Source organism: Streptomyces sp. NPDC001890, assembly GCF_042891445.1.
Taxonomy (GTDB): domain Bacteria; phylum Actinomycetota; class Actinomycetes; order Streptomycetales; family Streptomycetaceae; genus Streptomyces.
The window spans coordinates 1-54,055 of sequence record NZ_JBIATE010000030.1; the positions used below are offsets into that span (position 1 = coordinate 1).

Here is a 54,055-nt window from a genome sequence, read left to right on the forward strand (position 1 = left end):
CGGCCGGGGCCCCCTACTCACCAATGGGGGGTTTTTGGGTTTTGTTAAACTTTCAATTGGGGGGGTTGTTAAAGGGTTCGGTATTTTGTGCCGGAAAACGGGGGGTGGGGGGGGGGGGGGGGGGTGCTGGGGGCCTTCGCCGGCCCCCAGACCCCCGCTGCCGCGGCACCGACCGGCGCGGTCAGGAAGTGGTCGGTGCCGCTGGGTGCGCGCCGGACGGCACCGCGGACTGGGTGCCCGGGCGGGTGTGATCGGGCGTCAGAGCGGGATGCAGCCCACGCTGATGTGCCAGTACGGGCCGCCGTACGGCCCGAGGTGATAGCCGATCGTCGTCAGGTCGGTGTCGGGCAGGCCGGGGGCGACGATCAGCGAGAGGCTGCCGCCGCCGTACCGGGCCAGGGCCGTCCACTGGTGGATGCGGGGGTCCGAGGGGATAACGATGCGTGCGGCGCTGTCGTCACACAGAAGTTGGATCGTCACGCGCCCGTCCGGCTCCAGTGTCCAGCGGGCCTGCGAGTCGACGGCCCGGGCGGTCTGGTCCCGGGGGACCAGCCGGTAGCGGGTGACGAAGTCGTCCACCACCTCCTGGTCCACGCCCGGCTCCACGACCAGGATCAGCGCGGCAATCACGCCGTCAGGGGTCGGCAGGCCGGTCGGTACGGCTTCCACCGGCGGTGTGCCCTCGTACACGGTCCCGCCGAGTCCCCTGTTCTGGTTCACAGTCCGATCCCCTCGGTCGCGTTGTCTTCCCACTTCTCGCCCTCGTCCACGTACTCCCAGAACACCGGCGAGTTCTTCGACCAGCCGCCCTGTGCGCGCAGCTTCTCCGACCGTTTGCCTTTGCGGCGACCGGTGGTGACGAGTCCTCGGCGGCCGGAGTGCCCGGTGATCCGCCGTCCGGTCATGCCCGCGTACTTCGCCGAACGGGAGACCGCCTGCCCGCAGCCGTCGGGCGACAGCCGCTTGGCGCCGAGGTTGCCCCACTGGTCGACGGGCAGGTATGCGGGCCCGTCCGGGGCCGCGCCGGCGGCGAGCTTGGCCTCCTGCCACGCGATCCAGCAGCGCACCGCGCAGGTGTCGACGTTCTCGCCGTAGGAGACGACGACGTCGCGGGGCGGGCGGCCCTTCACGCTGGGGACGTGGACCTCCAGGCCCTCGGCCACGAGCCGGATGCCGGTGTCGTCCAGCTCGCTCATCTCCTCGTTGCGGCCCGCGACGGCGAACCGCATGGTGTGCAGCGACCGGTCCCGCAGCCGGGCCAGCTCCGGCACCACGATGACCCGGCGGCGCCGGGCGTCCGGCCGTGGTGCGCGCTCGCGCGGGGAGGTGTTCATCTTCCGCAGGTCGGCCGGGGTGATCGCGGCGGCCTTCCCGCGGCCGCGCTTCTGCCGCTCCTTGTCGTTCTTCAGCGGCTTGAGCGCCTGAGTGGCGGCCGCCCGGGCGGTCTTGGGCACGTCGTAGCCGTGCCTGCGGGCCTCGGACGCGACCCCGGTGACCCGGCGCTCGATGCTGTTCGGCGCGGCCACCTTGACCTCGTCCAGCCACTTCACGAACGCGACGTAGGTGCCGACCGTGATGGCGCTGTCCGGCAGGCGCGTGCCGGTCTGCTCGGCGAGCCAGTCGTGGAACTCCTGCCACAGCTCCCAGTCCCGGGCATACCCGGTCCTCGTCTTGTGCGGCCGGGACTCGTGCAGGTCCTCGGCGGCCTTCGTGTCCAGCGCAGCGAGCACGGCGGCCACCGGGTCGTGCACGGCGACCCCGCCGGCGCCGGGGGCGTCGTCGTCCACCAGCTCGGCGTCGACCACCTCCACCGGCTCCAGCGCGGTCCCGTACTCCTCGGCGGTCGTCACTCGGCGACCTCCTCCACCGTGTCGGCAAGCTTGCCGACACGCTCGGCGGCGTGAGTGATCCGCTTCGCCTCGACCCTGAGCTGCGAGCCGTCCTCGTCGTGCTCCGTGTAGTCCGCCGCGACCTCGCCCACCAAGTGGGCCAGCTCCTCCAGCACCTCGGCGATGTCCTTCAGCCCGGGGCGCAGCTCCCCGCGCTCCAGGTGGTAGGCGGCGCGCGGGAGTTCGCCGTAGGCGGGGAGGTCGTCGCGGGTGGCGACGGCGGCCTGCTCCTCGTCCTCGGCGGGGAAGGGCACGTACACCTGGGTGAGCATCAGCCCGGACTGCTTGCTCTCGGCCTCGGTGGCGAGCCCGGAGACCGTGGCGACCAGCCGGGGGTGGATGGTGTGCACCTGGTTCTCCTCACCGGGCAGGGCACGGTGGTGGTCGTCCAGGGAGAGCGGCATCTCGTCGGGAAGCTGGTCCAGCAGGGCGCGCAGCTCGCCCACGGTGTCGATCATCGGCACCGCGGCGACCGCCGCCCGCAGTAGGGGCTCCTGCTCCGTGTAGGTGTCGCGGGCGTCGATGACGGCCCGCCCCACGGCGAACGCGAACCAACGCATCACCTCGTTGTATCCGTCATCGTCCAGGCCGACCAGGATGTCCGAGTTCTCTGCGAGGTGCTGGTGGTAGAGGTTGTGCTGTCCCTCGGCCCACACTCGCAGGTCGTCGGCCGCGGCGAGTTCGGTGGTGTCGAGCGCGGCCGCCACCTGGTCCCACGTCGCCCCGAGCCGCAGCGCCTCCGCGACGGTGCTGCCCCGCTGGTGACGGACGGTCTGGCGGATCGCCTCACCCAGAGCGATCTTCGTCAGGGCATCGCTGACGGCGGCGCCCTGGTCGCGGTCGTGCTGGGTCAGCAGCCGTAGACCGGCCTCGGACTGCTTCTGTGCGAGGGAGGTGAGCGGCGTGCCGGCCGGAACGTCGTCCGGGCGGTGGGTTTCGGCAGCCATGAATGCCGCGTTCGAGTCGGTGTGCTGCTCGGTCATGCCTTCTCTCCGAACGGTGCGGGGACGGTGCGGCCGTGCTCGCGCAGCCACTGGTGGGCCGCCTTCTCCTCGGCCTGGAGCCGGTCGTAGACGGCGTCACCGGCGGGCGTCATGTCCTTGAAGGCCACCCGGCCGATGCGGGACTGTGCCCACTGGCACAGCTCCCACTCCGGCTGGCCGGTGTCGCTGTTGTACGCGGCCGGGTGCAGCGAGCCGTCCCGGGCGAACGTGTCCTGCTCGGCCTGCCGCTGCGCGACCTTGGCCTCGGCGGCGGCGAGCGCGGCTCGGGCCTCCTCGACCTCCTTCTCCGCCGCGGTGACCCGGTCCTCGAAGTACGCGGTGACAACGGCCGTGCCGTCGATCCGCTCGCTGGTGCTCACTGCTCCTGGTCCTCCTCGGTCTCGGTCGCGGCGGCCGCGTTCAGCTCCGCCGTCACCCACTTCGCCGCCGCGGCGACGGTGGCGAACGCCTTGTCGCCGCTGTTCTTCGCCCAGATCGTGTAGCCCGCCGGCCGGAAGTCGGGCCCGATGGCCGCAGACCAGATCGTGGCGCCGCGCTTGCCCCGGCCCTCGCTGATGACGCCGACGATGTCGCCCTCCGACAGCCGGTCGACCTTCTCCCGAGAGCAGAGGTAGGCGCCGGGCCCGGACTTCTCCCAGCTCACGTCGATCAGCGGCGGGCCGGGGTAGAGCCACAGCCCTCCCATCCTCTTGGGGGGCTGCCCGTACCCGGTGCTCGCCGTGGTGGTCGACCGGGTGGTGGGCTCCTCGCCGCTGATCAGGTGGACCGTGCCGCAGGACCGGCACAGCACCCGCACGGTGATCCGGTCGTAGTGGTCGCGGTGGCCGCACTCCTCGTTGGGGCACGAGTGCTCGGGGCCGCCCCGGCGAACGCGCAGGGCGTCGGATTTGGCCTGCTGGGCCACTTCCCACGCGGGCTTGGCGCAGTCGGGCCGGTGACTGAACGGCTGCCAGTCCAGGTGGGCGGCGATGGCGTCGGAACTGCTCACTGGGAGTCCTCCGCCGTGGTGCCGGCGGACAGAGCGTGGAACAGCTCCATCCGGCCCTGGTCGCGCTTGGCGGCCGCGTACAGCTCCAGTGCAGCCCCGAGCCCGATGTCGTCTCCAGCGGCGTTCAGTTGGGCGGTGAAGATGCCGGGCCGGAAGATGCGGGCGGCGTCCGGGTCGGACTGGCTCAGCCGGGCGAGATTGGCGTCCTGCACCGCAGCGTCGGCCCGCTCCTGCTCCATGTCCCGCGCGTCCTGGTCGGCCGTGAGCTGCCGCTCCGGAATGGCTACCGCTTCGGCCGACGGCGTTGCCCACGCCGTCAGATCGGCGCTGCCATCAACGTCCACGAGGCGGGTCTTCTCCTCGCCGCCGGACTCGATCGGGTACGGCGCACGGTTCTGCCGGATCAGCCGGTTCAGCTCCCTGCGGACCCCCTCCGGGGACCGGTCGGTGAAGAGGTCGTTCTCCCGGAACAGGAAGGCGGCCTCGTCCAGCATGAGCATGACGCGGTCGGTCGAGCCGCCGGTGCGCTCCTGCTGGACGGCCAGCACCGCGGCGAGCATGTCCTTGGCCGATGTGACCGTCTTGCCGGGCGTGGCCTTCTCCAACTCGCTGCGCAGCTTGAGGAGTTCCACGGTCTGGCCCTGGAGCTGGGCGGCGGCCCACGCACGGGCGGCCTCGGCCTCGACGTCCTCGTCGGCGTCGCGGTGGTACTGCTCGGCGACGGCGGCGCAGACGTCGGAGTCGCACAGCACGCGGGCCACCGCCTGGGCCGATCCGTCGGGGTACTGGGCGACGGTGACGTCTGCGTCGGCCAGCTCGGCGGCGATGCACTCGGAGACCATGCGCAGGCCCTCGCGGGCGCTGGCCTCCAGCGGCTCGAAGGGGTCGGCGGCGAGCGGCCCGGTGACCGCGTCGGCGGTCCAGCGGACGCGGTGGACGTGGACGGTGTAGAAGCGGTCCGGGTGTCCCGGAGTAAGTACGAGCGGTACGGACAGCGGCATGGATTCAGCTCTCTCGGTTCAGTTGGTGACGGACAAGAGCGAAGACGAAGACGATGACCCCCGCGACGACCGTGGGAAATGCCATGACGTCGCAGAACTTGTCTGCCTTCTCTCCCATCAGCACGGTCAGACTGGCGCTGGATGCGGAGGCGGGGCGCTCGTAGTCGAACTGGCCCATGAGCCCGCCGACGACCCCGAGGACGACGCCCATCAGCATGCGGGCGAGCAGGGCACGCTCACGGAAGGACATCCCCCGGCTGCGCGGCTTCCCGGCCTGGATGTCTCCAGGGGCGAGGCCCAAGTGCTTCTCCGCGGCCCAGTCGGCGGCGGTCTTGGCCTCGATCGCCTCGGCGGCATCGAGGTGGCGGCGCCTCGCTGCGACGTGGCATTCCGCCTCGCTGCACAGCACGCGGCCCACCATGGCGACGGAGTCGTCCGGGTGCTCGGTAACGGTGACGTCTGCCTCGGTCAGCCCGGCGTAGGCGCAGGCGGGCGCCGCCTTGCGGACGCCCTCGCGCACCGCTGCCTCCAGCGCGCCACGGCCGTCCGGCTCGGCGGCGAGCTGGTCGGCGCTCCAGCGCTGCCGGTCGGTGTGCACCGTGTACGAGCAATCTATGGGCGGCAGGGTGATGGTGACGGGCACGTTCAGCGGCATGTCAGTCGCTCTTTCGGGTGGTGGCGGCCCGGGCGATCCGGGCCAGGTGCTCGAAGTCGGCGCCGGTGAGCGGGCCGCCGTCGGGGCGGGCGTAGTCGATGGTGATGCTCGGGCACCTCCGCACCCGGAACAGCTCAAGCTGCCCCGGACTGACGGGAGTTGACTGCGGCATCGGCGTCGTGGCGAGGTCGCTCATCGGCCGTGCTCCCGGCGGATCTGGCGGCTGAGACGCCGGTAGACGAGCCGCTGCGGCGCCATGCCCTCGAACACGTTCTTCGCCTGGTAGGTGCTCACCCGCCAGAGGCCCACGCAGAACCAGACCAAGAAGGCGCCGCTCACGGCAGCAGTGACAATCAGGAAGGTCGGCATCAGGCGTCCTCGCGGTGCACGAAGATGGTGGCGCGGAAGCAGCCCCGGGTCATGTGCTCGTCGTTCAGCCACCCCGCATACAGCTCCTCGCGGCCGTCGGCGGTGTGGCTGGTGTCGACGGTGGCGCCGACGTGGGCAGTCCACTGCCGGATCGCCTCGCGCTGTCCGGTCGGGGTGTAAGTGAGGCTGTCTGCCTCGCCGGTGAGGGCGCCGCTCACGGCGAGCGTCCACGCCAGCGGGGGCAGGTCGTGCTTCTCGCCGTCGGCGATCAGCGCGGCAAGGTGCCGCTGGGCGCCGTTCTGCAACCGGCGGAGGGCGTCGGGCGGCACGAAGTCACTGTTACGCACGGGCGTTCGGTTCCCTTCCGTCTCGGCGGACCGGTTCGGTGACCTGTCGTCATGTCCGGTTTATCGCCTCGGATATGGCACGTTATCCGAGGCGATACTGATCGGGCCACCCCGTCACCCGATCGTGTACAGAGTTCCAGCCAATCTCTGGATTCTCTGTGCATGCCGGGCCCGCCGGCCCCATACTCGAACCAGAGCGCACAGAGGTGGGCAACAATTCGACGCACGGCATGAGAGGAATCCCGATGACGAAGGGCCACACGACGGACGCCGCCTGCTTCTGCTGCGGCACACCGCTCGGCACGGACGGCGTGACCCTCCGCGAGAACCCGATGGCCACGGACGTCTGCAACATGGACCCGGACTCGCCGGAGGCGCGGGAGCCGATGTGCGACCAGTACGAGCAGGTCCTCTACGACGACCTCTAGCCGAAGCCCGGCCCGCCAGCGAACATCCACCGGCGGGCCGCCCCACCCCTGGAAGGACCACCCATGAGAATCATCATCGAGGGCGCCACCGAGGAGTTCGCCGAGAAGGCGATCGCCCTCGCCGCGCAGCACGGCGCGGAACTGACCATCACCCCGCCCGTCCAGCCGGGCTGGACCGTCGACCGCGCCGAGCGCTTCCTGCGCTCCCTGCCCGGCAGCGCCCTGCTGTTCACCCGGACCGTCGTGGCCGAGGACGGCTACGCCGAGGTCGAGACGCTGCGCGAGCGGGTCGGCAAGCTGAACGGACCCACAGTCGCCCTGGCCTTCGCGCTGACACGCGGCATCCGGGAGGGCTGGTGGCCGGAGGGCACCCCGTCCCCCGTCGAGAAGGTCACGGACACCGAGCACCCCGCCTCGAAACGGCCCACGGGCTACCTGATGGCAGGTCAGGACCTGACCGTCTTCCGGAAGGCCTTCGCCCGGGTGGACACCGCCCGGCGGGCCGCCCGGGTTGCGGGGCTGTACCCCGGCGGCGAGGGCAAGACGACCATGTCCTGGGCCCCGGACTCCATCTTCGAGAAGGGCTACCCCGACGTCAACGTCGTTGACCTCGACGGCGGTTCGCGCCCGTCCGGCGACGAGCAGGAGGGGCAGTCATGATCCGCCTGATCCTGTTCGCGGTGCTGCCGGCCGGACTGCTCGGCATCGCCGCGGCGGCCGTCGTCTGGCTCCCCGGCGCCGCCGACCTGAGCATGCCCCGCCTCCTCGCCGGGGGCGCGGTCTGGATGGCCGTCCAGGCTACTGGCAGCTGGGTCCTCGGCCACTACGTCGGACGCCGCTGGGGGCAGGTGTGAGCGGCTACGACATCACCCAAGACCCGGCGTACGTCTGTCTTCCCCGCAGCGACTACGAGTGGCTGCGCGCCTGCTATTGGTCGCCGCTGTCCGGCATGCGCGACGTCGCCGCGAACCTGCTGATCGAGTGGGGGCACCGTCCCGAGGATCACCCGAAGGTTTTGGACGAGATGGAGATCGAGCTGTCCGGCGCCCTCATCGAGACCGCGGCCGACGTGATGCGCGGGCGCAGTCTGCCCGACCTCCGGGTCCAGCCGGAGAAGTCGGCGGCGCTCATCTGGAAGTGCGCCGACTGTGACACCAACAACGACCGTGCGGACGCGGAGTGCATCGTCTGCGGACGGGCTCGCCCCGTCTCCCGTGTCCGCAAGAACCTGCCCCCGCTCGCCAACTCTGGCCGGAAGGATGCGCCTTGAGCACTCAGGACACGACCATCACTATCGACGCGTCCGCGGCGGTCGCCCACCCCGCCTACACGCCCACCCCGTCCATTCCGCGCCTTCTGGCCGAGCTGGTGGGCGAGGAGTTCTTCGCCCGGTACGCCGCCATCCGCGGCGACGCCGAGGCCTTCCACCCCGACTACCTCGCCGACCGCAGGCGTACCGCGCTGCTCCTGCGCGCCGTCATCGCCGACCTGGTCGCCCTCGCCGACCCGGCCGACGCCCACCACGGCGCCCAGGCGGCGGCCGCGGCCAACGCGGTGCGCCGCGCCGACGGGGAGAGGCTCCTGCCTGCCCGGGACGCCCGGTCCTGGCTGCGTAACCAGTACCAGGACTACCTTGAGGACGACTCCTCCGCCCACCCGCCGAACTGCCCCGGCGGGTGCCGAGGAACCGGCGAGGTCATCAAGCCGATCGTCTGGCAGGACGACGGCGTTCCCCTCCACGCGGAACCCGTCGGCTGCCTGCGTGGCGAGGCGGACGACCCGCACGCCGGCGACTGCCTGCGTTGCTTCGGAACCGGCAGGCTGTACGACGCCGACCGCGGCGAATACTCCCTCTGCTACACCTACACGCCCGACCCCGCCTACAAGCCCGCTCCCCCGAGCAGCCCCACCTTCGCTGCCGACGAGCCCCCTTTCTGAGAGGAGAACCGTGAACACTCTGACCGAATCCCTGAGAGGTCTGGCGCCCGGCGCCTTAGTGGTCGCCATCGGTCCCGGCGCCTCCGGGAAGTCCACCGCCGCCCTCACCGCACCGGTCGACGCCGTCATCAGCCTCGACGTCCTGCGCGGCAGGATCGGCACCAGCCAGGGCGACCAGTCCGCCACGCCGGCGGCGGTCGAGCAGCAGAACCGGCTGCTCGACACGTTCCTGGCCGCCGGGAGGCGGGTCTTCCTGGACTCCACGAACGTGGAACCCCACGTGAGGTCCGAGCTGGTGGAACGGGCCCGCCGCCACCAACGCCCCATCATCGCCCTGCGATTCGGCACCGACCTGGACACCTGCCGCGCCCGCAACCGGTCGCGGCAGGAAGACCGGCGGGTGCCGGACGACGTCCTCACCTGGCAGTGGTCCCTCACGCAGCAGGCCACCCCGCAGGTGCTGATGGAGGAGGGCTTCGCCGCGGTGTACGAGGCGGCCTCGACCACCCCCTCCACTGCGCCCAACCTCCCCTGACCGCCACCGCCGTGCATCAGGTCCACCCCACCCCGACAGGAGCCATCGTGTCCAACGACGTCCTTTCCCCCGAGCGAATCGCCGATGCCGTCGCCGTACTGCGCAAGGCACAGGAAGGCGACCAGAACGCACTCCAGGACCTCGACAGGTACTTCCCGGAGGAAGGGCTAGTGATGCAGACCGATCACGCCCGCTACCTCGAACTCGCCGCTGGCGTCGGGTTGGTGGCAACGCACCTCCTGATCATCGAGTGCGGGGGATGGGGCGCCTCGGTGGAGACCTTCACCTCGGACTTCGAGTTGCCGCTCGCGTCCGTGGATCTCGGGGACTACGCCAGCAGGGCCGACGCGATCCGAGAGGCCGTGCGCGCCGCGACGGACAACGGATGGGCACTCGCCCCCGAGCATCAGTGGTCCGACTTTGACTGTGGTGGCGGGGAGATCCACATCCCGATTCACGTACGGCCGACGTCTACCACCCTCTGACCCGTCGGCACGTTTCCCCGCGCCGCCTCCGGGCTGTCTGACCCACACCGTTCCACACACCATCGAAAGGACGCATCAACAATGACCGAGACTTTGGCGACCCTCACCGACCAGGCTGAGCAGCAGCTCGCTCGCCCGAAGAACTGGTTCGGGCTCAGCGGCCACCGGGTGACCGGTGAGGCCGTCGCTCACCACCTCGACGCCGCGGCCCGCCTGATGGAGCGGGAGAACTGGGACCCCCAGCTCTACGCGCCCTTCACCGGCCACCACTTGAGGGACGCTCTCCACAGCACGGCCGAGGACGGCGCGGGTGACGCGGACACCCGATACGTGGCCCGCACCGTGATGGAGACGCTGCTCCGGCTCGCCCTGGGCGCCCCGTACGTCGACTACACGGCGTGGAGCGAGCACTCCTCCCGGACCCTGGAAGAGGTCGTGCTGCTCTGCCGTACGGCCGCCAGGGTCGCCCGGCGCGTCGGCCCTGAGCAGCCCGGCGACCTGCGCCTCTCCTTGCGGTAGACGCCTGCACCAGCCGCACCACTGCGGTGAACCGAACGACGACCCGGGCCCCGGCGCCCTCCGCAAAGAGGATCGCTCGGGCTCGGGTTTATCTGGCCAGATAGACCACTCATAGAGGGCCGGGGAACCCCCGGCCCGTACGAGAAGGAGATCCATGGGCACCTACGAGACCGACCTCGCGGCCGCCAAGCGGTCCCGCACGGCGTGGGGCTGCACGTGCGGCGCCGACAACCCGCCGCACTACGACGCCTGCCACGACTGTGGCCGTCCGTCGTGGTCCTGCGCCGCCTGCGGCACGGTGAACACCTCCAGCCGCAGCCACTGCGGCGAGTGCGGCGGCACGATGTCCGCCGAGCAGCTCGGCGACCAGGAGGACGGCTGCGAGATGACGTACGAGGAGTGGATCGCCACCCAGGTCGGCCCCCGCGTCGTCGGCGGCCGGTACAACCACGGCGACGCCGGGAGCGGGTACGAGGTCCTGGCGATCGAGCGCGGTCCGCGCCCGCTGGGCATCTGGCCCGTCTGGGACATCACCGTTCGCTACGACCAGGACGACCGGGTGACGACGCACTGCACCGGCTGGGACGCCCGCCGAGACACCGTGGTGGCGCAGCCGCCGGCCGCCGGGGAGGACTCGTGCTGAGCACCGTCATCGCGGTCGTCGGCACGCTGCTCGGTGCGGTCGTCGCCGGGCTCATCCAGCACCGCACCGCCCGTACCGCCCGCAGCGAGGCCCGGGACGACCACCGGCGCGACCGGGAGCTGGAGGCCGTCACCGCCTTCGCCTCCGCCGTCGCTGGTCACCGCCGCGCGATGGCCGTACGAGAAGAACTCCGGCTGTCCGGGGCCGACCTGGACGCCGTCGCCGCCTTCGCCTCTGCCGTCGCCGGTCACCGCCGAGCGATGGCCGTACGGGAGGGCCTTCGACTGGATGGAGCCGACCCGGAGACCTTGACCGCGGCCCGCGTCGAGTCACACACCACCCGGGCCGCCATCGAGGCGCCGAAGGTGCAGGTGTTGATCCTGGTGCCGTCGCTCGCCGCAGCCGCCGAGGAAGCAACCCGCGCGACGTTCGCCCTGCGCAACGCACCCGACCGGCTGACGCTCGACGCGCTTCGCGAGGACGCGGTGAAGGCCACGGACCAGTTCGTCGCGGCTGCCGCACGGTACTTCGCCTAACCCGATCACACCGAAAGGACATCGCATGCTGCTCGCCCTTGACCTCCTGTACGCCCTCATCTGCCTCGGCATCATCGTCGCCGGGCTCGGCCTCCTGATCCACCTGCGGGGCACACACGCCCACGCGCCCGACTGCCGCCCCTGCCGCGCCCTGCGCCGGGTGTTCCGCATCGCCGACGACGAGGAGACCCGCTGATGGCCACCGCCACGAGCCCACCGCGAGGCGAGTGCCGTCAGTGCTGGTTCCACGCCTACGCCTCGCGTGAGGCTCACGCGCACCTCGGTCCGCGTGAGGACTGCCCGGAGTGCGTGGCCCACATGGGCGGTCGCTGCCCCGACAGCATGATCGTCAAGTAGCCCTGCTGTAGGCGCCGTTCCCGGTGCGCCACGGCGGGACGGCCGCACAACGACGCGGGCCCCGGCTCCCCCTCGAAGGGGACCGCCGGGGCCCGCAGGTTATCTGGCCAGAAAGACCACCATCACACGGCGGACTCCCTCACCTCGAACTCCTCCATGCACTCACCGCACATGATGCTGCGGCGCTCCAGGGTCTTCGGGGAGACCCGGATGACCGCGGCCGGGGTACACCCGCACGTGGCCTTGACGTAGTTGCGGTTCTCCTTCTCCGGCTTCCCGGAGGTCGTCTCGCCTTCCTCGCCGGCGTCGACGTCCGCACCGCCGGACTTCTTCCCCTTCGTACCGCCCCCACGGGTACTGGTTCCGTAAATCTCAGGCCTGCGGGTGGCGTGCATCGCCGCGTCCAGTGCGGCGATCTGCTCGGCGTACGCTGCCCTGGCCTCCTCACTCAACACCGAGTAGCCAGCGGACCCGTACTTCTTCTTCCAGCCCGGGTCGATGCCTTCGCGCTCGATGAGCCCCAGCTCCTGGGCCACCTTGCGGAACTCCTTGTTGTGGTACTGGCTGGCTGAGCAGTCCTCCTTTCCACGGGCTTCGTTGGCCGCGTGCACGGCCTCGTGCAGCAGGTAGCCGAAGACCTTGTCCGCGCCGTCCGCGAGCGACTCGGCGGTGACGAACACCTCGTGGTGGACCGCGTCGCCTTCACGTGAGCGCCACCGGCGGGGTGCGAAGTGGGCCAACTCCACGGCGCTCGCGCGGCCGCCGGTGGCCATGCTCACGACGGCTTCAGGGATATCCGGGTGCCGGGCGCGAACCGTGTTCCAGGCGGCCACCAGAGCAGCGGTCACACCAGCGGCGATCTCGGCGACGGACGCGACGGGCAGGTCGGGAACGGCCTCCAGCTTCGGAGGTCCAGCGGGCTCAGGGATGACGGCGACGGCTTCTGTGGTCATGGCTCAACCCTAGCGGAAACTCACCTCTTAAGAGGTGAGTTTCTGGGGTGAGTTGGCGGCGCACTGCTCCAACTCGTCCCGGATGCGGCCTGCTGGCGGCCGGTGTCCGGTATGCAGGAGACCTGAACCACAGCAAAGGAGCCCCGCGTGTACGTCGACATGGCCGTCCTCGATGAGGAGTGCACCCGCCTGGCCTGCCTGATGGCCGACCGCAGTATGGAGCACCTCGTCGTCCCCGAGGCCCGGTCTCCTGAACAGCAGGGCGCCGACCTGGAGGCGGAGTTCTCCAGTGAGCTGGAGAACTCCTACGGCCGGATCGCCGCAGCAGGCTCCGATCCGGAGTGCATCCTGCCGAGCATGCTGATGGGGATGGCCGGGAAGCTGGCGATCCTCGCGACGGATGTGTCCCTGCGGGGCAACCGGGATGCGGCGTACGTTATCTAGGGTTCCGGGGGTATCTGAGCAGGTCAGCGGGCATGTGGAGCTGTCAGGCACGTAAGGCACGTATCGAGCCCCAGCGCCCGCCCTGAACAAACCACCGTTTCGGCTGGCTCCGCTGTTTGTTCAGGGGGGCGCAGGCGGTCTGAACAAACAGCCGGATCGTGGGAGTATGCGGTTCGTTCAGACTGGCTGCTGGAGGTCCACCATGTCCGAGGCTCCCTACGGGTTCGACTGCCTGCGCTTGCAAGCCGCGCGAAAGGAAGGCGACCTGACGGTGGCTGAGATCGCCCAGGCAGCGGGCGCGAGCGACCGGGCGGTGAGCTTCTACCTGAGCGGCCAGCGGCACCCGCGAGCCGAGGTGCTGCCCCGCCTGGCCCGCGCGGTCGGCCTGGGCGACCCGCTCGACCTGTGCACCCTGCCGAAGGACGGCGAACGGATCGTCCACCTGCGGGTGCGGGCCGGGAAAAGCCGCGCGACGGCGGCGGCTGAACTCGGCTGGCACCCGGAGACCTACCGGGAGTGGGAGACCCGCGGGCACGCGCCGGACAAGATGGCCGGGCCCCGCGACGGCTGGGAAGACGACCCCCGGCGGCCTGGCTGGGGCTGGCGGGTGCGCACCCCGTTCTTCACCCGTCCCATGGTCGAGAAGGGCGCGAGCACCGACGGTACGCGGCGGCCACCGGTGTACGGGCCGTACGAGTACAGCAAGCCCGAGCACGAAGGCGTCTTCGAGGTACCGGCCGAACGCCTCCACCAGGCGCTCCAGCGGACCCGGGCCGACTGGGAGGCCGCACTCCGACGCTGGAACCGGGAGAACCCGGGCCTCGCGGCAGACCTCGCCCAGGCCGCCGAGCACGCCCGCCACTGACGTGCCGTACATGCCTGACGAGCCCTCGGATACTTGGCAGGCACGGTCTCTCCGGGCAGCTTTCCTGACTTGCCTGACAGTCAATTCACACCCGAGATAACGGCAGTAATCCGGTCGATCGGCGGCCGGTAGCGGGGCGGGACGCCAGCGGGCCGCCGGGGGAAGTTCCGTCCCGGCGGCCCGTCTTCGTGTGGCGCCGCGTCAGTCCTCGGCGTGCGTCCAGGCGCTGGGCACAAGGCTGGGCATGCGGTGTTCGATCTGGTGCTCACCCTTGGTGCAGCCGCCGAACGGGCCGGTGGACGCGCGCAGTTCCCGGAGCGCGGGGTCCATGTGGTCGCGGTGCCAGACCGAGGGCCCGGTGTACCCGCAGGATGCCGGGTCCGTCAGTTCCTGCCAGGCGAGCCATACCGCGTGCAGGCGGGCGATGGCCACGGGGTGCTCCCACCACAGGTGGCACCACCGCGCATCAGCCGAGGGCTCGGCCAGGTAGCCGGGCACCAGCACCCCCTCGACCCACTCGATCAGCGCCCGCAGCTCGTCGTCGTACTCCGGCGGGTCGAGCAGCAAAATGAACGGCGGGTACTGCCACTCCTCTTCCCCGTCGCCCTCCTCCTCGACGGCGGCCTCCCCGCCGGCCGACTCCTCCTCATCGGTGGAGGCCTCGCCCGACTCCCCTCCTTCTCCCCCGGCCAGCTTCTTGACCAGGGCCGTCAGGCTCGCGACCTGAGCCTTGAGGTCTTCGACGTCCTCGAACATCGTGACCGGCACGTCCAGCTCCGGAACGCCCTCGGGTTCATCGGCCACTGCGCGTCGCCTTCCGCAGCTCGTACGCACCCACGGCGCGCTTGGTGATGGCTGCCTCCTCGTCGCGCATCTGCGGACCGATGTGCGCCATCGCCTTCTCGGCGTACCACGGCCTCAAGCCGATCTGCGCGACCGGCATGCCGGTGGACATCAACAGGGCCGTCCCCTTGCGCATGGCGCGGATCTCGGCGGGGTCGAGCACCTGCTCGCGCTGCTCGGACCAGGACCGGCTGCCGCCGTCCTTGCTCTTGGAGTACGAGCCGCGCTCGACGTAGTGCGCGCCGGTCAGGGAGCTGATGTCCTGGGCGAACTTCGCATCGTCGATCCCGACACCGATCAGCTTCTTGGTGGCCGCGCTCCACATGGAGTCCATGCCGACCTCGCCCCACGCCTTCACGCCCTGGCGGTAGCTCTGGAGGATCACGAACGGCGTGATCCCCCGGCTCCCCAGGTGCGAGTACAAGTCGGGCAAGTCCGCGATCTTGCAGATGTTCGCGGCCTCGTCCAGGACGGCACGCATCGGCTCGGGCAGGCGCCCGCCGTGGCGCTCGCCCGCCTCGGTGCCAGCGGTGAAAACGGCGTCAGCAACCGCCGCGACCAGGGCGCTCGACGGGCCGCCCTTCTTGCTCAGCAGGTACAGCGTGTCCGTGCTGGTGGCGAACGCCTCGGGATCGAAGCGGGCCCGACTCTTGTCCGGCGTGACCCACGCGAGAACCTTCTCATCTCGCAGCGCCGACATGGCAGTTCGGGCATTTTGATAGATTCCGCTTTGTGTCTCTTCGGCGATATTGATCGAAGAATCGACCTGTTCGGCGAGCACCGGTTCGTGCTGGTACAGCACGCGCAACGGCGCCTTCTCCTTCGGGTCGGACAACCAGCGCATCACCTCGCGGACGGTGGCGCCCTCCCACCACGCGGCCCGGTAAAGGCCGGTGAGGAGGTCGCCCGCGGCCTGGGACCAGAAGGGATCGGCCTGTTCCGAGGTGATCTGGTTGACGAAGTGCGAGGCCAGACGCTCGGCACCTTCCAGGGTCTCGGCCTGCGCGACCAGGTCGACCCACACGTCCCGCTCGGCCTGCGCGACCCCCTGGGTGTCGAACAAGAAGGTCTGCCCCACCTTCCCGCGGGAGCCCACCGTGGCGGCGTAGACGTCGGCCTTGTTCGACGTCATCAGCAGGGCACCGGGCGCTTCCTCCGCCACGGGGATAGCCAGCGACGTGGACTTGCCCGCGCGGGGCGCCATGATGGCGACGTAGGTGTCCTCGTCCGACCCGCGCAGCTCGACACCGGACGGCATGTGGTCGCCGAGGAGCACGCCCCGGTCGCGGGCAGGAAGCTCCTTGGGCTTCGTTCCCTTCAGCGAGGCCCGCAACCGGGTGGCGGTACGGGCCGCGTGCTTCGGCGTCAGCTCGCGCACCTGGTGCAAGGTGGCCAAGCTGCTCGGGTTCCGGAACCACCGGAACGCCCACCGCATCCCCCACACGAGGAACACGACGATCGCCAGGTCCCCGATGGTGGCACCGACGATGGACGCGGTCTGCGAGTGCGGCCACACCGTCGACCACTCGGTGGCCATCCGGTAGACGGTGAGCGGGGAGGCCGGGGCCACGTCCTCACCGGTCACCAGCGCGCCGGCCGCCGCCCCGGCCCACGTCGTGGCGGACAGCGCCACCGCGCCGCCGACCAAGATGGCTCCCCCGGCCCATGCCCGGTCGTTGTCCGTCATCATCAGCTACCACCTCCAGTGGCGGTCGTCGCCATCCGGCGCCGGTTGGCGTCCGTGCGGTACAGCCGCTGCTCGGTCGCGGTCAGCTCCAGCGAGGCCGCGATCCCGGGCCGCGTGCCGATCTTGATCAGGTACTTGCCGCGGCCCGGGTGCCGGGTGCGCTCGTCCTCCAGGGCCACGTTGCTGCCGTCGGCGTCATCGAAAGTGGGGTCGATGTCGAGTCCGGTCGACGTCGCCGACGACCACGAGCCGATCATCATGCGCTCCTGCTCGGTGAGGGAGCGCTTGCCGGTGACGCGGCGAAGTTCCTCCTCGGAGGACGCACCGATCACCCAGGTGTCGCACCGGTCCATCAGGCCCCTCGCCTTGGCCCGGTCCTGCTCGGTCGGCAGGGCCTCGACGTCCAGCAAGCTGTGCGTGACGTAGATCGTCACATCGTTCGTGGTCCTGTTCAGGCGGCTGATGGCGTCCATCGCGTCCACCAGGCCCGGGCCGCTTCGCAGGGCCCGCCACATCTCGTCCATCGGCAGCACGAGGGACCGGTCCATCAGCCCGATGCTGCGAGCGGAGTCGATCGCGGAGTAGGTGTACGCCCACGTCGCGATCATGCCCGCGCTCACCACGTCGTTGCCTCGGGCCCGCAGGGCGGAGATGTCCACGGACACGGCGGGCGCCGAGATGTCCAAGGGGGTCGTCGTCGGGCCGTCGAAGAGGCCCTTCAAGGGCCCGCCGATCAGGTTGTCCAGCCCGGCGATGACCGACCGGGTCAGGTCCTGGTACCGCTCGCCCTCCGCGGCGAGCTTGTTCCGCAGCTCCTCGGGGGCCGCCCGCAGCGCCCGGACGACGTCGGCGACCACCGGGTCGCTGCCGGACTCCTGGGCGGCGGAAGCGACCTGCACCGCAGTGTCGAGCGCCGACCTCTCGATCTCGTTCGGGGACCGGCCGAGTCCGTGCTTCGTGGACAGCAAGGCGACCAGGGTTTCCAGCCGCCGGCCGTTGAGAACGTCCAGCAGGGACTCGCGCCGGTCGACGGGCAGCGACTGCACGCGCCCCTTCAACGGTCCGCTATCGAGCGGGTTGAGGCGGCCGATGCCGTCGCCGATCCGTACGACGGAGCCGCCGAGTTCGCGGATCAGTTCGCTGTACTCGCCCTTGACGTCGCCGGGCACGCACGCCATGAACCCGTACGCCGAGTAGACCAGGCACAGCCGCTTGACCAGCGCGGACTTTCCCGCGCCCGGCTGACTCATGACCCAGACGCCTGGGTTGGTCGTGATCTTTCCGGTCCAGCCGGACGGGTCTACGCACACCAACTCGCCGGTGAGCACGTCCCGTCCGACCGGCACGCCGCGCGGCGGCAGGCCCGACCCCAGGAGGAAGGGGTAGAGCCCGGCGGCCTGGCTGGTCGGGCCGGTGTAGACCGTGCCGGTGTCCTCGACCGGCGAGCGGCCGCCGAAGCGGCCGCCCCATCCGAGCCTCGGGGCGTACCGGCCCTTCAACGCCTTCTGTGCCCGCCGCTCCTCGCGGGTCGGGGCCTGCTCGATCACCTTCACCACACGCTTGGGCGTGGTCACCGGGACCGGCTTGGGCTTGCGCGTCATCGTCGTCAGCCCCCCTTCACTTCACCAGCGGTGAGTAGCCGATCGGCAGCCCGGCCGCGAACACGGCGGCCTGCGCGCCGAAAGCCGAACGCATCCGGATGCCCCGGGTCGCCTTGATCGCGCGGGCCAGCTCCTGGCGCGCGGCGGGCAGGTCGGCGGTGCTCCGGGCGGTGGCGGTGACCATGAGGGTCCAGTCGACCACTTGGGCGCCGCCGGCCACCTGGGCGGCGGCCTTCTCCGCGCGCACGGCGTCGGCCTTCTGGCTGTACTTCGCGCGGCCCTTGACCTCGGCGGTCGCTTGCGCCCGCTGATGGGCGTGGCTGATCTCCCGCTCCAGCACCGCCTCGCCCTCGTACGGGTCCAGGACCCTGTACAGGAGGGTGATGCGCCGCTGGTAGCGCCCGGGGGCGAGCAGGGGCAGCAGCACGGAGTAGGGGATGGGGCGGCGCGGCATCTCGCGCAGCACCCAGCTGATGGACACACCGCCGTCGTGGCTGTACTCCTCCCAGCCGTCGTCGGCGGCCTGCGGGCCGCACTCGCTCCAGCTGAGTGCCTCGAACTCCTTGTCGCGGGCGTTGAAGACGTCGGGGTCGTACGCGGACCTGACGATCCGTCGCAGATCGATGTCCGTCGCCCGGCGCTCGATGTCCGTGCCGGTGCCGGAGAGGTCGAGTCCGTCGACTACCCGCAGCGCCTCGGCGACCTGCTCGGCGAGGTCCACCGGTGCGTTGGCGGTCGCGTTCGGGTCCACGGTGACGCTCATCCACGGCGCCACACTCGCGGTGGCGTGCGGGGTCGTGCGGACCAGTTCGTCGATGATCCGTTTGGCCAACTGCGGGGCGCCCGGGTCCTTGCGGGCCGCCACGTCGTCGCCGAGGGCTTCCCCCGCGCCCGGGGTGATCTGGATGGTGACCGACGCTCCCTTGACCTGCTCGTCGGTGCTCATCGCGTCCAGCACGGAGCCCCAGGTGCGCAAGCTGCTCCGTACTGCCGCGGTGGGCGCCATGAGGCTGCCGCCCGGGGCGAGCAGGGTGGTCAGGGTCATGTATCCGGTGGCCCGGTCGTGGACGACGCCGACGGGCCGCCCGGTGGTCGGGTCGTGAGCCTTGATCAGGGTGCTGCTGGCGCCGACGCCCGGCAGGTCCAGGGCGTACGGGTGCGGCAGCAGCAGCCGCCGGTAGGAGGTGGCGTCGAACCGCGCGGCCCTCTTCCAGGCGGCCTTGGCCCAGTAGTAGGACAGTGCGGACATGCCGTGGCGCTTGGCGGCGGCCAGCCCGAACACGGCGGCCGTCACCGGCAGGGTGAACAGCAGGGAAAGCGGCACCTGGGTGGCGACCAGACCGTCCGCCACCAGGATGACCGCCGCGAACATCGTCGCGGTCCGCGACAGCCCGCCGAACCCGAAGGAATGGCGGGCGCGGAAACCGTCGACCATCAGGGTCTGGGGTACTTCGTGGCTCACTACTGGTTCCCTCCGCCCACAGCTCCGCTCGCGCTCTGGATCGCGTCGTTGACGCCGTCCAGGACCTGGATGGTCGCGCCCACAACCGGGACCGCGGTCGACGCCGTGGTGGCCGTGGCCGCTGTACCGGTGGTGCCTGTCGTGCTGGTCACGCCCTCGCCGAGGACTGCTGGGTCCACGCCTGGGGTGTCTTCGGGCCCGCCTTGGCCGGGCACGCGTGCTGCCTCGTTCCGGGCGGCCTGGGCCTGAGCGTCGCTGCCCTGGCCGTCCTCTCCGTTGCCGCCGTCGCCGCTGTTCTGGCTGCCCATGCTCTGCTCGACCATCTTGGCGTGCTCGACCGGGCTCGTCGGGCTGTCGCCACCGCTGCCGCCGTCGCCGCTGTCGCCGTCGCCTCCGGCCTTCCCGGCGAAGTAACCTGCGGCTGCTCCGAGGGCGCCGCTGGCGCCGCCCGCGCTCATGCCCGCTCCGACCGCCGCCCCGAACGGAGCGAAGATCTTTGTGAGCGGGCCCGGGGCGAGAACCGCGAGGACCAGCGTGGCGGAGCCGCGCAGCCACTCGGCGAGCGTCTTCGCGTGCCCGAACTCGGCGAACCCGGTGCAGATGATGATGGCCACCGTGGGCTTGTAGGCGATGATGACCATCCCGCTGGTGATCAGGGTCGGCGCCCACTTGCGGGTGGCCTCACCGCCGGTCCGGCCGCCGCCGGCCACGGGCAGCAGCAGGCAGATGATGGGGATGGCGCTCTGCCGCAGGAAGATCATGATGAGCTGGATGAACCCGATCAGCAGCAGTACGCCGACGATGCACAGCAAGGTGATCGGGTTGGACACCGCGGCGGGCAGCAGGACGGCGATGATCCGCTCGTAGGCCTGCCCGTCGTCGTCGAAGGTCGCGTTGACCAGCCCGGTACTCAGCGCGTCCCCGAGGACCAGCATGAACGCGAACAGCGACACCCCGAGACTGGATAGAAATAGGTTCTCCACCCATCCGCGCATCGCCACCCCGGCGTGCTGGACCTTGCCCGTCACCGCCATCTTGCCCAACTGCCAGATCATCCCGGCCGCGGCGATCACCAGCCCGAACCACGTCAGCATGCCCGCCAAGGTGGCCTTGCCGTCCCACAGGCCGGTGCCCTTCAGGTCCACCGACGGCCCGAGCAGGGCGAAGGTCAGCACCTTCTTGATGATCCACTTGGTGACGTCCTGGGCAGACTTGATGACGTCGCCGAGGGCGGAGTCCCAGACGTTCTTCCAGGCTTCGTCCATGACCTTCGCGCCCGCTTCGCCGACCGCGTCGCACATGTCCGAGCCGGTCAGGCCGCCAATACCCTTGAGCTTGCCGCCGGTGCGCAGGATCGTGCCCAGTACCGGGCCAGTGGTGATCCGGCACGCCCCTTCTATGCCGTTGCTGATGATGCTGTCGGCCTTCGCGGGCTGCGGAGCCGAGACGGACACACCGAACACCGCGACCAGGGCGAGCAGGATCGCGACGAACCGGCGCTTCACGAGGCTTCCCTGATGGCCGTCCATCCGGCGCTGTTGAAGTCGGCGTCGCCCGGAGCCACGATCCTCGGCTGCCCCTGGCCCTGGACGTCCTGCTGCGCGCGGGCGGTGGCGTCGCCGGTGAGCTTCCAGTCGCCGTCCTCCCACTGCGCGCCGGCCAGGGTCCGGGTGTAGGAGCCGGTCTCCTTCTTCATCTCGCCGTTCTTCTGGACCACTCTCGACAGAAGCCAGGCGCTGACCTCGGTGTCCGACTTCTTGATGATCTTGTAGCCGACCACGGTGTTGCGGACGTACGCGCCCGACGGTAGTGGCTGCCCGGGGGTCACGCTCATCTGCTTGGCCAGGGCCTTGTCGCTCGCCTGCGCGTTCAGCTCGATCTGCTCGGCGTTCTGCGACGACTGGTCGGCCTTGCCGATGTACGAGTAGTAGATGCGCAGTTGCTCGTCCGTGTTGGACTTCCCGTCCTCGATCGCGGTCGCGTTGGCGGCCACCATCATCGCCACGGCACCCTCGGTGGATTCCGGGAAGCCCACCTGGCTGCCCCGGCCGTCGGTCCGCTTCCCCCGCGGAAGCGCCGTCCACTGGTCAGGCTCGGTCCAGTCGTCCGGCGGCGCGTACGTCGCCGACGGGCCGGGCGAGGCGGAAGCGCTCGCCCCGCCCTTCGCCGGAGTCTTCCCGCCGCCGCCGTCGTCGTCGCCGCCGCTGAGCGCCACGTAGCCCGTCAGAGCAAGCACGGCCGCGAGTGCGCCACCCGCGATCCAGGTGCCCTTGGTGTTCCACGTCCCCCTGGTACGTCCCATTTCCCCCGCCTCAGCCTGCGATGCCGTTGAGGATCGCGATCAGGGAGCCGGACAGGAGGATGGCCGCCAGCCCGCCGCCCATCCACTTGAACGGCTCCGACCCTCCGCCGTTGCGCGACTTGTCCGAGACGGCGAGCTTGTAGACGCCCCAGCCCACACCGCCGACTCCGGCCAGGACCAGCCCCCACAGGCCGTATCCGAAGATCTTGGTGACCGGGCCGTCCATGCCCGGGATCTTCGTCGGCTTGGCCCCAGGAATGAGATCGCCGTCGGCGGCGAGGTACATCTTCATGACGAGCCGGTTCATGCTCATTTCCCTTCGATCGTGCGCCGCAGCTTCTCGGCCGCGGACCGAACGTCCTTGTACTCCAGGGCCTCCGCTGGCCCCTTGACCGCCCGGAGGACGGGCAGGTACGGCAGCCTCGCTACCCCGGCCAGCCGCCCCTCCAGGGCGCGGACCAGGAAGCGGGCATCCTGCACGGGGCGGGCCGGAGCATCGGCCACCCACACCAGCCACGGCCGGGGCAGCGGACCCCAGCGCAGCAGGGTCTGCTCCAGCATCTGCACGCCGTACAGCGTGGTGTCAGCCACGAGCACCGGAGAGGCGCCGTACGGGATCTGCTCCCCGTACGCCAGGATTCGGGCCCGGGCGCCGCCGGCGTCGTTGTCGAGCATCGCGGCGACCGTCGCCACTGCAATGCCGTACCCGTTGTCGATAGGCATCAGCGCGTACCGGAGAACCGGCGTACCAGTCCCCGGGGTTGATGTCACCAATTGGGCGGTCATGCCACAACTCCCCCCTGCATGCCTTCGTTTAAGCCAGGATATTGGGCTCGTAGGATCACTGAGGCTAGCGTGAACCCCCGACAAACCTGGGTGCTGTTTTCGCGAGAGCCGGAGGTCAAGCAGAGGTGCCGCCCTACAACAGCGCGCGTCAGTCAGGGATTTACCTGCAAAGCAGGAGCTGTTTCGAGACGGCAAACCGATCACACCTGGTCGCCTCAACCGAAATCACAGCGTCAACACCGACACGCATCAGCCACACCCCCGAGCCGCCAACGGTTCCACGCAGACGTCTCCATTTCGCCGCGCGAAATGAAGAGGGCGCCATTTCGCTGTGCGAACTCGCCCTACCTGAAACCTGATCCCCGACCCTACGTGAGCCGCAGCTCCACACGCGGTCCGGCCCCGGCCGAATGGAGGCGCACATGCCAAACAACTCGTGATCTAGTACGGCAGAAAGTCACACAACCGGCACGACAGCGAAGCGAGAACACGCACGGGGGGGGTAGCACGTGAAGGTGCTCATAGGGGCCGTCGCCGCAGCCGTAGGACTCGTCGTCCTGGCACTCCTCACAGTGGTGGGGGTGCTGATCTCCGACGACGACGCCTCGGCCACCGAGTCGACCAGCGCCAGCGGCGGTCTGAAAGGTGTCCCCGCCGAGTTCCGCGAGTGGATTCTCAAGGCGGACGGCGCATGCAAGGAACAGGGGATGACCCCCGCCCTGCTGGCCGCCCAGCTCTGGCAGGAGAGCAAGTTCAAGACCTCCAAGAAGGAGGCCACCAGCTCCGCCGGCGCGCAGGGCCCGGCCCAGTTCCTCCCCTCCACCTTCGCGACATGGGGACGCGACGACGACGGGAACGGCGAGATATCTCTGTGGGACATCGGCGACGCCGTGATGGCCCAGGGCCGGATGATGTGCTCGCTGCTCCGGCAGGCGAAGTCCTCCGGCTACCAGGACGACGTCCGCCGCCTCGCGCTCGCCGGCTACAACGCCGGGTGGGGCAGAGTCCAGCAGTACAAGGGCGTGCCCGACGAGGACTTCGCGGGCGGGGAGACGTTCAACTACGTCCAGCTCATCATGTCCACCATGCCGCGCTTCCAGGGGCCCAGCCTCTTCGAGGTCTCCGGCTCCGGCTCGGCGGCCGCCGCGCTGCGCAAGGCAGTCGGACGGATAGGCACCCCGTACGCCTGGGGCGGCGGCGGCCCCCAAGGCCCGTCGAAGGGGTTTTGCGACGGCACCAACGGCTACCTCAACGGCAAGTGCATGGCCTCCAGCACCGTCGGCTTCGATTGCAGCGCGCTCGTCCAGTACGCGTTCTGGCCCAAGCAGAAACTGCCGCGCACGGCGTCCGCACAGTACGGCGCCACGTCCGACCGGCCCGTCTCCAGGGCCAAGCTGAAGCCGGGCGATCTACTGTTCTGGTCGCGCGGCGGAAGCGGCTCGATCTACCACGTCGCGATCTACGCGGGCGACGGCAACGTCGTGCAGGCGCCGCGCACCGGAAAGAACGTGGAAGTCGCCCCGCTCACCTCCGCAATGCCCGAGCGGGACTACTACGGAGCCACCCGCCCCTGACCCGGAACGACGTGTGCCGCAGACCAGAAACCGGTCTGCGGCACACGTGCGTTCGGCCGGTGCTCTACCGGGTCTTGCCACTCGTCGGCGCGGGCCCAGCCTCCCGGTGCGCGGCCACTCCCGGTGTGGTCGGTGCCGTGCCCTTCGCGGCCGACTTAGTAGGGCCCACGCTCGGCGACGTCGACCGGGCCGCCGCGGTGTTCACCTTCGGCCCCAGCCCTGCCGGCGCACCGACCGGCTTGCGCAGTGCGTCGTTGGCAGCCTGCACCAGGCGCCGCCCCACCTGCGACTGCGGACCCTCCCGCCATGAGGTGTCCTTCGACAGTCGGGCCAGGTGCTCCGCGACCGGCTGGCCCTTGCTCTCCATGTCCGCCATCCGCGCGGCAACCAGCGGCCACTGACGCGACGCCACGAGGAGATCCGCCTCCCGCTCCGCTCCGGGCATCGCCTCGCGCACCATGCGCGTGAACTTCTGGTTCTCCGACGGCGCGATGGACAGTTGCCGAAGGGCCCGTTCCCGGTCTCCCAGGTCGAGATCCTTGGGGATGTCCAGCCCGGTCGTCATCGGACCGTACGACAGCTTCGCGTCCCGGCTCGTGGTCGCCGCCGCGAGCACCTTGGCAACCGCCTGGTCGACGCCGACACCCTCCTCGTGCGCAGACGCGAGGATCGCCCGGACGTCGACTCCGCGCTCGTTCAGCGTCGCCATCGTCCGCGCCATCTCCGGCCACGCCGGGGAGGAAAGGATCGCCTCGCGCACCGGTCCCGCCGGCAGCGTCTCGCGCAGGGCCTTCGCCCACTCCTCGGTGCCCTCACGCTTCACCTTCTCAGCGTTCGCCGCGACCTGGTCCCGTACCGTCACGGTGATCTCGCCGACGCGCGGGAGCATCGCCTCCAGGTCAACCCCGGCCCGCTTGAGCGCCATCAACTGCTGGGCAAGCTGGGGCCAGTCCGCCCCCTCCAGCAACGCCGCGGCGATGTCGTCCGGGAGGAACTTCTTGACCTCCTCCGAGGCCTCCGCCGCGGACTTCTCGGCGTCCGGGAGTTCGTCCTCCTTCCCTGCCTTCTTCTGCTGCTGACGACGTACCGCGTCCGCGATGGCCATGACCAGACGGAACGCCATCACGGAGGTCTGCACCGCCTCTCCGACGGCCTCCGTAAAGGCCTCTCCGGGGCGTTCCTCCGGTGTCGGCATCGACATGTTCGCTCCCCTCGTTACCGGGCCCGTCGGGGGCCCTTGCGCTGCTCGTCACCCGGTGGCCGACGTGTCGGTCCGGGCGCCCCCGTCTTGCGCGGCCCACTGGTACGGCCGGTACCGCCCGTGGACGTCGGCGACGGGCTCTTGCCGGTGGCCGCCGCCGTCGCACCGCGCTGACGACTCCACCCGTCCAGACGCCATGTAAGCACCTCGGCGACCGAGTCCGCTGAGCCCAACTCCCGCCGAGCGGCGACCGCGGCAAGGACGTCGACCGGGTCCTCCCCCGCCTTCTCGACCGCAGCCAGCCGCGTACGCAGCGCGGGCCAAGCCGGGTCCGCAAGGATCTCCCGCGCGTGCCCCGGCACGGCCTCCTGGAGCACGCCCGCCATCGGCCGCTCGCCCGAGACCGACGGCGCCCGGCGCGCTCCCGGAGTCCGGGTGCCCGCGCGCTTCGGACGGGGCCGGTACTCGCGTGCCGCGCTCGCGCCGGCGGTCACCTCGACCGCTTCCCGCAGCAGTCGACCAGCCCGGCCGGAGGCCTCCGCCTGGGCCCGGTGCTCCTGCGCCTGGTGCCACTTGCGGGAGGCCTCGATCGCGGTCACCAGGGCGAGCAGGAACCCGAGCGCGGCGACCGTGTCACTGCGCCCGGCGGCCGCTGCCGACTGCGACAACAACTGTGTCGACTCCCGGTACAGGCTGCGCGCCTGACCCTCCAGGATGCGGTCGCCCGGGACGCGCGACGCGCGCTCGAACTCGTACGCCGCGTCCTTCAACCGGTCGCGCACCATGCGGGGTGAGATCACCGCGGCGATGACGATGAGGTCACCGAGCGCGGCGACGTCCCCGGCCCCCTGTCGCAGTCCGCCCGCGCCGAGCTGGTCGGCGGCCGCGCGCACGCGCCGCTCCGCCTCCTGCCACATCTCCGCCGGCGCGACCGTCGGCACGGAAACCGGCGTCGTCCAGCGTTCCCGAACGCGTGGCAGGGACAGGTCGGAGGCGAGCCGGGCGCCCGGGAAGAAGACCGCGCGATGCCCGCCGTCGCGGTCGCCGGGCATCGCGACGGAGTACCCGGTGATGTTCCCGTCCGGCGCCACCCGCTTGTTCACGCGGACCCCGGCCGCGGTGAGCCGGGCGAAGAAATCGTCCTCGCTCGTGGCGGCGGCCGCGGCCTGGCGGACCGTCCGCTGGAGCGTCTCGCGGACCGGCTCCGACAGGCCGCGCCGGACGGCCTTCTCCTGCTCGCCCGTCTTCGACCACTTCCTCGCGGTCTTGTCGCCGTGCTTCAACCGTCTTAGCCCGAACTCGATCTCGAAGTTCCGCGCGGCCGCGTGCATGTTCGGGATGTCCTGCCGCAGTCGCGGCTGCCGTCCGTCCTGCCTGGCCTGCGTCGCGACGATGTGGATGTGGTCGTCCGCGTGACGGATCGCGACCCACCGGCAAGCCTGGTCGTCGCCGTGTTTGGCGATGCCGGAGGCGTGCATCATCTCGCGGGCGACCCGTGCCCATTCCTCGTCCGTCAGAAGTCGGTCCTCGGGCGCGTTGCGAACCGCGACGTGGTACACGTGCTTGGCCGGTCGCTTGCCGAGCAGGGCGTACACCGGGGCGTCCAGGATGAGCGCCAAGTCGGCGATCGTCATGTCCGGCGAGCGCGCCGGGTCCTCGATATACGGGTCGTTCCACGAAGCCACCATGTGCGGGTCGGTGTGCTCGTCGCGCTTGCCCGGACCGTACAGATAGTCCAGCAGACCCCAGGTATCGTCACCATCTCGGGCCCTCTTCGGAATCACGACCGGGGTTGCCTCTCACGCATCACCTGGAGTGTCGCCGCGTGCAGCTGCCCGATCGCTTTCACCAAGGCGACATTTACCGCGTCCTCATGCTCTGAGGAAACCCTGCCTTCAGCGTTCCGAATCTTCGCGATCTGGTTGTGGTTGTTGCCCACTCGTGCGAGCTGAGTAGTGGCCCGGACGAGTTCGGCCAACACATCCTTAGCGTTGGGCGACACCGGTACAACCACTTCCGCTGCGACCGCCAGGGCGGCGGCGGCGACCCAGGAGGCGAGGGCTTGGTTGTCTCGCGCAGCAGCCTCGCGGACGATTGCCAGCTCGGTGTCTGTGTAGGAGACCTTCAAACGGTTATTGCGACGCCCATCGGCCTCGCGCTCGCGGTATCGCGCGCTGCGATCAGAGGAACGGCGCCGGCCACCCGCTGCTTGTGGCTCTGCCACACCAGCCCCCTTCCCAACCCCCCGGTCCGTGCTCGGACCAAAGATCACCGGCCGCCCACAGTAGTGGGCCGAAAGCCGGGGATCACGCAAACTGGGCCCAGTTTGCACTAACTCGCTTCCGGTGGCTATGGCCGCCGGAAGGGTGTCAGGTAGGAACAACTGACCGTCAAAAATACCTGTGGGCTGCGGTGATGCGGTGTCCCGCGCGCCGGTGACCGGGAGCAAGCCAGTACGATCACGGCATGGCGAGCGCACACGACATCATGCAGCGGATGAGGGAACGTCAGGCGGCACGCGAGGCGGCTTTCGAGCCGCTCGCGGAGATCCTGGGGCAGCGTCAGGAACTCCAGCGGCAGCTGGCCGCCCTGGACGAGCCGTACGGACAGGCCTTCGCGACGGCGGAGGCCGGAGGGTGGACTGCGGATGAGCTGAGGGAGATCGGCGCCGAGGAGCCCGCAAAGCGCCCCAAGGGGCGGCCGCGAGGCAAGCGCACCACAGCGAAGAAGGCGGCGCCGGAGACGGCCTCCACGGACTCCTCGGCCGGTTCGCCGACGGCGGTCCCGACGCAGAGCGGTGCCGCAGAGCAGGAGACCGCAACCGCCGGGAGCACGTCCGTCTGACGGCGCAGAACGAAGAGAAAGGGCCCCGCTGTGCGGGGCCCTTCGCGTTGCTGGGGTATCTCTCCCCGGCCTCTCCAGTGTCCGGCCGAACTCCTCCGCGTCGGGGACGGACGGCGCCCCGGAACCCTTCACGGGTGGATTCCGGGGCGCCGCTTCCAGCCGCTGCCCGCGACGGGGGTGGCGCGGGCAGCGGGGTTCGAGAGCGGGCTACGGCCCGCTGCTGCGGCTGGACCTCACAGGTCTCCCGCCGCGATCATCTCGGCGCGCGTCCGCCGGATCTTAAGCCGCCGCGGATTCTCCGCCGGCCACTCCGTGCCGCCACCCGTCCGGGGCCGGAGCCAGACAACTCCACCACGCACGTCGGTCACCACGGCCCGGGCCTGGCCCTCCACCACCTCGTCGCCGACCGACGGCAACGGCTCGGTCTCATTCTCGGTCATCGAGTCACCTTCATCTCTGCCCAGACACGCTTGCCCCACGGGACGCGCCCGGAGCCCATCAGGTCGTATCCCCACCGGTCCGCAACCTCCTCGACCAACGCCAGTCCGCGACCGTCGACGTCGTCCGGTCCGGCCTCTCGCGGCTCCGGAACCTGCCGCGGTTCGCGGTCGACCACGGCGACGTACACCCGGTCCTCTTCGGGACGGTCGATGATCACCCGGACGCACTCACCGCGAGCGTGCCGGACGGCGTTCGCGAACAGCTCCGCCAGCAGCAGCGCCGCGCTGTCGCCCGCGTCTTCCATGTTCCAGGCGCACATCGCCACGCGGGCTAAGCGCCGTGCCTTCTCTGCCGTCTCGGGTGTGCGCGTCATCGTCTCGCTGTAGCCGGGGTATCCCGACCCGCGTGGTGTGGTGGTCATGCCGGGCATCGCCAGACCTCGGGTTAGCGGATGGTCGAGACACGACCGTAAAAGGCGGAGGGGGTAGCGACAGGTACAGTCGCTACCCCCTCGTGGAGAGGTACAAGTTGTACCCCTAAGCGGCGACGCCGAGTTGACGCGCCAGGCCTCGCGCGTCGTCACGGATGATCGCGCTTCCGGACTCCGCCAGTTCTCCGGCGGCGCCCCGGGCGAAGAGGTTGAAGCGGGCGGTTTCGGGGCTGGCCTCGTACGCCTTCTTCAACAGGTGGACGACCGCCACGTTCTCGCCTTGCAGGCTGTACGCGCGGGCCGTCTCGATGATGTGGAAGCTTCGGCGGGTCGCGCTCTGCATGGCGCCGAGGTCGATATGCGTGGCCGCGTCGACCGCCGCCCCGCCCCTCACGAGGTCGTTGTTCATGGTGATCGCGTACGCGTCGACCATGCTCCGCCCGAACACCAGCCACGGGTGCGCGTACCCGTCGCCGAGCCGCTTGGCTGCGGCATCGGCACGGTCCCAGTGCCGTTCCGCGTTCCCCTTCTGGCCGACCTTCGCGTACGACAGGGCGGTGGCCAGGTGCAGCAATCCACCGAGGGCGATGTCCTCCGTTCCGCGGTTCGGGTCGAGCAGCTGGATGGACCTCATCGCCAGTTCGACGCGCGCCTCGTGGCGCTCCCCGGCGTCACGGAAGACGTGGTTGAGGTACCACGCCGAGGCGGCGATGGCGCGGGGACTGTCGGCGTCCTGGGCCATCGTCATGGACCGGTCGCCGGTGAGCATCACCAGCTCCGGCGCGGGCTGGAAACTCAGGTAGAGCTGAGCGAGGTGGTAGGCCTGCGCGAGGTACACCTGGACCCGGCGCCGCTCGGCGCCTTCGTGCGCGCGGGCGGCGTACTGGAGATCGGCCAGCAGTGCGGGGAGCACGTTGGCGACGCGGGTGCGGTGGTCACCGAATCCGTGCCAGGCCTGCCACGCGTTCTGCACCCGAGTGGCGAGCGCCGCCGCCGGCGCGGGCTCATCGTCGTGGCTCAGCAAGTCGTAGGTGGTCAGTGCTTCCTTGACACGCAGCAGGGCGGGGTGGGCGGCCTTGGTGTAGGTGGCGGCCGCGAGCCGCTCGTCACCGGTGAGCGAGGCAAGGTCGTCCACTCCCAGGGCCTCCGCCAGACGCAGGAGGAGCGGCAGGCGTGGCATACCCAAGCGATCGTTCTCGATGGCCTTGACCCATTCCGTGCTACGGCCGACGAGACCGGCGAGCACCGGTCGCGTCTGTCCCTTCCGCTCGCGCTCACGTCGGACCCGTTGGCCGAACGTTCGAGGCGAGCCATTTTCAGCGTCGTGCGCCATGATGGACTCCGTTCTGACGTCGCACTCAGGACGGTACCGGTGCGCGAGCGTCCGGGAACACTGGTCTCTGGTCGAGTACCCGAAGGGAGACCGGAAAGCCCCGGTGGGCCGCTGATCTTCCAGCGGCCCACCGGGGCTTTGAAGTTGGCGGGGGCTTTCCCCTACGCCGCTGCGGGCGTCGGCTCGGGCTCCTCAGCGAAGAGGTCCAGCTGGTCAAGCTCCGTGATGCTGGCGCCGGTGTCGATGCCGTACAGCTCCCGGACGTACGCCCGGATCTTGGCCTCCCAGTTCTCGTCTCCGAGAATCCGTCCGAACACGGCGGCTGCCACCATCGGGCAGACCGCGTCCGCTGCCTGCTGGGCGACGTTGCGCACTCCGCGGCCGCGGCCGACGTGGGTCCACGGGTAGTCACTGGGGAAGCCGACCAGACGGCCGATGTCGGACTGGGTGATCGTCTCGCCGGTCTCGGAGTCGGCCCATCCGTACGCGGTCGCGGTGACGCAGGTCGACGGAAGGTCGGCGCTGCGCGAGCCGCCGCCCTTGGCCCGGCCGGTCGCGGGGTCGACGGGCCGGTGACCGCGCGTCAGGTAGACCCGGCCGGTGCTCCAGCCGACGACTTCGGCGAAGGTCGGGGCGGGGATCGGCTCGGCCGGAGTGACGTCCACAAACGGCTGCTCGGCGCCACGGTGAGCGGCCATGAACCGACGCTTGCGGTGGCTTCCGCCGTAGGTAACCGCGTCCAGCGTCCACGCCTCCGTGGTGTGCCATCCGGCCTGCGTCAGCTGCTCGAACAGTGCGTCCTCGATCTGTCGGGGCAGCGCGCTCGACTGCTCGACCATGACGCACTCCAGGATGCCGCCGGGCCGGGCGAGCATCCCCAGCGGCCAGATGATGACCTCGGCCATGAGCCCGGCGCGCGGGTCCTCCAGCTGCGCGAGCGGGGCGCGGACCTCGTCCCACGTGTCGCCGGAGCGGGGCGCGTAGCCGGTGGGCGAGTGCTCCCACGGTGCGAATCCGGCGGCCGCGCCCGCCTCCAGGATGACGTTCAGGATGACGTCGATGGAGGCGGTGTACCGGCCCTTGCCGAGACCGCTCGGGGTGAACGCCTGGCACGGCGGGGTGAGGGCGATGATGCTGACGTACTGGAGCGCCGGGTTCTCCGGGTCGAGCGTGGTGACGTCGGCGTGGACGACGCGGAATCCGGCGGCCGTGGCGGTCGCGACGGCGCCGCCGTCCAGGTCGATTCCGATGATGTCGACGTCGGCGCCGAGGATGTCGCGCAGTCCGAGGGAGAGGCCTCCGGGGCCGTGGAAAAGGACGATAACGCGCTTGCGGAGGATGCGTCCGAAGGTGTCGCGCTCCGGGGCAAAAAGCCACTCGATCGGGAAGGGGCGGGCGTACCAGTCCAGGAGTTCGCGGGTCTCCTCGTCCAGGGCGGCGATGCGCTCGGCGGTGACGGTACCCCGGCCCTCGAACCGTCCCAGTGCGATGGCGGCGCGCTCCCCGCGTGCCTCGTGGGCAAGCTCCTCGACTCGCTCGTCGTGGCCCTCGACCACGGCGTGCGCGCACTCGGTGATCCGCTCGACGGCGCGGTACGCCCACTCGTCCGTCTCCTCGTCGGGGTTCAGGTCGGCGTACTCGGTGAGCAGTGCGGCGGCGCTCTGGCACTCGGTGAGTGCGGGGTGTCCGGCTGCCGCGGTGAGGGCGGCCGCGTCCTCGGCCTCCTGCTCGGCGGCGTCGGCGGCGGAGTCTGCGCCGATGCTGAGTGTGGGGCGGAGCAGGCTCAGCATCCCGCCGGCGGGCACTCCGAAGGCGTGGGTGTCGCCCATGGTCCACTTCCTTGGTGTCGTTGAGGCTTTTCGGTGTGGCCCGGGGGCCCGCCGGGAGGGGATTCCCGCCCCCTTCCGACATCACTAATACTCTCAAGTTTTTGGGTGGAGGTCAACCCCCAACACTCCACAAACCCGCAGGTCAGAGGTCTTTTTGAGGGTCTTTTCAGGGATCTCCGTGCGCCGCCCCGCCCGTCTCGGCGGCTCGCCGTACGACGGGCCGGTCGGGGGGTTCCCTCCGCGGCTGGGCAGGCGCAGCCGACCGCGGGCCGCGTCGGGGGGCAAGGCCGGTCTCAGCCGCGAAGCGGCTCGGCCTTGCGGCCCGGCGCGGGCTGTGGTCCCCTCCGGGGGCCCGGACGCGGAGGGAACCCCCCGACCCCGCCCACACACCCACCACCCACGCACCGCAAGGCGACAGCGGCGCCCCCTCCCCTCTGTGGAGGGTCCAGGGGTGTGGGGGCGGAGCCCCCGCGATGCTCGAACCCGCACCCCTCGACCCCACCCCCACCACCAACTCACCTCTTAAGAGGTGAAGATGGGGCGGGTCGGTGAAACGACGATGGCCAGCACGCCCCGAACCGGGGTCGCGCTGGCCATCGTTCGGCCCGAGGGCCTCCTACTGCTGGGCTCCCTTGCGGGCCCGGGTGATGACCCGCTTCCAGGTGATCACGGCCTGCCCGTGGCGCTCGGCGAGCAGGGTGGCCACTTCGCCGACCTTCATGTCGGGGTGGGCAGCGAGCATTTCGGCGGCCTGCTGGACGCGGGGGTCCGGCGCCTTCTCCTTCGTCCGGGAGCCGACCGGGCGGCCTCCGCTGGTCCCGAACCCGCCGTCGGGGTCGTCGGCGAACTCCCAGAGCTGGGCCCTGGTGCGGTACTCGCGGGTGCGGGTCGGCAGCTTCTCGATGCGGATCGGGTCCGGCCACCCGCGCGGCGGCGTCTTGGCGTACTGGGTGATCCGGCTGATGTCGACGCCGAGGACGCGGGCCTGCCCCGCCGGCGGGAGCTGCTCGTCGGGGTCGCCGGTGCGGTCGATGCCGCGGCCGTCGCGGGGCTCGCGCTCGTGGTGCTCGGCAAGCCACTGGGTCCACGTCTCCAGGTCCCAGTGCGGGACTCCGTCGATCACGCGGGCCGGGGGGTGACCGTTGACCTCACGGTCGTGCCACAGGTTCGCGAGGCTGGCGACACGGCCGTAGTTGCTGTGCTCGACCAGCTCCTCCTGGGTCGCCCACTGGCGGCCGTCGATGCTCTGCACGGGAATGCTCCTGGTGATGTCGGTCGCGGATAAGATGGTGGGTGGTTCGGTTTTAGGTCTGTTGAGGGCCTTCGGTGGCCGGACCGCACGGCCCGGCGGGATTCCCACGCATTTGCGCCCCGCCGGGCCGCCCTACGTCTGCCGCCGGCCAATCAGCTCCGGGCGCGCTCGATGATCTCGCGCAGGCTGATGGACGGCTTGAACTGCTTGCCCATGTCGACCTCGGCCTCGGCGTACTCGTCGAAGATCCCGGGGTTCAACTGGGCGGAGAGCACCAGATCCTCGTTCCCGGCCAGCGGGCAGGCCCGGCAGCTCAGGCGCCGCATCCCCATGCGGTATGCCTCGTGGGATGCGATGCCGTTCTCCCGGTGGATCTCCCACACCTGCTCGGTGCTGAGCTGGTGGATCGGGAGCCACGTCGTCACGACCCGCAGCGTGCCCTTGCCGCTCATGCGGTTGCGCTCCAGGATCGGCTTCTTGGCCCGGGCCCTGGACTCCTCGGCGCGCATACCCATCGCGTACCCGGCGCGGACCGGGCGCCCGAGCCGCAGCTCGGCGCCGACCTCGTCCACGTAGTCGCGACCGACCGCGGTCTTGGTGTCGCTCGTGCAGTAGCGCGCGAAGTGGCCCGGCCAGTTGCCGTGGGAGCGAATCCGCTCCCACAGCGAGCCCCACCGCTGACTGCGCCGGACGGCGAAGGGGACGCCGTACTGCTCGGCGTGCGCGCGGGCGACTTCGAGCGCACCGGGCCACTCGACCAGGTGACCGCGCTCGGTGGTCCCGAGGTCGCAGTGCAGGATGCGGACCTTGTCGAGCTGGCCCGCCTTGTCGGCCCGGGTGCAGACCTCGTGCACCGTGGCGCCGGAGTCCTTGCCGCCGCTGTCGCCGACAATCACGACGTCATGGGCATCGAAGTCGAACTCGGCGCGGAGCGCGGCCGGCGCGGCGGCCGGCGCGGCGAACAGTTCCATCTGGGCGCCGCACCCGGTGCCGCACGGCGGGGTGAAGGGGGGCTTCGTCATGGATGAGTCCTTCGGTTCGCTGAGGTGGTTCGGTGTGAGCCCGGAGGGCTCGGCGTCGGTCCGGGATTCCCGCCCCTTTCCGACACCACCAATACTCTCAAGTTTTGCGGTGTTGGGCAAGTCCGGGGCTCACCCCGGGGCCCCTCCCCCGGCCCGTCTCCTGCGAGGCGGGCCGGGAGAGTCGGCGGTCAGCCCCGGGTGAGCTGAGCGAGGGCGGCGCGCTTGTCGTGCAGCGCGAACACCGCCTCCAGCAGCGCCTGGGCGACCTCTTCGGTGCCCGCTGCCGCAAGGTGGCCGTGCAGGGTGTCCAGCGCGGCCGCGAGCTGGGCGTCGTCCTCGGCCAGGCAGCAGCCGGTGATGTCGGCGGCGGCCGGGTTGTGCAGCGGGCGGCGGTCCATGGCGTGCCTGACGTACTGCCCGAACTCCGGGGGGAACCCGGTGCCGGGGTTGCTCGCGGCTTCGGTCTCGGCGTCCGCGAGGGCGAGCCGCGCGTCGGCGGGGATGCCGTCCGCCTCGGTCGGGGCCTCCTCCCAGAACGAGATGACCACGGTGTCGAGCAGTTCGGCGATCATGTGCAGGGCCCGCCCGTTCCACGCGGAGGCGAACAGGGTGCGGCGGCGGGCGATGTCGGCCAGGGTGGCGGCTCGCCATGCGGCGGCGCGGGCCTGCGGGGTCGGTTCGAAGGCGGTCATGGTGGTTCCCCTCCAGGGGGTTGAGGTTCTTCGGTGTGACCCGGGCGGGCGGGATTCCCGCCCCGCCGGCGCCCGGGGTGAGGCTCGGCCGGTGCTGCCCGCCGGTCCCGGGAGGGACCGGCGGGCGCCGGGCTACTTCTGGTACGCGGGGATCAGCTCGCGGACCTTCTCCGCGCCGATGCATCCGCCGTCGTGGCGGTAGATGCTCGGCGGCTGGCCGTTGCGTCCCCGGTGGTGGCTCCAGTAGCGGACCCCGGACCAGCCGCACAGCTCACAGAGCAGGTACCAGGGGTTATCGGACCCCGGGAACCCCTGGGAGACGGCCCTCCAGTGGTGCTCAGTCAGACCGGCGAACGCGGTCCGCGCGCCACCGAGGTTCCGTCCGTTGACGGGCATCCGCGGGTGCAGCAGGGGCACCGGCCCGTTCAGCGGCTGGGGCGCTTCGGCGCGCACCTGGTCCAGGGAGACGGCCTCGATGCGACCGGCGATGTACTCCTGGATGAGGTGGGCGGCCGCCATGTCGATGCCCTTCTTGCCGGTGGGCGGGCGGCGGAGGTTGTGCTCCCCCTCGCTGGTGACGACCAGCCAGTCACGGTGCCAGCGGAAGGCCTGTCCGAGGACCTTGTCCGCGCCGATGATCACGGGGTAGCGGCACTCGATGTCCGGCTCACCCTTGCGGTACGGGAGGGTTGCGGTGCTCATGACGTGCTCCTTGTTGAGGTGGTTCGGTGGTTGGTCTGGCAGGGGTGGGCGGGGATTCCCGTCCCGCCCACCCCTGCCGGGCGGGTTGGACTATCAGCCCTGGAACTCAGCCGAGTCCTCATCGATGGCCGGGTACTCGGACAGCGGGTTGTCGATCAGGGCGAGTACCGCTCCCGCGAAAATTTCCAGGGCGTGCGCGTCGTGGGTGAACTCCCCCGCCCGCTCCTGGGCCGTCTCGATAGCCGCTTCGAGCTGTTCGCGGGTGTAGACCTTCTGGCTGCTGGCGCTCACGGAGAACTCCTTGTTGAGGTTGGTTCGGTGGGGTCGTGGGGCGGACGGGATTCCCATTCCGTCCGCCCCACGGGGCGAAGGGGCTAGCTCGGGCCGTCGGCGAAACCGGCGCCGGTGAAGGCGAGTTCGTCGGCGTAGAAGACGTCCTCCAGCTCCTGGAACGTCCGCCGGTCGGCGTGCTCGCGCAGGGCGAGAGAGGCGGCGTGGCCCTGGCTGACGGCCTGGTAGGTGCGGAAGACGAGCGGCGACTGCGAGTCGTCGCACGCGGCTTCCAGGTCCTCGCGCTGGGCGTACAGCTCGACCGGGTGGTCGGAAGCGCGCTGGACCTCCAGCACGTGGCGCTTCTCGATGTCCTTCCAGACGTTCCAGTCGTAGACGCCCTCGTCGTCGGCGATGACGAAGTAGGTTCCGGGCCGCTTGGTGAGGTCCACGCGGGGCTCGACTCGGTCCATCTCGGGGTTCATGCCGCTGGGCCTTTCGTTGAGGTGTTCGGTGTGGGGCCCCGGTGGGCGGACGAGGATTCCCGCCCTGTCCGCCCACCGGGATATTTGAATCAGTGCTCGTCGCGCTCGATCACGCGGAACTCGAAGCCGTCGTCTGAGGTGAGGACGTGGCCCTCCATCAGGTCCTCGGTGTGCGCGGCCAGCTCGGAGAACCGGAAACCGGCTACCTGCATCGCCTTCCACAGGTGGCTCGCCACGGTGCGGTGGTCGTCCCCGTGTCCGACCGTGAGCCAGTCGCTTTCCGCGCCGCGTACCTGTGCGAGGTAGCGACCGGCGTCCTCGGACTCGTCGTCCGTGTCGGCCCGCTCGGTGGGCCAGGTGGCGAGTTCCGCCTCGTAGTTGCGCACGGCGCGGCTCGCGACTCCGGCGGCACCACCGGGGTGGTCGTCGGTGTCCGCGAGGTGCAGCAGGTCCGCGATCAGGTCCTCGATCGGGTTCGCGACGCCGTCGGCGTGCTCGGCGCCGTACAGCTCCCACGCCTTGCGCGCACGGTCGGCGCGGTCCGGCGTCGTCAGGTCGCTGAGGTTCAGTGCGATGGAGTCCACGATGTGGCCTTTCGTTGAGGTTTTTCGGTGTGGCCCGGGGGCCGATGTCGGGGGGATTCCCGCCCCCTTCCGACATCACTAATACTCTCAAGTTTTTGGGTGTAGGTCAACTTCAAAACGCCGAAAAACCGCAGGTCAGAGGCCTTTTTTCGGGAGTTTCAGGGGCCTCGATCGACTGCCCCGACCCCTCTCGGCGGCTCGCCGTACGACGGGCCGGTCGGGGGGTTCCCTCCGCGGCGGGGCAGGCGCAGCCGACCGCGGGCCGTGTCGGGGTGCCAGGCTCGCGCTCGCGCGACCGCCGAAGGCGGCTTGGCCTGGCGGCCCGGCGCGGGCTGTGGTCCCCTCCGGGGGCCCCGTCGCGGAGGGAACCCCCCGACCCCGCCCACACACCCACCACCCACGCACCGCAAGGTGAAAACGGCGCCCCCTCCCCTCTGTGGAGGGCCCAGGGGTGTGGGGGCGGAGCCCCCGCGATGCTCGAACCCGCACCCCTCGCCCCACCCCCACCACAAACCCACCTCTTAAGAGGTGAGAACGGGTCAGGTCGGTGCTCGACCGCCCGGCGGTGCCCTGCCGGCGCCTTCCGTACGGCCCGCGGGAACGCCGAAGGGCCCGGCGAGACGGGTGTCTCGCCGGGCCCCGGGGCGGGCTGGTCAGTAGAGCTGGATGCGGGTGAGGACGATGTGCGGCGGGTCGGCGTCGGCGACGATGACGTACTCGGCGATGCCGAGCGAGCCGTCCGCGCCGAGCGGCATGCGCCGCTGCTGCGGCCACTTCGACGACGCGGTACTGCCCGGTACATCGCCGCGGCTCTCATTGATCACCACGGTGGCGGCCACGACCGCACCGAACACATCACCGGGAAGCGCCGGGTCCTCTAAGAGCCGGGCGACCTCTTCCGACAGCACGCACGGCAGGCCTTCCGGCTCCTGGCCGTACGGGTCACTCAACGGGAAGTCCCGCCTCGCGGCGCCGGGCGACCAGGTCCTCGACCGTGACGGTCGACAGCGTCCCGTCCAGTGCGGCCGCGGTCAGCCGGTCCCCGGCCGGGTCGGTGTCGAGCATCGCCTCGCACCACCACCGGCGCAGCACGTTTTCCGCCTCCTCCGGCGCGGCCGCCAGGAGCTCGCGGTAGAACTCCATCCGGCGGCCTCCGTCCAGCGCGGCCGCGATGCCCTCCGCGTTGCGCGGTACCCGCTCCGGCTCGTGCGGGTGAATCGGCTGTGCGGTCATCGCGTGCCCCCTTCGGTCTGCTCCGAGTCTGCCCGCTCCGGACGGTCGCCGTCGACCTGCTGCCCCGGAAGCGCCGCCCGCTCCGCCCCGCGGGCGACCGCCGTCTCGGCGACGGCGTCGGCCAGCTCGGCGCACAGCCGGAGGATCGCGCCGGCGTCCGCGTGGCCGATCGACGTCACGCTCACGACCTCGCGCACCTGGCTGAACGCGTCGAAGATGCTGAACCCGCCCGGGCTGCGGGTACAGGCCTTGAAGGTGCCCCGGTCCTGCTGCCCCATCTCGCGCCGGACCCGCTCCAGGCGGGCCACGTCGACCGTGGGCCGCTCGGCGGCGCGCTGGGCCGTGATGACGGTGTCCAGGATGGTCCGCATCGCGGGGTATGCCGCGTTCCAGCGATCAGCGATACGCTGGGTCCGGGACACGGTGACGAACCTGTTCCGTACGTCGGTGACGATCATGACGGATTCCCCTTTCCGCAGGTCAGAAGCCTGTACCGAGGTCACGGGCACGCGCGTAGTGCCCCTGGAAGGCGACGGTGACGGTACCCGTCGGCCCCTGCCTGTTCTTGCCGATGATCAAGTCCATCTCGCCCGCCCGCTCGTGCTCCTTGTCGTACGCGTCGGGCCGGTGCAGCAGGACCACGGCGTTGGCCTCGGCCTCGATCGCTCCCGACTCGCGCAGGTCAGCCATCATCGGCTTCTTGTCCTCGCGCTTCTCCACCTCCCTGTTGAGCTGGGCGGCCGTGATGACGATGATCCGGAACTCGCCGGCCAGCTCCTTGAGGCCGCGGCTGATCTCGTCCACCTCTCCGGTGCGGTTCTGTCCGCCCTTGCCGGAGGCCTTCATGATCTGGAGGTAGTCCACCACCAGGACGCGCGGGAGCCTTCCCTGCGCCTGGAGCCAGCGCAGCCGCGAACGGAGCCGGACGATGGTCGCCGCCGGACCGTCGTCCACGACCAGCGGCGATCCACCGATCCGGAGCGCCGCGTCGTGGATGCGCTGCCGGTCGTCGCCCTGGTACTCACGGTCCTTGACCCGGTTCAGCGGTACGCGCGCCTCGGCCGCGATGATCCGCTCCATCAACTGGGAGTGGCTCATCTCCATGGACGACATCAGCACCGGGCTGCCGTGCCCGATCGAGACGTGCCGGGCGATGTCGAGCAGGATCACGGACTTGCCGATCGCGGGGCGGGCCGCAACGACGATCAGGTCGCCGGGCTCCATCGGGAGCATGGCCTGAAGGTCGGCGTACGGCAGCGGCAGACGCTCGGGCGGCGGCGCGTCCATGCTGACGAGGTACTCCTCCAGCATGTCGTCCACGTCCGCGACCCGCTCCAGCCCCCCGCCGGCGCCGAGCTGGGCCGCCGACTGCATCTCGGCCTGCGCGGCGTTGACGACGTCGGCGACCTCGCCCTCGGCCGCGTAGCCCATCTGCACGATCCGGGTGCCCGCCTCGATCACGCGTCGCAGCCTGAACCGCTCGACAACGATCTCCGCGTAGTACGCGGCGTTCGCCGCCGTCGGCACCGCCTGCACCAGAGTGTGCAGGTAGGACGCGCCGCCGATCCGTTCCAGGTCGCCGGACTTCGTCAGGTACCCCGCGAGCGTGATCGGGTCGACCGGCTGGCCCTTGCCGTACATGTCCATGATCGCGTCATGGATGGTGCCGTGGGTTGGGCGGTAGTACGCCTCGCTGGTCACCCCGGTCTCGCTGACGCCGCCGATCGCGTCCTTCGACAGCAGCATGCCGCCGAGCGAGCACTGCTCGGCCTCGATGGAGTTCGGAGGGACACGCTCGAAGGGGACGGTGTCCGGCGCCTGGTCGAACAGCGAGCCGCCGCCGTCCTCGATGCCGTCGTGCTGGGTGGGTACGCTCATTGGTGAATCCCTTCTTGAACTGGGTGATTCGATCGGCGGCAGGGGCCTTTCCACGGGCTCCCCTGCCGCCGTCGTGTTGCGGAGGGTCTAGACCAGCACCGGCTTCTTGGCGTTGCCGGGGTGGCTGGGGTGGCACTCGCACCTGACCAGGCCACCGTCGTCGGCCTCGCGCATCCGCTGGCCCGGTTGGGCGGGCGGGGTGCCGTCGTTGCACTTGCCGCACCAGTCGGGCAGGGCGGGACGCTGGCCAGGCACCTCGGTCTTCGGCGGAACGAACTTCTCCAGGTGACGTGTCAGTGAGTGCCAGTTGGCCCGGCTGCCCATGTCGGCGGCCGCGGCAACCAGGTGGTCGACGTCGATGCCCTCAGTGAGGAGAGCGGCGGCTTCGCGGACCATCGCGACCCGGCCGAGGGCCGGAACGTCGTGACCGTGCTTCTGGCGGGACTCGATCCAGGCCTCCGCCACCCGCACGTCGTCGTGGGTGTCCGGCTCCTCGGCGGCAGCCGAGGGAGCGGTGCTGTTCTCCGGCGAAGCCGAAATCTCCTCTCCTCGTCCCGTCCCGGCCTTGGCCGTGACGGCGGGGTCCGTTGGGGCACCTGGGACGGAAGAGAGAGAAGCTTCTTTGAGAGAGCTTCTTAGAGGGTGATCGTTTTCGCTGGTCAGGGGAAGATCCGTTCCAGTTTTCTGGTCTGGCGTTCCAGTTTTCTGGAAGGGCGTTCCAGTTTTCTGGAATGAGGGGCCCTCGTCGGCCCTGACCTGCGGCGTTCCAGTTTTCTGGAACGGCTTGCCGTCGGTGTCGACCAGCCGGACCCGAGCCCGGATCTGGCCGTTGGCCGTGGTCTCGATCTCGGTGAGGTGGGTGGGCGGCGCCGGCGGGTTCTCCCGCCAGTCCGGGCGGTAGGCGTCCAACTTGTCCCACGCGTTGCGCCACCCGGTGTGGGCGGCGTCGGGAGGCAGGTCGTTGACGGTGAAGCCGCGAGAGATCCCCTTGGCGGCCCGCTCCTTGCCCTTGAGCTGACTGATGCCCTCCAGCTCCAGCACGTCCTTTGGTACGACGAGGTTGAGTTCCTCCAGCGTCCCCAGGACCTCGTACATGGTCGAGACGCTGGTGGGCTTGTTCTTCGGGCCGGGCAGGAGCCAGCAGAGCTGATCGATCGTCATGCGCCGCATGCCGCCGTGCCACGACTGACGGGACGCCTCGGCGATCATTGACCGGAGCAGGCTGTAGAGCCTGTACGCGGTGTGCGTCATCCCCGGCATCAGCATCAGGTAGTCGCGGACCTGCGTGTAGGACCAGTAGTCCGTGATGGTGCCGGAGAACTCGATCAGCTCGTCGCCGTCCGGCGCGGCGGCGGCCAAGGCCTTCCGCGGGCGCTTCACGGCGTCACCGCCGCGGCGGCGGAGGCGGCAGCGGTCGCGACCGAACGAGTCGGCGCCGCGACGCTGCGTGTCGTCGGGTGGGTCTGGGACATCGGGTTGGGTCTCCCCTGGAGGTTTGGGGAGCCGCAGACCGGCAAGTGACGGAAAAGAGACGGTGACCTGGGACACGCTGCTGCGTGCTGGGCCCTGCTCGTTCTATCCTGGGGTGGTGACCTCGGGCCTGTAGGAAGGCTCGGGCCCCGGCGTCATCGCCGACCTACGACTCAAGCTGTGAGGGCGGGAGTCGATTTAGATGGCCGTTCTGCTGGCAGGCAGGGCGGCCATCGGCGTATCAGGGCGCAGGTCCGGACGGGCGGGTCGCCGCACTGGTGAGCGAACCAGAGGTGCGGCAGCGGCAAATGTGTACGTGGCATCCAACGATCTTGCCTTGCACCCGTGCCCACGGTGAACGCGTTTTCAGCGGGCCGAGACGGGGCGGCAGTGGACGGAGCGTCGCCATCGACACCTGGAGGTTGTCGAGCAGGGGTAGTACTGCCACGGCGCGCGGGGTGAACGTCATGTTGTGGAGCCTCGATTCCGTGGGCTTCACCGCGGGCACGCGGCTACTCGGATGCGGTGCCATCATGCCCTCTCCCGCTCGGCGATTGCACCGAAGGGGACGTCAGTCGGTGTGTCGTCCCAAGGCATGACCGGAGAGCGGCAGGCCGTTGCGCTGCCCAGCCGGAAACCACCTCCGGGTCATCCGCTGTCCGCACGTGGGTGAAGCCGTGTTCGAGGTAGTAGGCCTGGAGCCGCGAGTTCGTACTCCAGGCGTCGAGCCGAAGCCACCTGGCTCCCTGCTGGACAGCCTGTTCGCCCGCCCAGTCGAGGAGCGCGTTACCGAGGTCGGTGCCAGCGTAAGCGCGGTCTACGGCCAGCTTGTGCACGTACAGCGCGGGCTCCGCGATCTCCTCGGGAGTCCATAGGCGAGCGTCGGCGTCATGATCCAGGGTGATGGTGGCAGCGGGGTCCGTGTGGGACTTCTCGCGGATGATGAAGACCTCGCCGCGACGGATTGAGCCGAGGATGTGGTTGGCCGGGAAGGGCTTGGCCCATTGGTCGGTGCCACGAGTCCTCAGCCAGGCAGAGGCGTCGGTCCGGAACTTGATCAGTCGGGGAAGGTCGGCCTCCTCGGCGCGAGCGATGATCACGGGTTCCCCCACGGGATGCGCGGGGAGTTCTCCCCTGCTTCGCGGTGGGTCTCGAACACGATCACGTGCCGGTCTCCAGGGATCAGGTTCACCGTGATCTGAACCGGCTTGCCCTCGCTGTCGAAGGTGGTCGACAGGTGTTCGGCGACGGGGACGCCCGCACCGAGCTGGAGCCGCTGCACCTCGTCCGGCATAGGCATCCGAAGGTAGAACTCGTGGAAGCCGTAGACCAACTCGTGGCCCAGCTCGCCCAGCACTGCGTTCGTGCCACGTGCGACATCGCCGGGATGCATGAAGTCGGTTCCCTGGACGAGCGAGAGGCGCACGTACGAGTCGTTGAGGTTGTACGGCACCTCATCGAGCTTGCGCACTCGCCGGCGGGCAGCAGCCAGCTCACCGGGCTCAAGACCCAGCCGTTCCCGGATCACGGGGGTCGGTTCCACGATCGAAACCTCGATCTCCTGGGACGGCGTCCGGCCGTCCTCTTCCTGGACGAGGTTCGTGAAGATGTCGACCTCGGGTGGCTTCTGCTTCAGCTCCGCCTGGGGTCGGTAGACGAGCCGCTTGCGCTGAATGACGAAGTAGCCCTTGGGGCGGCGAGCCTCGATCAGGCCTTCGTGCACGAGCACGCCCAGGCCCTGGCGGATGGTCTGGCGGGAGCGGACGCCGTGCAGCTTGCCGTACTTCTCCAGTAGTTCGGCCTCGGTGGGGACCTGGGAGCCAGGCGGGAATGTGCCGTCAGAAATCTGACGACGCAGATCATCGGCGATCTGTTGGTAGACGGGCATGGGCTTCATGCCGTCATGTCTACAGCCCTCCGACGCGCATTGTCCAGTCAATGTGTGCGGACTGGTTGATGTGCTTGACGTGGCTCGCGTTGAGTGCCAGAGTCGTCCTCGCAACGCATTGTCTGGTCAATGCAATCGGGCCAGATGATCTGTGTCGCATGAATGATGCGCGCTGCTACGCCGCATAGCGGTTCGGAACCACCGTCCAGTGACGGAAGGCCGGTGCAGGAGCGTCCGTTGGCTTGAGAACTCAACAACGTGCCAAAGATGAGCAATTGGGCCGGGATATCGCCGGGCCCCCTCTTTACGGGAGGGGCGCCCGGCGGCATTCCCGTCAGGTCATGGAAGGGCGTGCCCGACAGGTTCGGGCTCTCCAGAGAAGGGGTTCGAGTCCCCGCTCGCCTACCGCGCCGTCCCTATACGGCGCGACCCCCGGCACGGCGCTAGAGACGCCATATGTGCCGGGGGTCCACGGATCTACCAGCTAGGAGCTGATCCGCATGACCATCATGCCCGCCGACATGCCCCTGTCGTCCACCGGGATCGCCGAGGATGTCCAGGAGGCCGTCAACGAGGTCTTCCCCCTCTTCGAGTCGGTCCAGAACCTGGCCCGCCTCGGCGTGAGCGTCGCCTTCGAGGTGGCGCCCTCGCGCATCGTCGCCACGATCAAGGTCACCGCAGACGCGGTGAAGGTCCTGCCGGCGCTGCTGGAGGAGATCGACGATGCCCGCCCGGGCCAGCTGCCCGACGGCAAGCTCGTCGTCACCGGCTCGATGTGCCAGGGGACGGTCACCCTGCGGGTGCTGATCCCGCAGGAGTGGGTGACCCCCGAGGAGCTGGCCGTACTGACCGGCACCGCCATCGCCGACCCCTCCGACCTGCTGTGACCCCCGAGGAAGCGGCGGAACTGGCCCGCAAGGTCGCGGAGGCCAACCGCCAGTCCGAGCACCAGTCCGGCAAGAACGGATTCGTCGCCCTGGTCTGGGGCGGAGAGGCGGTCACCGCATGAACGCCCTGCTCAACCGGCCGAAGAAGGCCGTCAAGAACTTCCACGACCAGCACGGACCGATGGACAACTGGTCCGGCGACGACTTCGAGCACCTGCTGGACCTGCTTGTCGTCGTGAACGCACCCGGCCCGCTGGCCCGACTCCGCCTGCGGCTGACGCTGCTGATGTGGACCGGCACGGCAATGCCGGTCTACGCCCTCAGCGAGCTGCTGTGGGCGGCGCGGCACCGGGTCTCGCAGCGACTGAACTCGGTCATGGACCGGCTGGACGACCGCTGCTCGAACGTCGAGTCCGCGTGCAGGCAGGCCGGTGACCACTCGCTGGTCGAGAACATCGGCAGCGTCTTCGAGTGGGTCTCGACCCTGGCCAACTCCGTTGGCCGGGTTGCTGCCCGCCGCGTGCAGGGCTGACGGACCGAACACCGAGGTGGCCGCCGGGAGGCGGCCACCTGTATGAGAGGAGGTCGGTGTGGGGGCCCGTAAGCCACCTGCCCGCAACGCCCGGAAGACGACGACGCCGCGCCGCCCGGCCAAGGCGGCGGCCCCGCCGCCGAAGCCGGAGGCGCGGGAAGACGGCGAGGCCCTGGCCGCGGACCTCCGTGACCGGGCTGCCGACGTGATCGACAGCGCACGGTGGACCGGGGCGCAGGAAGCGGCGGCGCTAATCCAGGCCGCCAAGGATCAGATGCACCAGATCCGCCGGGCGGCAGCCGCCGACGCCAAGCGCGTCCTGGCGGAAGCCGCCGAGGAGGTCGGGGAGCGACTGCGCCGAGCCGAGGGCGACGCGGACACCATCCGCGCCGGTGCCCGAAGCGACGCGGAGACGATCCTCGACCAGACCCGGACCGACGCGGCCGCCGAGACCGAGGAGGTCATGGCGGACGCCGAGGAGCAGGCCAAGAGCCTGCTCACCGACGCCGAGAAGCAGGTGAGCATCGTGCTTGCCGAGGCGGAGGACCGGGCGAACGCCCTGGTGGAGCTGCGCCGCACCTCGGCGGAAGCCGCCTACCGCACGGCCCTGGACGACGCCGCCCGCATCGTCGGTGAGGCGCAGGACAAGGCGGTGGAGATCCGCACGGCGCGGGCCGCCCTCGACTCGGAGCTGGATCTGACCCGTCGGTCGGCCCGGCTCGACCTGGACGAGGAGCTGAGCGCGCGCCGCGCGGAGATCGACGCCGAACTCGCCGCGTACCGCGAGAAGGTGGACGCGGCCCGGGCGGAGATCGAGACCCAGTTCCGTCAGCTCGGCGAACAGCACGAGCGGGAACGGCAGGGTGCGCAGGCTCGGCTCACCGCCGAGTTCGAGGAGCTGCGCAGGGAGGCGGAGAAGGAAGCCCGGACCGCCGCCGGCGTCGTGCGCAGGGAGGCGGACGCCAAGCTCGCGGAAGCCAACCGCGAGCTGGACGCCGCCCGCGAGGCCCGGCGCGTTGCCGAGAAGCGCGCGGCCAGCCTCAAGCGGACCCGGGACCGGGGGGAGTTGGTCAAGCAGGGCAGCATCTGGGTCTCGCTCGCGGCCGTGATCGCCCTGACCGCCTCCGGCGAGTGGGCGTTCGCCAGCATGGTCGGACTCGGCAACACCCCGTTCGGAGACCTCGGGTGGGCGATGCCGGTCGGCCTCGACGTCTACGCGGTCACCGCGTTCCGGATGAAGAAGGACGTGCCCTACGCGCTCGGGCTGATGGCCGCCACCAACATCACGTACCACGTGGCCGACATGACGGGCACCGGCGTGACGGTGGTCGACGGCAAGCAGCACCCGAGCATCGGGCTCATCGTCGTCGCGGTCCTCGTCGTCGTCGCCATCGTCTGGAGGGTCCACCGCCTCCTGGAGAACGACCACGAGGAGAAGGAGACGGCGCCCGCCGAGCCCGCGCCGGACGCGGCCGACCCGTCTGCCGTACGGGGCGAGCCGGACCGTACGGCTATCCCCGATCCGGACCGTACGGCCGACCCGAACCCGGTCCGTACGGAGCCCCGTACGGACCCCGCCCGTACGGACCGTACGGCAGGCCGTACGGGCGCCCCCCGTACGGACCGTACGGGGGGCCGTACGGAGAAGCCCCGTACGGCCCGTACGCCCGCCCCCCGTACGGGCGGCCGTACGGCAGCTGTCCGTACGGACGAAGAGGCGCTCAAGATCCTGCGCGGCCTTCCCACGGACGGCGGCTACGTCACCGTCAACGCCGCCCGTACGGCCGTCGGCTGCAACCGCGACCGGGCCGTACGGCTGCTGGACGAAGCGGGGCTCCTGAGCCCCGCGGACCGCATCAAGCACCTGGCGCCGACGCGCTGACCCGCGCGGCGCCGTACGTCGCGGGCCGGGCCCGCCACTGCCCCCGAGAGTCGGCGGGCCCCTTCCCCCTTGAAAGGAGAACCCCCGTGCCCGAGATCGAGCACATGAACAACGAGGTCCTGAACCGGGTGCCGGCGGAGTTCCGGCCCCTGCTCAACCTGGACCACCTGACCGCCTGGACGGCGGCTCGGCAGCGCGAGCACAACGACGACCACGGCACGTACGAGGCGGCCCGCGCGATGTTCCAGGCCGTCCTGCGCTCCCAGCACGTGGAGGGAGACGGCCGGTGGTCCGCTAAGCGCCGGGCCCGGAAGGTCGAGAAGCACCTGAACCGCCTGGTCAAGGCCTCGCGAGACGCGGCGCAGGCCTCGGAGGGCCTGCGCACCGCGTACGCCGACCACGTCCGCACCGTCCAGGCCCTGCCCGCCCAGCGAGCGGCTAAGGCGGAGGCGAAGGCCGACCGGCGCGGCCGGGTGAACGACTTCACCGCGAAGTCGCTGAACAAGACGGTCAACGCGATGACCGCCAAGCCCGAGGACGACGACGAAAAGGGCGACGAAACCGCAGGTCAGAGCGCTGCCAAGAGGTCCGGAAGTCAGGGCGTCCGGGGCGTGAACGACCTGTTCGACCGCAAGGGAGCCTGATCAGTGCAGCAGGTGCCCTCTGCCTCCGAGGACCGCCAGGCCCGCCGCGCCGCCCACTGGGCGGCGCGGCAGACCCGGCAGGTGGAAGAGCGCGGCGACGCGGGCCGGGCCGACGCCTGGTGGGACCGGGCCCGCGCGATCTGCAAGTCCAATCCGGAATTGTGGAACGACCTCGGGCGGACGCTGGAGAACTGGACCGGCCGTCACGACGGCAGTCACGGCGCGTAAGCGTCATCACCATCATCATCACCCGGGGGCGGACCGGATTTGGGGGTCCAAGGCGGGCGCGCGGGCGCATGGGCGCGCGGGCGCGCGAGGATCCCCTATCCGATCACCCTCTGTCAACCCTGGAGAGCACGTGGCTGATGACCCTCGGGACGACAACCGGAACAACGTCGTCACCTTCCGATCACGGGGAGGGCCCCCGCCGGGGCTCCCCCCGATCCCGGGCGCCCCTCCCCCGGCGCCCCCGGATCCGCCCGCCGAACCGCCGTCCCCGGCCTCTGGACCGGAGACGGGCGGCGGGACGTTAGTACCCGCCCCTCGACGGCGCCGGTCGGCGGCCGATTCCCTGGCCGACCTCACCCCGGCGCTCCCGCCGACCCCCGGCCCGACCGGGCCGACGGGCACCGTTGTCCTCCGCTCGGAGGGGACGGCGCCCGCTCGCCGGGACGGCGACGACGGTGAGGCGGACGGCCCCGGCGTCGCCGCTCTCGGCCTCGCGGCGACGCTGGCCATCGCGCTGGCCGCGCTCCGGGGCACCGCGACCGCGCTGACGGACTGGCGCCAGCGGCGCCAGGAGCGGGCCGAGGAACTGGCCCCGCTGCGAGAGGCCCGCCTCAAGCACCGGCTCTCGGGCGAGGAGGCCGCCGCCAAGCACTCCCTCGCCATGCAGGGCATCGGCGATAAGGCGGCCCAGAAGCACAGCAAGTCCGTCCCCTCCAGCCAGGACTACGGCCGCAAGGCCCTCGGCGGCGGCCGCGGCTCCCTCACAGGCAGCGGCGGCAAGGGCGCCGGCGGGGCCGGTCCCGGTCGTGGTGGCAAGGGCGGGTCCGGCAGCGGTCTGACGCCGGGCGGCAAGAAGAACGCACCGAAGACGCCCACCGGGCTCGGCTCGGTCGGCGGCAAGGGCGGGTCGAAGTCGCCGGGGTCCGGTAAGAACGGCTCGTCCGGGAAGGGCGGTGGCTCGGGGGCGGGGATCAAGTCGCCCTCGGGTGGCAAGTCCCCCAGCTCGAAGAAGTCCAGCCCGGCGCTGGAGCGTGCCCGCGGCCGCCAGGACCGGGTCGCTGCACGACAGGGCGCCAAGATCCAGCGGCGCGCGGACCGGCAGGCGGCCCGGGCGGAGACCCGGGCCAAGGATCAGGACGCTGCCCGCGACCGTAAGACCAGCAGGGCGGACGCCCGGCAGGACACCAAGGACAGGGTCCGCAATGCCCGGGCCGACGCGAAGGAGGCCCGCAAGGAACAGGTGCGGCAAGACCGGTTCGAAGCCAAGCAGAAGGCGCGCAAGGACCGGGCCAAGGCCCGCCGGGAGAAGAAGAAGGCGGCGGCCGCCGCCGACGCGGACCGCACGACGCTGGGACAGGCCGTCGCGACGGAAGCCGGGCGCCGGTTGAAGAAGCGCCGGAAGAACCTCGCCCCGCCCATGCTGACCAAGGTCAAGAAGCCCAAGAAGAAGGGAGACAAGGACGGCGGGGCCACACCGGACGGGCCGAAGGTCGACCTCACGAAGAAGCCGAAGCCCGCCGGCGGTTCTGCGACCGGCCCCGGGCCGAAGGTCGACCTGACCAGGAAGCCCAAACCCGGCGGTGCGAAGGGCACCGGGCCCGGCAAGAAGAAGAAGGCCCGGGTGAAGCCGAAGTCGAAGAAGAAGACGCACGGCTCCGCCTCGGGCAGCGGCCCCGCCGACCGGCGCAAGGCCAATCGCAAGGAACGCGCCCGGCGCGCGAGCGAGCGGGCCCGCAAGGCGGGCGCCGACGGCTCCGCCGGAACCGGCTGGGACTTCTACACCCCGCCGCCGCGCGAGGAACGCCGCAGTGCCTACGACTCCATGCGGGACACCGACCGGCAGCAACAGGGGAAATGGACGGCGGAACAGGTCTTCCCGCCTGGGTACCAGGCCCCCTTGCGCGAGCCCCTGACCACCGGGGCCCGGGGCCTCCCCGCTGGCACCAGCAGCCACGGCCCCAAGAACACGAAGGAGGCGCCCGTGGGCAACTCGCCCGCTGTGAAGGCCGCGGCCGTCACGACCGCGATGGACGACGGCATGAACCCCGAGCACGCGACGGAGGTGACGCTCGATGACGTCACCGAGTTCCTGGACGAGGTGGTCTCGGAGGCCTTCGCCGCGCACGACGAATGCCTCCTCCTCTCCGGGCAGGCCAAGGAGCTGATGTACGCGCTGGATCATCTGGCCGCCCGGCTGGCCGCCAAGCACAACATCATCGGCCGCATGACCGCCTGGGCGATGCGCAAGCTCGCCGAGTCGATGGAGGTCCTCTCCCGCAAGGCCGAGGAGATGTCGATCAAGTCGCTCCACGCAGCCGAGACCTGCGAGACCGCGAAGACCGAGATGGAAGACACGTACCGGCCGCTCACCCAGGCGACCGCGGACGCAGGCCTGCGCACGCCGTCCGCCCGCGTGCACAACGAGAACTAGGAGGACCCAGTGTCCGGGGAAATCGTGGCCAAAGAAGACTTCATGAACACGGGATGCTTTTCCGGGGAGGTCGTACCCGACGAGGCCGAGTCCGACGAGGTCGTATCCGGGGAGATCGTCTCCGACGAAGCCGAATCCGGGGAGGTCGTATCCGGGGAGATCGTCTCCGGAGAAGTCGTCCCCCGCGGGGACACCCTCCCTGCCGTCTATGACGGCAACCTGGGCTTCCTCAGCCTCAGCGTCGCCGTCACCGTGCTCGCTGGGCGGGCCCTGCTGCTCAAAGAGAAGATCTGGGCGCTCCAGGCGCTCTTTCGTCGTAACGCCGATAAAGCAAGCAACATTTCGGAGATGTGCGACGCGGCGGAAGTCGAGCCGCAATTCACCGCCCTCATCATGGAAGGCGCGACCTCGCTGCGAGAAGTCGCCGAAGCCTCCGGCGACTTGGTGAACGCCGCCGACCAGATGCAGATGGACGCGCAGGGCTTCAACGAAGCCCACCAGGGCGAGTATGGCGGGATCTACGAGGTCACGCAGTCCATGGGCGTACAACAGCCCAAGCCCGGATTCAACGCAGTCAAGTAACCGAATATCCGCCCGGCCACGAAGATGCCGGAGCGGAAAGCCCTCACGGGAGGGGTCCTGGCGAATGCGCCGGGGCCCCTCCCCCTCTTTTCCCCCGGAAGGGATATGAAGATGACGACGACTGACGTCGTAAAGGCTGATGCCGCCGCCGCCGGTGAGCGGGGGCTGACCCGCAGAACCGCCCGCCGCCTCGCCTGGATGGAACGCACGGTCTACGCCGCCGCCGGCACCTGGGCCGCCGTCGGCCCCCAGATGGACCTTCCGTGGTGGGCGCACGGCGCGGCCCTGGCCACCGGGGCCCTCACCGGCTTCGTCCTGTGGAGGCGCAGCGACACCGACGACTGGACGCGGACACTCGCCTCGTCCCTGCGGGCCCTGCCCGTGCTCGGCTGGTCGGCCGCCTACACCGGCGGCCTGCTGATCCCCGTCTTCGACTACCCCAACGGGTGGCCGATGCTGGGCGCGGCCGCCTGGACAGCCGTGATGATCCCCATGGCCCCCTGGACCCGCTCCCTGGGCGTACAGCGGGCCGTCGACAATCTCCCGGTCCTCGCAGGCGAGACAGAAGCCGCCGAGGGCGAACCGGTCACCTTCGCCGACCACATGCGGGCTCTGTGGAATCAGTCGCAGGCCACCGGGGACACCACCCTGGAAGGCATCCGGCAGTACGACCGCACCGAGCCGGACTTCGAAGCGGTCATCATGGCCCCCGCCGGCCAGACCGTGCCGCGCACGCTGGACGAGCGGGCCATCGCGGGCGTCTTCGATATCCCGGTGGACGCGGTTACCACCAAAGCGGTCGACGGATACGGCCCCGGCCGTCTCGCCGTCCAGGTCGCACCCCTCCTCGCCAAGGCCCGGCGCGTGGAGCAGGCCCTGGAGGTGGAGGCCGAGAACCCGGGCAGCGCGCTGCAACAGATCTGGGCCGAGCACGTCAACTGCACCGGCGGCGCCGCCCCCGGCGTCCACCTGGTCGCGCACAGCATCGGCGAGGAGCAGATCCGCCTGCGGATCGCAGCCCCGCGCGGCAAGACCCTGCGGGTCAACCACGAGGCCCTGTGCTCCGCACTCGGGATCGACGACGTCTCCCGCCTCGTCATGGAGGGTGCGGGCCCGCGCGAAGCGGTTGTCTACATCTACCGGGCCAACCCCCTCCTGCACGTCCGGTCCCCCACAGTCGAGGACCTGACGATGGACGACCGCGGGCGCATCTCCATCGGCGTCGCCCACGACGGCAGCGTCGCCAGGATTCAACTGTTCAACTTCGACACCGGCCGCGCCCAGCACGGCATCACCGCCGGAACCACCGGCGCGGGCAAGTCCGGCCTGATGCGCATCCTCGGCGCCGCACAGCGCATCTCGGGCGTCATCTCCTGGATGGCCGACGTCCAGGGCGGCATGTCGATGCCGGAGATGGAGGGCCGCATCGACTGGATGGCCAAGGGCCCCGCCGAGACGATGCAGCAACTCCGCGCGCTGCACGCGGTCAAGGAGTACCGAGAGGCCCACAGTCGCGGCCGCGGAGACTTCGACTTCCACGGCCAGTGGTGCCTGATCCAGTGGACCGGCGACGAAATCAACCGCCTGCTCTCCTCCCTGGACCAGGACGTGCGCAAGGAAGCCGCCTGGATGATCGGCGACCTCCAGAAGACCGGCCAGAAGGTCGGCATCGGCGTCGACCTCGCGGTCCAGTCCCTCCACCTCAAGGAGCTGGGCGACAACCACGAGATCCGCGAGAAGGGCAAGGAAGGCCACGTCTTCCTGCTGCGCACCGCCTCCTCCTCCACACAGGGCATGGGCCTGGACGGCATCGCGCCGATCGGCGCGCACGTCTCCCCCATCCCGGAGCGGATCTACGAAGGCGCGGGCGCCAAGGAGCTGTTCGAGGGCACCGCCGCCACCGAGGGCGTGCCGACTCCCGGCATGGGATGGCTGATCACCGAGGGCAAGGCGATCCTCTTCCGGACCTTCGTCCTGAAGAAGGTCAACGGCCTGTACCCCCAGCTCGAAGAACTGATGGACGGCCGACCGATGCCGACCCTCACCCCGGAGGAAGCCCGTGCCGCCGGTGCCGCGTACGCCCGCCGGGGCACCGAGGCCGCCAAGGAGGCAGGAAAGGCCACAGGCGGCCCGTCACGGCCCTCGCGGACCGGGGTCGACATGAACGCCCTCAACAGTGAACTGGAGCGCATCACGGGACTCCTGGAGGCCGACAACAAGGCACGACAGGAGACCGGCGAGGGGCTCCTGGAGGCTGGCAGCAAGGCACGGCAGGAGACCGGCGAGGGGCTCCTCGAAGCGCCGTCGCCCATGGAGGCCGCCAAGGCGAAGGCCCCGACGATCCGCGAACGGATTCTCGCCTCGCTCAAGGACCACCCCGAGGGCCTGGCGCTCAAGGAGATCCGCACCGCCGTCGGCTGCGGCACCGAAGGCGGCCCCGCCACCCGCAGCGTGAACAACGAGGTCAGCGCGCTCGCCAACGAGGGCGGCCTCGTCGCACTCGGCAAGGGCGTCTACCGCCTGCCCTGACCCTCAAGACGCGGCAGGGGACCGGCCACTCCGTCACAGACCGGCCGGTCCCCGCCCACTCCCCCAACGCATCGAAGGAGCCACCCCAGTGAACCACCCCGACCACCCCGCCGGCCGCGCACTCACCAAAGCCGAACAGGAGGCCGAAGCCATCCGGCTCATTGCCGAGGGGTACAGCGACAACGCCCCGGTCGCCACCTTCTACAAGGATGTGACGCCCCTGCCCACCACCGGCTACGCCCCGCCCGTCCAGCAGGCTGGCAGGGCCCCCATGAGCCAGCGAGCAACCGACATCAGCGGCATCATGCTCGCCGCCGGTCTCGCCTCCGTACCCATCTCCGGCGGCATCTCCCTCGTGCTGTGGACCGCTGGCCAGATCGACCCGGTCGTCGTCGGCATCATCTGCGTGACGCCCGTCGCCTTCCTCGGCGCTCTCTCCCGCGTCTTCAAGAACGCCAAGGCAGCCGTGGAAGCCGCGCCGCCCGTCATCAACGAGCACTACGAGGGCACGGTCGTCCAGGACCGCACCGAGATCACCACCCACAACCGCGGCGTCATCGCCCGCACCAACAACC

General features: G+C 70.4%; 65 protein-coding genes and 1 pseudogene (1 of these 66 cut by a window edge). 27 read left to right on the forward strand and 39 right to left on the reverse strand.

The genetic code is table 11. The features are described 5' to 3' along the window. Positions 1 to 258 precede the first annotated feature (258 nt). The 10 genes from ACFYY1_RS37035 to ACFYY1_RS37080 are packed head-to-tail and all read right to left on the reverse strand — an operon-like array spanning position 259 to position 6,253. The gene (locus ACFYY1_RS37035) at positions 259 to 720 is read right to left on the reverse strand and encodes a hypothetical protein (protein WP_388593560.1); all 462 of its coding nucleotides are present in this window, start codon (positions 718 to 720) and stop codon (positions 259 to 261) included. Next, a complete protein-coding gene (locus ACFYY1_RS37040) occupies positions 717 to 1,850 on the reverse strand; it encodes a hypothetical protein (RefSeq protein WP_388593562.1) in 1,134 nt (377 codons plus the stop codon). The genes ACFYY1_RS37035 and ACFYY1_RS37040 overlap by 4 nt, the downstream gene beginning before the upstream one ends. Continuing rightward, positions 1,847 to 2,872, reverse strand: coding sequence for a hypothetical protein (locus tag ACFYY1_RS37045; RefSeq protein ID WP_388593565.1), 1,026 nt, complete (start codon positions 2,870 to 2,872; stop codon positions 1,847 to 1,849). The genes ACFYY1_RS37040 and ACFYY1_RS37045 overlap by 4 nt, the downstream gene beginning before the upstream one ends. Continuing rightward, positions 2,869 to 3,252 carry a hypothetical protein gene (locus ACFYY1_RS37050; protein WP_388593567.1) on the reverse strand — a complete coding sequence of 128 codons (384 nt, stop codon included), beginning with the start codon at positions 3,250 to 3,252 and terminating at the stop codon, positions 2,869 to 2,871. Before ACFYY1_RS37050 ends, ACFYY1_RS37045 begins: the two co-directional genes overlap by 4 nt. Beyond that, entirely contained in the window at positions 3,249 to 3,881 is a 633-nt protein-coding gene (locus ACFYY1_RS37055; RefSeq protein ID WP_388593569.1) for a hypothetical protein, read from the reverse strand. Before ACFYY1_RS37055 ends, ACFYY1_RS37050 begins: the two co-directional genes overlap by 4 nt. Continuing rightward, positions 3,878 to 4,882 carry a hypothetical protein gene (locus tag ACFYY1_RS37060; protein ID WP_388593571.1) on the reverse strand — a complete coding sequence of 335 codons (1,005 nt, stop codon included), beginning with the start codon at positions 4,880 to 4,882 and terminating at the stop codon, positions 3,878 to 3,880. The genes ACFYY1_RS37055 and ACFYY1_RS37060 overlap by 4 nt, the downstream gene beginning before the upstream one ends. A gap of 4 nt (positions 4,883 to 4,886) precedes the next feature. Continuing rightward, complete coding sequence (locus tag ACFYY1_RS37065; protein WP_388593573.1) at positions 4,887 to 5,537, reverse strand: hypothetical protein; 651 nt, start codon at positions 5,535 to 5,537, stop codon at positions 4,887 to 4,889. Position 5,538: 1 nt separating this feature from the next. After that, entirely contained in the window at positions 5,539 to 5,733 is a 195-nt protein-coding gene (locus ACFYY1_RS37070) for a hypothetical protein (RefSeq protein WP_388593576.1), read from the reverse strand. After that, a complete protein-coding gene (locus ACFYY1_RS37075) occupies positions 5,730 to 5,906 on the reverse strand; it encodes a hypothetical protein (RefSeq protein WP_388593578.1) in 177 nt (58 codons plus the stop codon). Before ACFYY1_RS37075 ends, ACFYY1_RS37070 begins: the two co-directional genes overlap by 4 nt. After that, positions 5,906 to 6,253: a hypothetical protein gene (locus ACFYY1_RS37080; RefSeq protein ID WP_388593580.1), complete on the reverse strand. Its 348-nt coding sequence runs from the start codon at positions 6,251 to 6,253 to the stop codon at positions 5,906 to 5,908. Before ACFYY1_RS37080 ends, ACFYY1_RS37075 begins: the two co-directional genes overlap by 1 nt. 245 nt (positions 6,254 to 6,498) lie before the next feature. Between ACFYY1_RS37080 and ACFYY1_RS37085 the strand changes: the two genes are divergently transcribed. The 12 genes from ACFYY1_RS37085 to ACFYY1_RS37140 all read left to right on the forward strand — a co-directional run bounded on the left by ACFYY1_RS37085 (position 6,499) and on the right by ACFYY1_RS37140 (position 11,694). After that, the gene (locus ACFYY1_RS37085; protein WP_388593583.1) at positions 6,499 to 6,681 is read left to right on the forward strand and encodes a hypothetical protein; all 183 of its coding nucleotides are present in this window, start codon (positions 6,499 to 6,501) and stop codon (positions 6,679 to 6,681) included. 63 nt (positions 6,682 to 6,744) lie between these two features. Next, positions 6,745 to 7,341 carry a hypothetical protein gene (locus ACFYY1_RS37090; protein ID WP_388593586.1) on the forward strand — a complete coding sequence of 199 codons (597 nt, stop codon included), beginning with the start codon at positions 6,745 to 6,747 and terminating at the stop codon, positions 7,339 to 7,341. Beyond that, the gene (locus tag ACFYY1_RS37095) at positions 7,338 to 7,535 is read left to right on the forward strand and encodes a hypothetical protein (protein ID WP_388593587.1); all 198 of its coding nucleotides are present in this window, start codon (positions 7,338 to 7,340) and stop codon (positions 7,533 to 7,535) included. Before ACFYY1_RS37090 ends, ACFYY1_RS37095 begins: the two co-directional genes overlap by 4 nt. Continuing rightward, the gene (locus ACFYY1_RS37100) at positions 7,532 to 7,951 is read left to right on the forward strand and encodes a hypothetical protein (protein ID WP_388593590.1); all 420 of its coding nucleotides are present in this window, start codon (positions 7,532 to 7,534) and stop codon (positions 7,949 to 7,951) included. The genes ACFYY1_RS37095 and ACFYY1_RS37100 overlap by 4 nt, the downstream gene beginning before the upstream one ends. Then, the gene (locus tag ACFYY1_RS37105; RefSeq protein ID WP_388593592.1) at positions 7,948 to 8,619 is read left to right on the forward strand and encodes a hypothetical protein; all 672 of its coding nucleotides are present in this window, start codon (positions 7,948 to 7,950) and stop codon (positions 8,617 to 8,619) included. The genes ACFYY1_RS37100 and ACFYY1_RS37105 overlap by 4 nt, the downstream gene beginning before the upstream one ends. 10 nt (positions 8,620 to 8,629) lie before the next feature. After that, a complete protein-coding gene (locus ACFYY1_RS37110; RefSeq protein ID WP_388593594.1) occupies positions 8,630 to 9,154 on the forward strand; it encodes an AAA family ATPase in 525 nt (174 codons plus the stop codon). A gap of 47 nt (positions 9,155 to 9,201) precedes the next feature. Continuing rightward, positions 9,202 to 9,639: a hypothetical protein gene (locus tag ACFYY1_RS37115; RefSeq protein ID WP_388593596.1), complete on the forward strand. Its 438-nt coding sequence runs from the start codon at positions 9,202 to 9,204 to the stop codon at positions 9,637 to 9,639. 81 nt (positions 9,640 to 9,720) lie between these two features. Continuing rightward, positions 9,721 to 10,158, forward strand: coding sequence for a hypothetical protein (locus ACFYY1_RS37120; RefSeq protein WP_388593598.1), 438 nt, complete (start codon positions 9,721 to 9,723; stop codon positions 10,156 to 10,158). Positions 10,159 to 10,312: 154 nt separating this feature from the next. After that, the gene (locus ACFYY1_RS37125; protein WP_388593600.1) at positions 10,313 to 10,801 is read left to right on the forward strand and encodes a hypothetical protein; all 489 of its coding nucleotides are present in this window, start codon (positions 10,313 to 10,315) and stop codon (positions 10,799 to 10,801) included. Beyond that, positions 10,795 to 11,337 (forward strand): protein kilB, encoded by a 543-nt coding sequence (locus ACFYY1_RS37130; protein ID WP_388593602.1) that lies wholly within the window; start codon positions 10,795 to 10,797, stop codon positions 11,335 to 11,337. Before ACFYY1_RS37125 ends, ACFYY1_RS37130 begins: the two co-directional genes overlap by 7 nt. A gap of 25 nt (positions 11,338 to 11,362) precedes the next feature. Next, a complete protein-coding gene (locus ACFYY1_RS37135; protein ID WP_388593604.1) occupies positions 11,363 to 11,533 on the forward strand; it encodes a hypothetical protein in 171 nt (56 codons plus the stop codon). Next, on the forward strand, positions 11,533 to 11,694 hold the full coding sequence (locus tag ACFYY1_RS37140; RefSeq protein WP_388593606.1) for a pRL2-8: 162 nt from the start codon (positions 11,533 to 11,535) through the stop codon (positions 11,692 to 11,694). Before ACFYY1_RS37135 ends, ACFYY1_RS37140 begins: the two co-directional genes overlap by 1 nt. 122 nt (positions 11,695 to 11,816) lie before the next feature. Here ACFYY1_RS37140 and ACFYY1_RS37145 read toward each other — a convergent pair whose 3' ends face one another. After that, positions 11,817 to 12,647, reverse strand: a complete 831-nt coding sequence (locus ACFYY1_RS37145) for a hypothetical protein (protein WP_388593608.1) — start codon at positions 12,645 to 12,647, stop codon at positions 11,817 to 11,819. Positions 12,648 to 12,794: 147 nt separating this feature from the next. Here ACFYY1_RS37145 and ACFYY1_RS37150 point away from each other — a divergent pair, with 147 nt between their 5' ends. Both ACFYY1_RS37150 and ACFYY1_RS37155 read left to right on the forward strand, forming a co-directional pair. Then, the gene (locus ACFYY1_RS37150; RefSeq protein ID WP_388593611.1) at positions 12,795 to 13,091 is read left to right on the forward strand and encodes a hypothetical protein; all 297 of its coding nucleotides are present in this window, start codon (positions 12,795 to 12,797) and stop codon (positions 13,089 to 13,091) included. A gap of 202 nt (positions 13,092 to 13,293) precedes the next feature. Further along, complete coding sequence (locus ACFYY1_RS37155) at positions 13,294 to 13,956, forward strand: helix-turn-helix transcriptional regulator (protein ID WP_388593612.1); 663 nt, start codon at positions 13,294 to 13,296, stop codon at positions 13,954 to 13,956. A gap of 201 nt (positions 13,957 to 14,157) precedes the next feature. Here the strand turns inward: ACFYY1_RS37155 and ACFYY1_RS37160 are convergent, their stop codons facing one another. From ACFYY1_RS37160 to ACFYY1_RS37195, 8 genes are read right to left on the reverse strand one after another with little or no spacing between them, the layout of a single operon-like run. Next, positions 14,158 to 14,760 (reverse strand): DUF4913 domain-containing protein, encoded by a 603-nt coding sequence (locus ACFYY1_RS37160; RefSeq protein ID WP_388593614.1) that lies wholly within the window; start codon positions 14,758 to 14,760, stop codon positions 14,158 to 14,160. Continuing rightward, a complete protein-coding gene (locus ACFYY1_RS37165) occupies positions 14,750 to 16,489 on the reverse strand; it encodes a type IV secretory system conjugative DNA transfer family protein (protein WP_388593616.1) in 1,740 nt (579 codons plus the stop codon). Before ACFYY1_RS37165 ends, ACFYY1_RS37160 begins: the two co-directional genes overlap by 11 nt. Further along, complete coding sequence (locus ACFYY1_RS37170; protein WP_388593618.1) at positions 16,489 to 18,087, reverse strand: ATP-binding protein; 1,599 nt, start codon at positions 18,085 to 18,087, stop codon at positions 16,489 to 16,491. The genes ACFYY1_RS37165 and ACFYY1_RS37170 overlap by 1 nt, the downstream gene beginning before the upstream one ends. Positions 18,088 to 18,103: 16 nt before the next feature. Continuing rightward, positions 18,104 to 19,549, reverse strand: coding sequence for an SCO6880 family protein (locus ACFYY1_RS37175; RefSeq protein WP_388593620.1), 1,446 nt, complete (start codon positions 19,547 to 19,549; stop codon positions 18,104 to 18,106). Next, complete coding sequence (locus ACFYY1_RS37180) at positions 19,549 to 21,054, reverse strand: hypothetical protein (protein ID WP_388593621.1); 1,506 nt, start codon at positions 21,052 to 21,054, stop codon at positions 19,549 to 19,551. The genes ACFYY1_RS37175 and ACFYY1_RS37180 overlap by 1 nt, the downstream gene beginning before the upstream one ends. After that, a complete protein-coding gene (locus ACFYY1_RS37185; protein WP_388593623.1) occupies positions 21,051 to 21,851 on the reverse strand; it encodes a hypothetical protein in 801 nt (266 codons plus the stop codon). Before ACFYY1_RS37185 ends, ACFYY1_RS37180 begins: the two co-directional genes overlap by 4 nt. A gap of 10 nt (positions 21,852 to 21,861) precedes the next feature. Beyond that, positions 21,862 to 22,158 carry a hypothetical protein gene (locus tag ACFYY1_RS37190; RefSeq protein WP_388593626.1) on the reverse strand — a complete coding sequence of 99 codons (297 nt, stop codon included), beginning with the start codon at positions 22,156 to 22,158 and terminating at the stop codon, positions 21,862 to 21,864. Positions 22,159 to 22,160: 2 nt separating this feature from the next. Further along, positions 22,161 to 22,574 carry a hypothetical protein gene (locus tag ACFYY1_RS37195; RefSeq protein WP_388593628.1) on the reverse strand — a complete coding sequence of 138 codons (414 nt, stop codon included), beginning with the start codon at positions 22,572 to 22,574 and terminating at the stop codon, positions 22,161 to 22,163. 572 nt (positions 22,575 to 23,146) lie between these two features. Between ACFYY1_RS37195 and ACFYY1_RS37200 the strand changes: the two genes are divergently transcribed. Together ACFYY1_RS37200 and ACFYY1_RS37205 are read left to right on the forward strand one after the other, a co-directional pair. Then, positions 23,147 to 24,211, forward strand: coding sequence for an NlpC/P60 family protein (locus ACFYY1_RS37200; RefSeq protein WP_388593630.1), 1,065 nt, complete (start codon positions 23,147 to 23,149; stop codon positions 24,209 to 24,211). A gap of 84 nt (positions 24,212 to 24,295) precedes the next feature. After that, a pseudogene (locus ACFYY1_RS37205) lies at positions 24,296 to 24,370 on the forward strand (hypothetical protein); the annotation flags it as partial. A 1,056-nt stretch (positions 24,371 to 25,426) separates the two neighbouring features. Here ACFYY1_RS37205 and ACFYY1_RS37210 read toward each other — a convergent pair. Together ACFYY1_RS37210 and ACFYY1_RS37215 are read right to left on the reverse strand one after the other, a co-directional pair. Further along, positions 25,427 to 27,196 carry a relaxase/mobilization nuclease domain-containing protein gene (locus ACFYY1_RS37210; RefSeq protein ID WP_388593631.1) on the reverse strand — a complete coding sequence of 590 codons (1,770 nt, stop codon included), beginning with the start codon at positions 27,194 to 27,196 and terminating at the stop codon, positions 25,427 to 25,429. Next, positions 27,193 to 27,636, reverse strand: coding sequence for a hypothetical protein (locus ACFYY1_RS37215; protein WP_388593633.1), 444 nt, complete (start codon positions 27,634 to 27,636; stop codon positions 27,193 to 27,195). The genes ACFYY1_RS37210 and ACFYY1_RS37215 overlap by 4 nt, the downstream gene beginning before the upstream one ends. Before the next feature lie 242 nt (positions 27,637 to 27,878). Between ACFYY1_RS37215 and ACFYY1_RS37220 the strand changes: the two genes are divergently transcribed. After that, complete coding sequence (locus tag ACFYY1_RS37220) at positions 27,879 to 28,256, forward strand: hypothetical protein (protein ID WP_388593635.1); 378 nt, start codon at positions 27,879 to 27,881, stop codon at positions 28,254 to 28,256. A 233-nt stretch (positions 28,257 to 28,489) separates the two neighbouring features. Here the strand turns inward: ACFYY1_RS37220 and ACFYY1_RS37225 are convergent, their stop codons facing one another. From ACFYY1_RS37225 to ACFYY1_RS37310, 18 genes are all read right to left on the reverse strand, one after another. Next, positions 28,490 to 28,696 carry a hypothetical protein gene (locus tag ACFYY1_RS37225; protein ID WP_388593636.1) on the reverse strand — a complete coding sequence of 69 codons (207 nt, stop codon included), beginning with the start codon at positions 28,694 to 28,696 and terminating at the stop codon, positions 28,490 to 28,492. Beyond that, positions 28,693 to 29,127, reverse strand: a complete 435-nt coding sequence (locus ACFYY1_RS37230; RefSeq protein ID WP_388593638.1) for an ATP-binding protein — start codon at positions 29,125 to 29,127, stop codon at positions 28,693 to 28,695. Before ACFYY1_RS37230 ends, ACFYY1_RS37225 begins: the two co-directional genes overlap by 4 nt. Positions 29,128 to 29,233: 106 nt before the next feature. Next, a complete protein-coding gene (locus ACFYY1_RS37235) occupies positions 29,234 to 30,460 on the reverse strand; it encodes a multiprotein-bridging factor 1 family protein (protein ID WP_388593640.1) in 1,227 nt (408 codons plus the stop codon). Between the two features lie 161 nt (positions 30,461 to 30,621). After that, positions 30,622 to 32,289, reverse strand: coding sequence for a hypothetical protein (locus tag ACFYY1_RS37240; protein WP_388593642.1), 1,668 nt, complete (start codon positions 32,287 to 32,289; stop codon positions 30,622 to 30,624). A 616-nt stretch (positions 32,290 to 32,905) separates the two neighbouring features. Next, positions 32,906 to 33,541: a hypothetical protein gene (locus tag ACFYY1_RS37245; protein WP_388593644.1), complete on the reverse strand. Its 636-nt coding sequence runs from the start codon at positions 33,539 to 33,541 to the stop codon at positions 32,906 to 32,908. A gap of 152 nt (positions 33,542 to 33,693) precedes the next feature. Beyond that, a complete protein-coding gene (locus ACFYY1_RS37250; RefSeq protein WP_388593646.1) occupies positions 33,694 to 34,563 on the reverse strand; it encodes a phosphoadenosine phosphosulfate reductase family protein in 870 nt (289 codons plus the stop codon). Positions 34,564 to 34,751: 188 nt separating this feature from the next. Further along, a complete protein-coding gene (locus ACFYY1_RS37255) occupies positions 34,752 to 35,255 on the reverse strand; it encodes a hypothetical protein (protein ID WP_388593648.1) in 504 nt (167 codons plus the stop codon). A 132-nt stretch (positions 35,256 to 35,387) separates the two neighbouring features. Further along, complete coding sequence (locus tag ACFYY1_RS37260) at positions 35,388 to 35,957, reverse strand: hypothetical protein (protein ID WP_388593651.1); 570 nt, start codon at positions 35,955 to 35,957, stop codon at positions 35,388 to 35,390. 93 nt (positions 35,958 to 36,050) lie between these two features. Next, on the reverse strand, positions 36,051 to 36,248 hold the full coding sequence (locus ACFYY1_RS37265; protein ID WP_388593653.1) for a hypothetical protein: 198 nt from the start codon (positions 36,246 to 36,248) through the stop codon (positions 36,051 to 36,053). An 83-nt stretch (positions 36,249 to 36,331) separates the two neighbouring features. Further along, a complete protein-coding gene (locus ACFYY1_RS37270; protein ID WP_388593656.1) occupies positions 36,332 to 36,700 on the reverse strand; it encodes a hypothetical protein in 369 nt (122 codons plus the stop codon). 101 nt (positions 36,701 to 36,801) lie between these two features. Then, on the reverse strand, positions 36,802 to 37,296 hold the full coding sequence (locus ACFYY1_RS37275) for a hypothetical protein (RefSeq protein ID WP_388593657.1): 495 nt from the start codon (positions 37,294 to 37,296) through the stop codon (positions 36,802 to 36,804). A gap of 653 nt (positions 37,297 to 37,949) precedes the next feature. Then, a complete protein-coding gene (locus ACFYY1_RS37280) occupies positions 37,950 to 38,246 on the reverse strand; it encodes a hypothetical protein (protein ID WP_388593660.1) in 297 nt (98 codons plus the stop codon). Next, positions 38,239 to 38,529, reverse strand: a complete 291-nt coding sequence (locus tag ACFYY1_RS37285) for a hypothetical protein (RefSeq protein ID WP_388593663.1) — start codon at positions 38,527 to 38,529, stop codon at positions 38,239 to 38,241. The genes ACFYY1_RS37280 and ACFYY1_RS37285 overlap by 8 nt, the downstream gene beginning before the upstream one ends. Beyond that, positions 38,526 to 38,987 carry a hypothetical protein gene (locus ACFYY1_RS37290; protein WP_388593665.1) on the reverse strand — a complete coding sequence of 154 codons (462 nt, stop codon included), beginning with the start codon at positions 38,985 to 38,987 and terminating at the stop codon, positions 38,526 to 38,528. Before ACFYY1_RS37290 ends, ACFYY1_RS37285 begins: the two co-directional genes overlap by 4 nt. A 22-nt stretch (positions 38,988 to 39,009) precedes the next feature. Then, the gene (locus tag ACFYY1_RS37295) at positions 39,010 to 40,407 is read right to left on the reverse strand and encodes a replicative DNA helicase (RefSeq protein WP_388593668.1); all 1,398 of its coding nucleotides are present in this window, start codon (positions 40,405 to 40,407) and stop codon (positions 39,010 to 39,012) included. Between the two features lie 87 nt (positions 40,408 to 40,494). After that, on the reverse strand, positions 40,495 to 41,787 hold the full coding sequence (locus ACFYY1_RS37300; RefSeq protein WP_388593671.1) for a hypothetical protein: 1,293 nt from the start codon (positions 41,785 to 41,787) through the stop codon (positions 40,495 to 40,497). 602 nt (positions 41,788 to 42,389) lie between these two features. Next, positions 42,390 to 42,977, reverse strand: a complete 588-nt coding sequence (locus ACFYY1_RS37305) for a GNAT family N-acetyltransferase (protein ID WP_388593672.1) — start codon at positions 42,975 to 42,977, stop codon at positions 42,390 to 42,392. Continuing rightward, positions 42,974 to 43,774, reverse strand: coding sequence for a GntR family transcriptional regulator (locus ACFYY1_RS37310; protein WP_388593674.1), 801 nt, complete (start codon positions 43,772 to 43,774; stop codon positions 42,974 to 42,976). The genes ACFYY1_RS37305 and ACFYY1_RS37310 overlap by 4 nt, the downstream gene beginning before the upstream one ends. Positions 43,775 to 44,265: 491 nt before the next feature. On the opposite strand from ACFYY1_RS37310, the gene ACFYY1_RS37315 reads away from it, so the two are divergent. The 10 genes from ACFYY1_RS37315 to ACFYY1_RS37360 form a co-directional block, all read left to right on the forward strand. Further along, positions 44,266 to 44,652, forward strand: a complete 387-nt coding sequence (locus ACFYY1_RS37315; RefSeq protein WP_388593675.1) for a hypothetical protein — start codon at positions 44,266 to 44,268, stop codon at positions 44,650 to 44,652. Further along, positions 44,649 to 44,774 (forward strand): hypothetical protein, encoded by a 126-nt coding sequence (locus tag ACFYY1_RS37320; RefSeq protein ID WP_388593678.1) that lies wholly within the window; start codon positions 44,649 to 44,651, stop codon positions 44,772 to 44,774. The genes ACFYY1_RS37315 and ACFYY1_RS37320 overlap by 4 nt, the downstream gene beginning before the upstream one ends. Then, a complete protein-coding gene (locus ACFYY1_RS37325; protein WP_388593679.1) occupies positions 44,771 to 45,184 on the forward strand; it encodes a hypothetical protein in 414 nt (137 codons plus the stop codon). Before ACFYY1_RS37320 ends, ACFYY1_RS37325 begins: the two co-directional genes overlap by 4 nt. 58 nt (positions 45,185 to 45,242) lie before the next feature. Next, the gene (locus ACFYY1_RS37330) at positions 45,243 to 47,066 is read left to right on the forward strand and encodes a hypothetical protein (protein ID WP_388593681.1); all 1,824 of its coding nucleotides are present in this window, start codon (positions 45,243 to 45,245) and stop codon (positions 47,064 to 47,066) included. An 86-nt stretch (positions 47,067 to 47,152) separates the two neighbouring features. Then, positions 47,153 to 47,710, forward strand: a complete 558-nt coding sequence (locus ACFYY1_RS37335) for a hypothetical protein (protein ID WP_388593683.1) — start codon at positions 47,153 to 47,155, stop codon at positions 47,708 to 47,710. Positions 47,711 to 47,713: 3 nt separating this feature from the next. Then, complete coding sequence (locus tag ACFYY1_RS37340) at positions 47,714 to 47,938, forward strand: hypothetical protein (RefSeq protein WP_388593685.1); 225 nt, start codon at positions 47,714 to 47,716, stop codon at positions 47,936 to 47,938. Between the two features lie 661 nt (positions 47,939 to 48,599). Then, positions 48,600 to 50,369, forward strand: a complete 1,770-nt coding sequence (locus ACFYY1_RS37345) for a hypothetical protein (protein WP_388593687.1) — start codon at positions 48,600 to 48,602, stop codon at positions 50,367 to 50,369. Between the two features lie 9 nt (positions 50,370 to 50,378). Beyond that, positions 50,379 to 50,951, forward strand: a complete 573-nt coding sequence (locus tag ACFYY1_RS37350) for a hypothetical protein (protein WP_388593689.1) — start codon at positions 50,379 to 50,381, stop codon at positions 50,949 to 50,951. Positions 50,952 to 51,062: 111 nt separating this feature from the next. Continuing rightward, the gene (locus tag ACFYY1_RS37355; RefSeq protein ID WP_388593692.1) at positions 51,063 to 53,480 is read left to right on the forward strand and encodes a hypothetical protein; all 2,418 of its coding nucleotides are present in this window, start codon (positions 51,063 to 51,065) and stop codon (positions 53,478 to 53,480) included. An 88-nt stretch (positions 53,481 to 53,568) separates the two neighbouring features. Next, positions 53,569 to 54,055 carry the 5' portion of a hypothetical protein gene (locus ACFYY1_RS37360; protein ID WP_388593694.1) on the forward strand. The gene runs 14 nt beyond the window's last position, so the window shows 487 of its 501 coding nt (coding positions 1–487); the start codon lies at positions 53,569 to 53,571; its stop codon lies off the right edge, out of view.

Excerpts from the sequence above, each read along its gene's own strand:
- ACFYY1_RS37045 (WP_388593565.1), bottom strand. The coding sequence starts at position 2,872 with ATGACCGAGCAGCACACCGACTCGAACGCGGCATTCATGGCTGCCGAA.
- ACFYY1_RS37060 (WP_388593571.1), bottom strand. The coding sequence starts at position 4,882 with ATGCCGCTGTCCGTACCGCTCGTACTTACTCCGGGACACCCGGACCGC.
- ACFYY1_RS37065 (WP_388593573.1), bottom strand. The coding sequence starts at position 5,537 with ATGCCGCTGAACGTGCCCGTCACCATCACCCTGCCGCCCATAGATTGC.
- ACFYY1_RS37070 (WP_388593576.1), bottom strand. The coding sequence starts at position 5,733 with ATGAGCGACCTCGCCACGACGCCGATGCCGCAGTCAACTCCCGTCAGT.
- ACFYY1_RS37075 (WP_388593578.1), bottom strand. The coding sequence starts at position 5,906 with ATGCCGACCTTCCTGATTGTCACTGCTGCCGTGAGCGGCGCCTTCTTG.
- ACFYY1_RS37085 (WP_388593583.1), top strand. The coding sequence starts at position 6,499 with ATGACGAAGGGCCACACGACGGACGCCGCCTGCTTCTGCTGCGGCACA.
- ACFYY1_RS37090 (WP_388593586.1), top strand. The coding sequence starts at position 6,745 with ATGAGAATCATCATCGAGGGCGCCACCGAGGAGTTCGCCGAGAAGGCG.
- ACFYY1_RS37095 (WP_388593587.1), top strand. The coding sequence starts at position 7,338 with ATGATCCGCCTGATCCTGTTCGCGGTGCTGCCGGCCGGACTGCTCGGC.
- ACFYY1_RS37120 (WP_388593598.1), top strand. The coding sequence starts at position 9,721 with ATGACCGAGACTTTGGCGACCCTCACCGACCAGGCTGAGCAGCAGCTC.
- ACFYY1_RS37125 (WP_388593600.1), top strand. The coding sequence starts at position 10,313 with ATGGGCACCTACGAGACCGACCTCGCGGCCGCCAAGCGGTCCCGCACG.
- ACFYY1_RS37135 (WP_388593604.1), top strand. The coding sequence starts at position 11,363 with ATGCTGCTCGCCCTTGACCTCCTGTACGCCCTCATCTGCCTCGGCATC.
- ACFYY1_RS37140 (WP_388593606.1), top strand. The coding sequence starts at position 11,533 with ATGGCCACCGCCACGAGCCCACCGCGAGGCGAGTGCCGTCAGTGCTGG.
- ACFYY1_RS37145 (WP_388593608.1), bottom strand. The coding sequence starts at position 12,647 with ATGACCACAGAAGCCGTCGCCGTCATCCCTGAGCCCGCTGGACCTCCG.
- ACFYY1_RS37155 (WP_388593612.1), top strand. The coding sequence starts at position 13,294 with ATGTCCGAGGCTCCCTACGGGTTCGACTGCCTGCGCTTGCAAGCCGCG.
- ACFYY1_RS37165 (WP_388593616.1), bottom strand. The coding sequence starts at position 16,489 with ATGATGACGGACAACGACCGGGCATGGGCCGGGGGAGCCATCTTGGTC.
- ACFYY1_RS37170 (WP_388593618.1), bottom strand. The coding sequence starts at position 18,087 with ATGACGCGCAAGCCCAAGCCGGTCCCGGTGACCACGCCCAAGCGTGTG.
- ACFYY1_RS37185 (WP_388593623.1), bottom strand. The coding sequence starts at position 21,851 with ATGGGACGTACCAGGGGGACGTGGAACACCAAGGGCACCTGGATCGCG.
- ACFYY1_RS37190 (WP_388593626.1), bottom strand. The coding sequence starts at position 22,158 with ATGAACCGGCTCGTCATGAAGATGTACCTCGCCGCCGACGGCGATCTC.
- ACFYY1_RS37195 (WP_388593628.1), bottom strand. The coding sequence starts at position 22,574 with ATGCCTATCGACAACGGGTACGGCATTGCAGTGGCGACGGTCGCCGCG.
- ACFYY1_RS37220 (WP_388593635.1), top strand. The coding sequence starts at position 27,879 with ATGGCGAGCGCACACGACATCATGCAGCGGATGAGGGAACGTCAGGCG.
- ACFYY1_RS37225 (WP_388593636.1), bottom strand. The coding sequence starts at position 28,696 with ATGACCGAGAATGAGACCGAGCCGTTGCCGTCGGTCGGCGACGAGGTG.
- ACFYY1_RS37230 (WP_388593638.1), bottom strand. The coding sequence starts at position 29,127 with ATGCCCGGCATGACCACCACACCACGCGGGTCGGGATACCCCGGCTAC.
- ACFYY1_RS37235 (WP_388593640.1), bottom strand. The coding sequence starts at position 30,460 with ATGGCGCACGACGCTGAAAATGGCTCGCCTCGAACGTTCGGCCAACGG.
- ACFYY1_RS37240 (WP_388593642.1), bottom strand. The coding sequence starts at position 32,289 with ATGGGCGACACCCACGCCTTCGGAGTGCCCGCCGGCGGGATGCTGAGC.
- ACFYY1_RS37250 (WP_388593646.1), bottom strand. The coding sequence starts at position 34,563 with ATGACGAAGCCCCCCTTCACCCCGCCGTGCGGCACCGGGTGCGGCGCC.
- ACFYY1_RS37255 (WP_388593648.1), bottom strand. The coding sequence starts at position 35,255 with ATGACCGCCTTCGAACCGACCCCGCAGGCCCGCGCCGCCGCATGGCGA.
- ACFYY1_RS37260 (WP_388593651.1), bottom strand. The coding sequence starts at position 35,957 with ATGAGCACCGCAACCCTCCCGTACCGCAAGGGTGAGCCGGACATCGAG.
- ACFYY1_RS37270 (WP_388593656.1), bottom strand. The coding sequence starts at position 36,700 with ATGGACCGAGTCGAGCCCCGCGTGGACCTCACCAAGCGGCCCGGAACC.
- ACFYY1_RS37285 (WP_388593663.1), bottom strand. The coding sequence starts at position 38,529 with ATGACCGCACAGCCGATTCACCCGCACGAGCCGGAGCGGGTACCGCGC.
- ACFYY1_RS37290 (WP_388593665.1), bottom strand. The coding sequence starts at position 38,987 with ATGATCGTCACCGACGTACGGAACAGGTTCGTCACCGTGTCCCGGACC.
- ACFYY1_RS37295 (WP_388593668.1), bottom strand. The coding sequence starts at position 40,407 with ATGAGCGTACCCACCCAGCACGACGGCATCGAGGACGGCGGCGGCTCG.
- ACFYY1_RS37310 (WP_388593674.1), bottom strand. The coding sequence starts at position 43,774 with ATGAAGCCCATGCCCGTCTACCAACAGATCGCCGATGATCTGCGTCGT.
- ACFYY1_RS37315 (WP_388593675.1), top strand. The coding sequence starts at position 44,266 with ATGACCATCATGCCCGCCGACATGCCCCTGTCGTCCACCGGGATCGCC.
- ACFYY1_RS37325 (WP_388593679.1), top strand. The coding sequence starts at position 44,771 with ATGAACGCCCTGCTCAACCGGCCGAAGAAGGCCGTCAAGAACTTCCAC.
- ACFYY1_RS37345 (WP_388593687.1), top strand. The coding sequence starts at position 48,600 with ATGCAGGGCATCGGCGATAAGGCGGCCCAGAAGCACAGCAAGTCCGTC.
- ACFYY1_RS37355 (WP_388593692.1), top strand. The coding sequence starts at position 51,063 with ATGACGACGACTGACGTCGTAAAGGCTGATGCCGCCGCCGCCGGTGAG.